Below are 55433 nucleotides of genomic sequence, written 5' to 3' on the forward strand. Positions count from 1 at the left end.
GCATTCGATGCAGGTGACCGGGTCATCCTTGCCCAGATCGTAAAAACGCGTTGCGCATTTCGGACACGTTCGCTTCGTGCCCCATTCCGGCTTCACCATAAGGTGCCTCGTGCCTTTCGAAGTAATGGGATTTTGTGGCTGTTGAGCCGCAAAGTGGGGCGCGCCTTGCCATAGCGCAAGCGCGCTGTCAAAGCCGCCGCCGATGTCGCACCCAGACCCCCTTCCCCGCCAATTCGTTGCAAGCGGTCCATTAAAGGGCGCGATGACGGTGCCCGGCGACAAATCGATCAGCCATCGGGCGCTGATGTTTGCCGCCCTCGCTGTCGGTACCAGCCGGATTGAAGGACTGCTGGAGGGCGAGGATGTGCTCGCCACCGCCGCTGCGCTCCGCGCGATGGGGGCAACGATCACGCGCCTGAAGGACGGCATCTGGGAGGTCAGCGGCGTTGGGGTCGGCGGGCTGCTACAGCCGGCGCAGGCGCTAGATATGGGCAATTCGGGCACCTCGACCCGGCTGCTTATGGGGCTGGTTGCCAGCCACCCGATAACCGCGACCTTTGTTGGCGATGCGTCGCTATCGGCGCGACCAATGGGCCGGGTGATCGATCCGCTGTCGCAGATGGGGGCGGATATCACCGCCAGCCCCGGCGGACGGTTGCCCCTGATGGTACGCGGAATCTGCCCGGCGGTGCCGATCAGCTACACACTGCCGGTGGCATCAGCGCAGGTAAAGTCGGCGGTGCTGCTAGCGGGACTCAACACGCCCGGCATCACCCGCGTGATCGAGCCGGTCGCGACGCGCGATCATAGTGAGCGAATGCTCTTGGGGTTTGGCGCGCAGATTACGGTCGAGGAAACCGATCAGGGTCGCATCATTTCGATCACGGGAGAGGCCGAACTGACGCCGCAATCGATTACCGTGCCGGGCGATCCCTCTTCAGCCGCCTTTTTCGCGGTCGCTGCGTCGATCATCCCGGGATCGGACGTGCTGATTGCCAATGTCGGACTGAACCCCACCCGCACCGGGCTGTTCACGGCGCTCACGATGATGGGTGCCGATATCGTGCAGGAAAACCCCCGCTTCGTGGGCGGCGAACCGGTTGCCGACTTGCGTGTCCGTCACGCACCGCTCCACGCGATTACGGTACCACACGAACTCGCGCCCAGCATGATCGACGAATATCCCATCCTGTTCGTCGCCGCAGCCATGGCAAGTGGTCGGACCGCGGCGCGTGGTGCGCACGAATTGCGCGTCAAGGAATCGGACCGGATCGCGACGATGGCAACCGCGCTCACCGCGATCGGCGTGGGTGTCGAGGAGTATGAGGATGGCCTTGCCATTACCGGATCGGCCGGCGCGCCGTTACGCGGGGATGCGATGATCGCGTCCCGGCTCGATCACCGGATTGCGATGAGCATGGCGATTGCAGGCCTCGCCTCGCACAAGGCGCTGACGATCGACGATGTGTCACCCGTCGCCACCAGTTTCCCGACATTCTTCGAAACGCTTGACGCGCTGGCCGGTATGGCCCTTTGATAGGGCCATGATTATCGCCGTCGACGGACCCGCTGCATCGGGCAAAGGCACCATCGCCCGCGCGCTCGCCAAGCATTATGGCTTGCCGCACCTCGATACCGGATTGCTGTATCGCGCCGTCGCGCTGACGGTGGTGCGCAATGAGCTGAATCCGGACATCGAGGCTGATTGCTTCGCGGCGTGCGATTTCGACGAATCGGTCCTCGCCGACCCCGAACTGCGGACCGATGAAATCGGTAAGATCGCCTCAATCGTATCGGCGCATCCCTTAGTGCGGACTGCCCTGCTCCACCGCCAGCGGCGTTTTGCCAATCAGCCAGGCGGCGCGGTGCTCGACGGGCGGGATATCGGCACGGTGATCGCGCCCAATGCCGACGCCAAGTTATTTGTCAAAGCGACGCCATCGATCCGCGCGAAGCGGCGCCATCTGGAACTGCGCCAACACGGCGCGGTCGTCAGCATCGACAAGGTTCTGGCCGATATTCGCGCCCGCGACTTGCGCGACAGCCAGCGCGCCACCGCGCCGCTCGTGCTCGCCAACGACGCCGCCTTGCTCGATACGAGCTTTCTGTCTATAGAATCAGGCATCCAGCGGGCGATTGAGCTCGTGGAGGCTCGGACAAGGGTGAAGACGGCAACGTCCTGACCCGGCGAGGCGCGAAGCGGAACGGCAAAACGCCGATCCTGCTTACGCGCCCTTTTCGCTTTGTCGGCATGTCTTCGCGTGCGCTATTTCCCGACGGATGCCGCGTCCGGCAATCGGTCGCCGCGGCAACATGGCCAAAGACCGCCGGAGACAACCGGCTGGCCGGACAATAGACTTGGGATACTGTAACTTTATGGCCTCTTCGGCAAATCCAACGCGCGACGATTTCGCAGCACTTCTGGAAGAAACACTCGGCGATGCAGACGGCTTTGAGGGCCGGGTCGTCAAGGGCACCGTCACCGCGATCGAGAATGACCTTGCTGTCATCGACGTAGGCCTCAAGTCCGAAGGCCGCGTGCCACTCCGCGAATTCGCGATGCCTGGCCAGAAGGCCGATCTGAAGGTTGGTGACGAAGTCGAAGTCTATGTCGACCGGGTCGAAAATATCCACGGCGAAGCGATGCTCAGCCGCGATCGCGCTCGCCGCGAAGCCGCCTGGGACACGCTGGAAACCGAATTCGCCAAAACCGCCCGCGTCGAAGGCGTCATCTTTGGCCGCGTGAAGGGTGGCTTCACTGTCGATCTGAACGGCGCCGTGGCCTTCCTGCCCGGTTCGCAGGTCGATATCCGCCCGGTCCGCGACGTTACCCCGCTGATGGACATTCCGCAGCCATTCCAGATCCTGAAGATGGACCGCAAGCGCGGCAACATCGTCGTTTCGCGTCGTGCCATCCTCGAAGAAACCCGCGCTGAGCAGCGTTCGGGCCTGATCCTGTCGCTGGCCGAGGGCCAGGTGATCGACGGTATCGTCAAGAACATCACCGATTATGGCGCGTTCGTCGATCTGGGCGGCATCGATGGCCTGCTTCACGTTACCGATCTCAGCTACAAGCGCGTCGGGCATCCGAGCGAAGTGCTGAACATCGGCGATACCGTGAAGGTGCAGATCATCCGCATCAACAAGGACACGCAGCGCATCAGCCTTGGCATGAAGCAGCTTGAGAGCGATCCGTGGGATGGCGCGATGGAGAAATACCCGATCGGCGCCAAGCTGTCGGGTCGCGTGACCAACATCACCGAATATGGCGCGTTCGTCGAACTGGAAGCGGGCATCGAAGGTCTGGTCCATGTCAGCGAAATGAGCTGGACCAAGAAGAACGTCCACCCCGGCAAGATCGTTTCGACCAGCCAGGAAGTCGACGTCATCGTCCTCGAAGTCGATTCGGAAAAGCGTCGCATCTCGCTTGGCCTCAAGCAGGCGATCAGCAACCCATGGGAAGCCTTTGCCGAGGCGCACCCGGTCGGCTCGACCGTCGAGGGCGAAGTCAAGAACGCGACCGAATTCGGCTTGTTCATCGGCCTCGACAACGATGTCGACGGCATGGTCCACATGTCCGACATCGCCTGGGGCGTATCGGGCGAGGACGCGCTCAACCTGCACCGCAAGGGTGAGACCGTTCAGGCGATCGTGCTCGACATCGATGCCGAAAAGGAGCGTATCTCGCTCGGCATGAAGCAGCTTGAGCGCGGTGCGCCCGCCGTCGGCGGCGCAGCTGCAGCCGAAGGCAGCGATGCCGGCTCACGCCTCAGCAAGAACGCGATCGTCACCGTCACCGTGCTCGAAGTCCGCGATGCGGGCCTCGAGGTGCAGACCGGCGACGCAGGCGCGACGGGCTTCATCAAGCGGACCGATCTGGGCCGTGACCGCGACGAACAGCGGCCTGAGCGTTTCCAGGTCGGCCAGAAGTTCGACGCGATGGTGACTGGTTTCGATCGTTCGAAGAAGCCGACCTTCTCGATCAAGGCGATGCAGATCTCCGAAGAGAAGCAGGCCGTTGCGCAATATGGCTCGTCCGACTCAGGCGCGTCGCTCGGCGACATCCTTGGCGAAGCGCTCAAGGCGCGATCGGGCGACACCAAGAAGTAACCTACTCAAAATGGGGACATGAACTGGCGTCATGTCCCCATTATTTCCTCTACGCGCAATTTTATGTCGCATCTGTTCTGGGGCAACGTCACATCGATTACATGTGGGGGGAGACACAAACATGATACGCTCAGAACTAGTTCAGCGGCTGGTCGAGGAAAATCCGGACCTGACGCCACGCGACGTCGAATCCATCGTTTCAACATTTTTTGATGAGATTGCCGCACGATTGGCAGCTGACGGTCGGGTCGAGTTGCGCGGCTTTGGCGCTTTCTCAACCCGCGCGCGCGATGCCCGTAGCGGTCGCAATCCACGGACGGGCGAAGTCGTCGCCGTATCCGCCAAGCGCGTTCCCTATTTCAAGCCCGGCAAGGAAATGCGCGCCCGCCTCAACTGCGACGGCTGATTGCGCTTTTCCACCACGAACGCGGGTTGACCTCTGCCTGCCATTCGGCTTGCGTGCTTTCAGCGCGGACGTGGCGAAATCGGTAGACGCAGGGGACTTAAAATCCCCCTCTTCTGGAGTGCGGGTTCGAGTCCCGCCGTCCGCACCAGCCTTCTTGGCGCGTTGGTGGCCTGGGTGATCGCCCAAGAGCGGTGGCGCATCGCGCGTGCCAATGGCAAAGAAGCGCGATGAGGCCGGTTGCTCTTCCCCGTTTCGTTGCGCCTTTGCTGCTTATTGGCGGCATTTTGCTGGTCGCCAGTTGCAATCAGCGGCGCGATATCGGTCCCGTTGTGGTCAGCGCGATCGGCCCGGGTCCGGTATTGACCGATCCAGCGCGCGGGGCCCTCAGCGGTCCGGCGCGGCTGTTGCTTGATTCAACCGCGCAGGGCCTGGTCAGGTTCGATGCCGTCGGGCAAATCGCGCCTGGTCTTGCCGAACGATGGATCGTTATCGACAACGGCATGAGTTACATTTTTCGTCTGCGCGAGGCCGAATGGAGCGATGGCAGCCGAGTGACGGCGGCACAGATCGTCGAACGTCTACGGCGGCAGATCGCCCCGCGATCACGCAACCCGTTGCGTCCCTATTTGACGGCAGTCGACGAGATTGTGGAAATGACCCCCCAGGTGATCGAGGTGCGACTGAAGCGCCCGCGGCCTGATCTGCTCAAGCTCTTCGCTCAGCCCGAGCTAGCCTTGTTGCTTGATCGACCACCGCGCGGCACCGGTCCGTTCCGGGTCGCACCATCGGGCAAGAACGGAACACTACTGACACCGGCCTTCGATCCGGCACGCGCCACCAGTGATGATGTCGAAGAACCCGGTCCCGAGCAATCCGTCCAGTTAATCGGCGAGCGTTCGGCGCGCGCCATCGTCCGTTTTGCCGAACGTCAATCCGATCTGGTCAGTGGCGGCACCTTTGTCGACTGGCCGCTGCTCAAGTTCGTCGAGATCGCGCCGGCCAATTTTCGGTTGGATCCGGCCGAAGGTCTGTTCGGGTTCGCTATTGTCAATCGCGAAGGCTTTCTGGCCGATGCCGATAATCGAGCCGCCCTCTCCCAGGTGATCGATCGCATCGCCATCGTCTCGGCATTTGCGCCCGGCTGGCAAGCGACCGAACAGATCCTGCCTGCAGCACTCGATTCCGCTGCCAATCCATCGATTGCAAGCTGGGCGACATTATCGCCTGCTCAGCGGCGCGAAGGTGCGCGGGCACGCGTCCGCCGTTGGAAGGCAAGCCATGACAGGACAATCACGATCCGAATAGCGTTGCCCTCCGGGCCCGGCGCGACCATCTTGTACGGGTTTGTCGGCGCCGCGCTCCGATCGATCGGCCTGACGCCACAACGCGTGAGCCGCGATGCCCCTGCCGACCTCCGCTTGATCGACTCAGTTGCGCCCTATGACAGCGCACGCTGGTATCTCGCCACTGCGTGCCAGCCCTGTGGTGAAGATGTGGAAGGCGCGCTGAACGCAGCGCGCGATGCCGACTCGCTGTCCGAACGCGCTCAACGGATTGCCGAAGCCGACGCGCTGGTGAATGAGGATGCTGCTTTCATCCCAATCGCACGTCCGCTACGTTGGTCGTTGGTCGCGTTGCGGCTCAGCCGATGGCAGGGGAACGGACGCGCCTGGCATCCGTTGAATGAGCTTCGCACCAATACCAGATAGGGGAGCAGACAGGGGCCATGGCAAACCGCACCACCCGAATCGACCCGGAACAGGTCCGCAAGCTCGCCGCCCAGCTGCCACTCGGGCGTGATGCTGCCGGTGTGCGCAAGCGGATTGAGGCAATGGAGCATTTGCTCGAGGGGCTCATCACCATCCCCGGCCTTAACCGCAAGGTCGGCCTAGACGTGATCCTAGACTTCATCCCGGTCGCTGGCCCGACTATTGCCGCAGCGATGGGCGGCTGGATGATGTGGGAAGCTCGAAATCTGGGCATGACCAAAACCCATATGCTGCGCATGGCGGGCAATATCGGCATCGATTATCTGCTCGGCCTGATCCCCTGGATCGGTGCGGTGCCCGATTTCTTCTTCCGCTCGAACACGCGGAATCTGAAGATGATCAAGCGTTATATGGACCGGCACCACCCCTCAACGGCGATTATTCAGGGGTAAGTGCCGGCCCGGCGCCGGCATCAATCGCCGGGTGCTATTCCATGGCCGCTTGCTGGAGCCCAATATTGTTCGGGCGCGGCAACACAAGACGCAAGAAAGCCGCCAGCGGCATTGGCCACCGGCGGCTTGGGTAATGTTACCAGATCACTTGATGGCGGCGAGGCCGTCGGTGATCTTCTTGATCATTTCGTCGGTCACGGCGCCGCCCGAATAGGGCTGTACCTGGGTCAGGCTCATCGCCTTAAACTGGTCATAGGCGGGGTGGGCCGGCAGGCCGGGGATCACGCCTTCCAGAACTGCCTTGGCGGCAGGATCAGCAACCAGTGCCTCGATCGGGCTGTCGATGGACAGCTTGGCGGCACCAGGTGTGGTCGCGGCTGGCGGGGTTGGCGCAACAGGTGCCGCAGGTGCGGTCTGGGCCAAAGCGGGAGCTGCAGTCAGCGTCAGCAGGGCGGCAACGGCAAAAAGCTTCATGGGGGCGTCTTTCTAGAATGGCTGGGCACGAATCGCCCAAGTCCTAAAAGCGCAAAATTGCGGCGATAGCTAGGCCAAGCCGCCTGCAATCAATGCCATCAGTTGACGCGCGCGAGCCCAGCGATGGTGCGATCGACCAGCGGCTTATCAGCACCGGCATCATGCCGATCGGTGATTATCTGCGTTGCTGCGCGCGTCGCAGCGTCGGCAGCGCGTGCGCGGACCTCTGCAATCGCGCCGCGTTCGGCAGCGGCAATCTTGTCTTCCGCCATCCGGGCGCGACGGGCGGTCAGCTCCGCCGCATCTGCTTCAGCCTTGGCGAGCATCGTCTTCGCTTCGGCTTCGGCGTGTGCGATAATGGCAGCAGCATCGCCAGCGCTCGCGGCGCTGCGCTTTTTCGCATCAGCGAGCAGCGCTTCGGCTTCGGCCCGCAAGCGATTGGCCTCATCCAACTGTGCGCGGATCGTGCCGATCCGGCTGTCGAGCGCCTTGGCGATCATCGCCGGCACTTTCTGCCAGATCATCAGGCCGATCACGACGATCATCGACAGGGCAACGAAGCCCGGTGCCGAAATGCCGAACGCTGTCGGCGCTTCGTGATGCTCGGGCGCAACCGCCCCGTTAGCGAGCGTGGATGCGTGCGTTTCAGCCATGCGCGAGGGCAACCTTTACTTGCTGTTCGACCAGCGCCCGATCGGTCGAAACGCCCGACAGCTTGGCGACGATCGCCTCGACCGCCTCAACAGTCGACGCCTCGATCTCACCAAGCGCTGCCTGTTTGCGGCCTTCGATCGAGTCGGTCGCTGCAGCAAGGCGGACGAGCATTTCAGCATCCGCCTGCTTCGCGACCGCTTCGGCGCGGGCAATCGCCTTTGCCTTGGCTTCGGCCACCGACTTCATCGCCTGGCCACGCGCGCCATCAAGGCTGGCGTTATAGGCGATGTTACTGGCTTCCGCCGCCGATCGCGCGGCTTCGGCAGCGGCGAGATCACCCGCGACCTTGCCGTTGCGATCGTCGATGGTCTTTTCAATCTTCGGCACCATGCCCCGGCCAATTCCGAAATAAATGAGCGCGAACACGATCGCGAGCCAGAACAGCTGCGAGGCGTAAATCTCAGCAATTTGGGAAAGCTGGGGCATGGCGGCCGATGCCTTACTTGACGACGAACAGGATCAAGATCGCGACGACGAACGCGATCAGGCCCAACAATTCCGACGCGGCGAAACCGATGAACAGACGGCCCTGCTGGCCATCAGCTGCTTCCGGATTGCGCAGCGCGCCTTCAAGGAACGAACCGAAGACGTTGCCCACGCCGAGCGCGGCCAGGCCGATACCAATCGCCGCAAGGCCGGCACCGATGTACATTGCACCAAGATCAGTCATGTAAAAACTCCCTAAGAATAAGCGTAACTTGATGGAAAAACTGGAACAAACCGATCCTAGTGCAGGTGCACCGCATCGTTGAGGTAAAGCGAAGTAAGCAGCGCAAACACATAGGCCTGGATCGCGCAGACGAGCAGTTCGAGCGCGCTGACGCCGATGATCATCACGAAGCTGAGCGCCGAGACGACGATGCCAAGCGGACCGCCTGCGTTCAGGCCCTGCACGACAAAGCTGCCGAACACTTCGAGCAGAATATGGCCCGCCGTCATCGCGACAAACAGTCGCAGACCCAGCGAGAACGGGCGCACCATGAACGAGACGAACTCGACCGGGATGATGACGGGCATTAGCCAGCCCGGCGCACCGTGCGGCACGAACAGCGAGAAGAAATGTAGGCCGTGCTTCCAGAACCCGACTGCAAGGACGATGCCAAACGACAGGAAGGCGAGCACCGCGGTAACGGTGATATGGCTGGTGACGGCAAAGGCGTGAACGCCCGGCACGATCGCCAGCGGCAACACGCCGATCAGGTTCGACAGCAAAATGAACATGAAAAGCGAGAAGATATACGGTGCAAACTTCTTGCCTTCCGGCCCGATGTTCACGCGCATCATATCATCGATGAAGCTGATGACCGATTCCACCGCAACCTGCCAGCGGCCTGGGATCAGCTGGCGCTTCATGCCGCCGCGCATGAACACATAGAGCACGCCAAGCGTGACAAACATGAACAATGCCGAATTGGTGAAGGACAGATCGAAGCCGCCAAGCTTCATATGGCCGAACAACGGTTCGACCAGGAACTGTTCCATCGGGTCTATCTTGCCAGCCACGCCCGCTTACCCTTGTTCAACAATGCAGGACGCCCGCGTCATTCGGGGCGTTCCTTGGAAATTCTGAAGATGTTGCGAAACGCAACAACCACGCTCAACGACAACAGGATCAGCAGCCCCCAGGGCGACGTGCCGAACCAGCTATCAAAACCCCAGCCGATCACCGCGCCACCCAGTGGCGCGCCGATCAATTCCGCCAGCACTCGACTGCCCTGCTTATAGCCCTTGCCGGTCGGTGCCGAGATAACCGCTGCCCCGTCCTGCGCCAGCTTCGCACGCGCAATTCGGGCCGCAAGATCATCGGGTCCGTTCTGGCGATCGTCAGCCAACGCGAGCACATCCTGATAAGAAAACGCCGCCGCGCAAAGAAGCGGGCGACGACAAGCACCGGCAAGCCACAGACCCCCGATGCGGGGTCGCTTTAGAAAGGGGGGGCTGGCAAGTCAACCGGGCGTGGCCCCGCCTGCCAAGACAGGCGGGGATCAGTCCCTAGCATTACGCCGCGCGACCGATCAGAGGCAGAACGAATCGCGTTCCGGCGCGGCATCGGTGCGCGTTTTCCAGCTGCCGTCGGGAGCCTCGTATTTTTCACCTGGCACGGTCTTGGCGATCAGGTTGCAGCCCGAGGTGATGGCGAACTGCTCCACTGTCGCGCCATCAGCTGCGCTGCGCGTATAGGCCGCTTTGCGCTGGATGTTGATGTTGTTGACGAGCGCGCGCAGCGCAGGCGTTTCCGTACCGACGATGCCCAAGTAACCGTCACGCTTTTCGCCAACCTGGCCCGCCGAACGCGCCGCCTGATAGGCTGGATCACGTTGCGCGAGCGCTGCGGTGGCGGCCAAGCCGGTGACGAGCAAGGCACCAGCCGCGATCGCCAGCTTTGCGGTGTTGCGTGAAAACTTGGCCATCAAAATATCCCTGTATTATTCTCAATCAACGCCTTTGCCTTGCCGTCGAGCCGGTAAACGACATCCTGAGTGATCTTGATGTTGAGATTGATGACGATCGGCTTATCCGGCGCGGTAACGCTGACGCAACCGCCAGCAAGCCCTACTACGCCCAAAAGCGCCATTGTCATCCATCTGCTCATCGCACCCTTGGTCGGTCTCCTGGCGTCTTTCGTCAATGCGGATTGTTTCATGGCATGGGCTCGCTTGCAGGGGGCTGAACGGGTTTGTCAGCCTGTGTTGTGCTTGGTGTGGTCCCGGGCACCGCCCGCTCGCGCACCTGCTTGTTCTGTTCTTCGATCAACCGGGGCAGATTACGTTCGATCAGTCGGCGCGGATCATAATAGGATTGCGTAAAATCGATCAGCTGGCGAAACGGCGCCTCGATTCGGACATTGAAGACGAGCGGCAGTTTTTGCAGCCGGCGGATCAGGAAGTTGCTCTTTGTGCCTGCCCCCTGGCTGATCCCGGCAAAGCGCACCTCGGTGATCATCTCGCCGGCCAGTGGCCCGTTCATCTCGATCGCCAGCGTTTTGTATTTCAGCGATTTCAGCGCCTGAAAGGCCATATTGCCCCAAAACCCCAGATCTTCCTGCGAAAGCTCACCAACATAAGCGATCGTCCCGCCGGTTTCGCGCACCGTGAGCCGCCCGTTTTCGATCCGCCCGCCCTGTTCGTTGAAAATCATCGGCAGCACGCCATCAAACGTGCCGGTCGCATCGAGATTCTTGAAATCAAACTGCTGCAGAAACTGAGCGGCATTCACGCCTTCGACTCGAAACGTCATCCGCCGTTCCCGGCTTTCGGTAAAGTCGAGCACGCTCGGCTCCAGCACCAGCGTGCCCCCGGCAAACGGCCACCGCCCACCTTCCACTGCAACGCGCGATCCCGGGAGGGTCTGGTAGCGCACCAGCCCCTCGGTCACCGGGACACCTGGATTGATGATCGCGATGGACGCCACCTGACCGGGCGCGCTTTCCAGATTAAGCAGATCGGTGAAGCGGATCTCCCCCGACAGACCCGTCACTGGACCAAAAGCGGCAGCCAGATCGGTGCCGGTGGTCCGGAATACGCCGTCGCTTTTCACCCCGTCGCGCGTCCAGCGGACCTGGCCGCTGCCTGAAACGACGCCTTTCACTTCGGCAATTACGCCCTTGGTAAAACGGGTCAGCTGGAGAGGTTGCAGCGCTTCACCAAAGCTGATTCCCGGAACATCAAGATCAGCGTGGCCGATACCGCTGCCCAGATCGTGCGCGATCGACACCGTCGTCACCGACGTGCCGGTTTCAGAATGTTGCAGCCCAGCCGTGGCCACGATCCGGTTGTCGGCCAGCGTAAACGACACGTCCTTGCTGGCGAGCGGATAAAAACGCGGATCAGCATCGTCGTCGGCAACGATCAAGCTGCCGGTGATGGCCAGCCTATGGCCATCAAACTGCCAATTGCCTTCGCTACCGGACATTAGCAGCGGCACCCGCGCGATATGCCCCGCCCCGGCAGCAAACCGACCGTTCGCCCCCTGTTTGACGAGTTGTCCATTCAAGCTGCCGATATCGAGCCTTGTGACGCGATCAGAGTCGCCAAGCCGGGCCGCAAGCCCAGCGACCTGAAAATCGCGCGCCGACACGCCAAACCGCGCCGATGCTGCGGTCAGGGTCAGAGGGGAGCCGCCCAGTGCCCCCGCCAGCCGTGGCAAGGCGATCCTCCCGCTTCCGCTCATCGTGCTGCCGTTGACGCTCACCAACGCTTCGCCCGTGGGGCAAAGCTGCAGTCGGGCGCTGCCTAGCGCCAGCGATCCGATCGTCAGCCGATCAAAATTGAGCGGGGCGCACGCCCGATTGATCCGCCAGCGACGTCGCCCGTCCCATTCGGCCTGCAGCGCCAACCGCGCGCCATCGATCCGCCCGCTGCCGATTGGCCCGGATAGCGTGGCAAATGTCGACAGCCGGGTCGCGCCGCCTGGGGTTGCGGTAAAATCGACATTGGTCAGCGAAAGCGCCGCACCGCCCGCAGCATAAGGCCTGACGATCCCGCTGCCGGTGATGGGCGATCCGGCAACATTCTGTGCGAGCCGGATGACGGCTTCGGGCAGTCCACCCCCGGCGATCGCCAGCGTACCGTTCAGGCGAACGCCGTCCGGGCCAATTTCGACACCGTCGCCCCGGTTGAGCGTTACCAGCGCGCCACTCGCCGAACGGGCCTCGACCGCTGACAGGTTGATATTCAGGGTATCCGCCTTGCTCACCAGGCCGACGTCACCGCCAACGGTCATATCATTCCCGGCCATCACCGCCGCCCGGACAAGTTGGTCGAGAAGCGGCGCAAGCGGCGTGCCCCCCGCCCCGCCGCGCCACCCCGCCAGCATTGTCCGCGTTGCGGGTGCCATCGAAGCGCCGGTGAGCGACGCGTGCCCCTGTAAATCGCTGCCCTGCCTGCCCACCCGATAGCGCCCGACCAGCGTCGCGCCCTTGGCCTTCAGCGCCGAGGTCAACAATAGCCCGCTTTGCACCGAATATCCGCCGCGCGTTGACGCAGCCGATCCGTCAAAATCAACCACGCCCGATAGCGCCTCGACCCGAGCCGCCGGCGCTTGCACCCCGGCTAGCGACACCGCCGCTCTGCCCTGCCAGCGATCAAACCGGGCATCGAGACGAGCGTCGAAGGCGATTGCCGCGCCAGACGCCCGTGTTGAACCGCAAGCGACCGTCGCGGCCCGTAGCGGTCCCATCAGGCGGGGCTGGCGATCGGTGATCTGCACGGCCCAGTTGGCCGCTACCCGATCGGCGGTGCACCCGGCTGCCGTCAGCCGCTCGCTGACCAATGTCGCGCGCCCGGACCAGCCATTGTCAAGACGCCCCCGCCCTGCGAGCTTGATGCCAATCACGCCTTGCGGCGCCGTCAGCTGCATCCGGCCATCGGCAATATCGAGATCGATCGCTGGCAGCGTGAACGGACCGCCGCGCGATGCGGGCAACAGGCGATCAAGGCTGCCGAGCATCAGTTTTCCATCCACCAGCGCTCCGCGGAGCCGCACCGCGCCCGCGCGCAGGCCGGTAACGGTCGCCCCGTTCAGCCCGATCTGGGTCGAAACCTCGACCCAATCTGCCACCAGATCAGGCCGCTCTGGATCGCCGATCACCACGCTGGTCAGGCGCTGGGTGTCGAAGCCGATATCGGCGATTCGGTAGCGCGCCTTGACGCCGTGATCGGCCAGATAGCTCTCGATGTAGTTATTGGCGATCGGTTTGCGCTGGCTCCAGACGCCCAGCAGCCCCGCCAGCGACACGGCGGCAATGCCCAGTGACCAGCGCGACGCGCCATTATACCAGCGCCTTCTGGAGCGAGCCGGAGCAAGATCGGCATCCGGCGCTGTATCGCGTTCTGCCGCCACGGTAATCGTCACTCCCAACCCGCCCCTCACCCTGCCACAGGGCGCGATGCCGTAACCATAAGCCACGATCGCGCCTGCGCAATTGCCTGGTTACCGAACAGACCTTAATCCTTGAAACGCATGAGCGTTCCCACCCCCGAAATGATCGACTCGACTCCGGATGTCGGCGACGCCAGCGTGCCTGGGCATGCCGGCCACCGCGCGCGAATGCGGCAGCGGTTGCTGGGGCATGGCGGTGATGCGCTGCTTGATCATGAACTGATCGAATATCTGCTCGCGCTGGCAATCCCTCGCCGCGATACCAAGCCGCTCGCCAAGGCGTTGCTGGCCGAATTTGGGGGAATCGGCGGGCTTTTCACCGCAGAGCCTGAGGCGCTGATGCGGGTGAAAGGCATGGGCGAAACGGCGGTTGCCGCAATCAAGATTGCCCAGGCCGCCGCCCTCCGGTTGCTGCGCGCCAAGGTGGCCGAGCAGCCAGTGCTGAGCAACTGGCAGGCGCTGATCGATTATCTCCAGGCCGATATGGCGCATCACGTGATTAAGCGGGTGCGCGTACTCCACTTGAACACCCGCAACATGTTGATTCGCGACGAGTTGGTAAGCGAAGGTTCGATCGACGAAGCGGCCGTGCATGTGCGTGAGGTGATCCGCCGCGCAATTGATCTGGGGTCGGCGGCGATCATTCTGGTGCACAACCATCCGAGCGGCGATCCATCGCCAAGCCGGGCCGATATCGATCTTACGCGGCAAATTGCCGAGGCCGGGAAACGACTGGGGATCACCGTGCACGATCACCTGATCATCGGGGCGACCGGTCATGTCAGCCTTCGCGCACAAGGGCTGATCTGATACACAACAAAAAGCGGCCGCGATACCAGGGGAAAGTATCGCGGCCGCAATCATGCGGGGGTGCTCAATCCCCGCCGAACGGGAAGATTATCCCTTGTTCGATGACAGGAAGCCGGTCAGCTCGGTCTTGGTAACCGACTTGCTCTTGTCCGCATCGGCCTGCGCGAAGGCGGACTTGGTCCAGGTCTTCATCGACTTGCTTTCCGCCGTCACCGACTTGTCGGAGGCTGAGCGCAGCGCGACCATCCAAGCGCCAAATTCGGCGGTGTTCAGAGTGCCATTGCTATCCTTATCATAGGTCGGAAATTCAGCTTCGACGACTTGCGCAATCTGATCCGGGGCGGTCACTGGCTGCGCCGCAGTGGAAGCCTCCGCTGGCGCCTGCTGAACGGTCGACGGATCGCCCGGGGCAGGTGCTGTGGGTGTCGTCGACTGGCCGAGTGTCTGTGCAGCAGACGACGGTGGTACCGGCTGCATGTCAGTCGGGGTTTGCTGCGCGATTGCAGGGGCGGCAACCAGCATGGCGCTGGCGAGCAGGGTGAGTTTCAACATCATGTTTCTCCAATTTCCACTCAAAATTCGGTGAGGCGGCGAGAGGTGATGGCTTGCTGCCTCATCCTAACAAACCCCAGTCGATTGATTTAGCTGCACAATTTCGTTGTTTGGTGACACGGCCTGTCCCTGCTACCTCCCGGCTCGTCTTGAGTCCGTTCGCCTCGCGCGATGACTTGCTGCCAATCACCCAAGGAACAGCCATGATTCCCCGTTACTCCCGCCCCGAAATGGTTGCCCTGTGGACGCCCGAAGCCCGGTTTCGCATCTGGTTTGAAATCGAGGCGCACGCCACCGATGCGCTCGCCGAGCTGGGCGTGGTGCCGAAAGAGGCGGCGGCCGCGCTGTGGCGCTGGTGGGCGACAGATCCGGTGATCGACGTGGCCGCGATCGATGCGATCGAGGCGGTCACCAAGCATGACGTGATCGCCTTCCTCACCTGGGTTGCCGAGCAGGTCGGCGATGAAGCGCGCTTCATGCATCAGGGGATGACCTCCAGCGACGTGCTCGACACGTGTCTGGCGGTGCAGCTCGCCCGTGCCGCCGATCTGCTGATCGCTGATATCGATGCGCTGCTCGCCGTGCTGAAACGCCGCGCGATCGAACACAAGCTGACCCCGACGATCGGTCGCAGCCACGGCATCCATGCTGAACCCGTCACCTTCGGGCTGAAGCTGGCCCAGGCCTATGCCGAGTTCGATCGCAACCGCGCCCGGCTGGTCGCGGCGCGGGCGGATATCGCGACCTGCGCGATTTCCGGTGCGGTCGGCACCTTCGCCAATATCGATCCGGCGGTGGAGGCCCATGTCGCGGCCAAGCTGGGCCTGACGGTCGAGCCGGTTTCCACTCAGGTGATCCCGCGCGACCGGCATGCTATGTTCTTTGCGACGCTGGGCGTCATCGCCAGCTCGATCGAGCGGCTCGCGACCGAAATCCGGCACCTACAGCGCACCGAAGTGCTCGAAGCCGAGGAGTATTTCTCGCCCGGCCAAAAGGGCTCATCGGCAATGCCGCACAAGCGCAACCCGGTACTGACCGAGAACCTTACTGGGCTGGCGCGCATGGTGCGCGGGTACGTCACCCCGGCACTGGAGAATGTCGCGCTGTGGCATGAACGCGATATCAGCCACTCGTCGGTCGAACGCTATATCGGCCCCGATGCGACAATCACGCTCGATTTCGCGCTCGCCCGGCTGACGGGGGTGATGGACAAGCTGCTCGTCTATCCTGTGCGGATGGAGAAGAACCTCAACAAGATGGGTGGTCTCGTCCACTCACAACGCGTGCTGCTCGCGCTGACGCAAGCCGGGGTGAGCCGCGAGGATTCCTATCGTCTCGTCCAGCGCAACGCGATGAAGGTGTGGGAAAGCGACGGCGCGCTCTCGCTGCTCGATCTGCTACTGGCCGACCCGGACGTCACAGCCGCGCTGCCGCCCGAGGAAATCGAGGCAAAGTTCGATCTTGGCTATCACCTCAAGCATGTCGATACGATCTTCGCGCGCGTATTTGGGGATGGTTGATCAATCTAGTGTTTCCCACTAGATTGTGCTAATGGACAGACTGATCACCGCGACAGAAGCCAATCAGCGCTTCTCGGAGATGCTCCGCGACGTGCAGAGCGGCGAGACCTTTGTCGTAACGTCGCGTGGAAAGCCGGTAGCGCGACTTGTACCCATCGATGAAGCAACGGCGATTGCCGAGCAGCGTAGGAAGGTTCACGATTTCCTCGATTATGTCGAAACCTTACCGATTAGAGATGCCGGCCCCTGGAAGCGCGACGATTTGTACGACCGGTGAACGTCGCGCTGGACAGCAACATTTTAGTGTACGCGGCAGGAGTGCAGCGCGGCACTGCGGATATTGCCAAAATCACGCGAAGCCGATCGATCCTGCGCGACATCGCGAATTGTGCTCTATTGGTGGTTCCGGCGCAGGGCCTGGGTGAATTGTTCAACGTTTTGGTGCGGAGCGGGTTCGATCGAGCCGCGGCCCGATCAACCGTTAGCCAGATCGTAGCGACGTATCAGATCGCCTATAGCGACGCCGCAAGCTTCACCGGAGCACTCGACCTAGCGACCGATTGCAAGCTGCAATTCTGGGATTCCCTGATCCTGAGTACCGCCGCCAATGCGGGCTGCGCGCTGCTATTGTCCGAAGACATGCAGAATGGTTTCACTTTTCGCGGCGTGACGATCGCCAACCCGTTCATTGACCCGGTGCACCCCGCACTTGCGCGCCTCCTGAACCGGTGACTCCACCGGATTGCACGGAACGCAATCACGATTTCGTGTAATAATATTGCGACACGACGCAACAATTTCCACATGATCGGTGCCGGAATGATCCGGCATTCGGAGACCGTACCATGCGTAGCTTTGAAGCCGTCGCCACGGGCGTTATGGCCATTGCGACCCAGGCGCTCGTGATCGGGGTGATCCTCACCATCTGATCGACCAGCCCCCGCCCCTTGGCTCAAGGGGCGGCAAGGCCTGGTTGTTTAGATCGCAGCGCCAACCAGATCGTCAATTGATGTCGATCATGACCGAATCGGCCGTCGCTGCTTCTCCGCTGAACTGGGCCAGGATGGCGGCACGCGTTTCCGGCCAGCAGGACAAATTCCAGCGGCTCGGTAATTCGATCCCGACAATCGGATCGAGGCCAGGTGCCGTTCGCCGAAGGGGTAGGGTCTGCTTGGTCTGAATGCAAAAGAATGGGCAAACAGCAGGCGCGATTGAGTCACCCTCGGGATCATCCAGAATCACCGCAAGACGGTCACTCCGCAACCTCACCAACGATCCGACCGGAAAGATACCGATCATTACCGAGAAATGACGCAGAATCTCTGCGTCGACCTTGCCTGGATTACTCGCCAGATATTCCAGCGCCTCGGCAGGCGATGAAGCCGCCTTGTAAACGCGTGCCGATGTCATCGCATCGTACATGTCGCAGATGGCCGCCATCCGGGCGTAAATCGATATGTCTTCGCCGCGCTTGCGATCGGGATAGCCCGTGCCATCGACGCGTTCATGATGATGGAGGCAGACATCAAGGACGATTTGCGGCAACCGACTGTTCGATCCGGCGTCCCGCTGTCCTTCGATCAGCATCTCATAGCCCCATAGCGCATGATTGCGGACGATATCCTTTTCATCCGGCGTCAGCGGGCCCGGCTTGTCGAGCAGCATGGTCGGCACGCGCGCCTTGCCGATATCGTGCAGCAGGCCAGCAAGGCCGATCTCGTGGTGCGATGCAGGCGGCAATCCCATCTGTCGAGCAAGGCTGATCATCAGGCCGCACACGGCGACCGAGTGAACATAGGTATATTCATGGCGGTCCTTCAGTCGCGTCACGCCGAGAACGGCACTGGGATGCCGCGAAATCGACGCCTGAATGCCGCTGACCAATGGCCACAACTTGTCGACGCTCAACCCGCGCCCGAACCGAACATCTTCGAATGTGTTGGCGAGTTCCTGCTTCGCGGCAGAAACGATGTCACGCGCGCGATTGCGTTCCTGCGCGACCGATGCCTTGCGAGCACCGAGGTGGAGAGCAGCCGGCCCCAGCGTGCGGCGAACGACCGGACGCTCGGCTGGTGGCGCTATTGGGTTGGCGGTTCCGGGTTGCCGCCACTCGCTTTGCAGCAAGCTATCACCAGCGCCAGTAAACCGAATTTTTGTGTGCATGGGCCACCGCTCGAAGTGAGGAACTTATACGAATGCGGTAGGCCCAGGAAGGTTGATGAATTGACCGGTGAGTTAGTAGATTTCGGCTTAACCAGATTAGCCACCCGCCCAAATCATCGGACTGACGCCCAGAATGGGTAGGGAAATTATACCGAGGAGAGAAATGGCAAGATGTGATTAATCCCGCGTGCCACGGGTAAAATCTCAGCCAGTTTCAAACGCGCGCTGGAAGGCCTGCGTGACCTTCCAGCCAATCGCGATCAACCCAGCGCCGACTTGATCTTACCAAAAAAGCCGCTCGACTGTGGGCTTTCCTGCCCTGTTTCCGTCGCGCGGAATTCTTCCAGCAATTCGCGCTGGCGCTGCGACAATTTGGTTGGTGTCTCCACTTCGATTCGGATCACCAAATCACCACGCCCGCGCCCCTGCAGCACCGGCATACCGGCGCCACGCTGACGAAGTTCGCGCCCACTTTGCGTGCCGGATGCGATACGGATTGTGTGGTGCTCGCCATCCGGCCCGGGGATCACAATCTCTCCGCCAAGCGCCGCTGTCGTGAAGCTGATCGGTGCCCGGGCGAACAATGTTGTCCCCTCACGTTCGAAAATGGCGTGACGGGCGATATGCAAGAAAATGTAGAGGTCGCCTGCCGGTGCGCCGCGCGCGCCAGCCTCGCCCTCGCCGCTCAGGCGGACGCGGGTGCCTTCATCTACGCCGGGCGGAATGTTGACGGTCAGCGTCTTGGTCTTGTCGACCCGGCCATCCCCGCGGCAATTGGGGCAGGGATCAGCAATGACCTGGCCAGCGCCGTGACATGACGGGCAGGTGCGCTCGACAACGAAAAAACCCTGCTGCGCACGCACCTTGCCGTGGCCGCCACAGGTATGACAGCCCTTGGCGCTGGTGCCTGGCCGCGCGCCGGTGCCCGAACAACTGTCGCACAGGCCCGATACATCGACGGTGATCTCACTCGATTTGCCGTGAAAGGCATCCTCCAGCGCGATTTCCATGTCGTAGCGCAGATCAGCGCCGCGCCGTGCCGCTTGACGACCACCACCGCCGCGCCCGCCGCCCATGAATTCGCCGAAGATATTCTCGAAGATATCGCTGAACGCGCCGAAATCATCGCCGCCGCCACCGGCATGGCCGCCGCCCTGCCGGAAGGCCGCATGGCCAAACCGGTCATAAGCGGCGCGCTTCTGGGGATCCTTCAGTACCTCATAGGCTTCCGAAATCGCCTTGAAGCGCCCTTCCGAATCCTTGCACCCGGCATTGCGATCCGGGTGATATTTCATCGCGAGCTTGCGATAGGCGGATTTGATCGTCGCATCGTCAGCGCCGCGATCACATTCGAGCAACTCGTAGAAATCAATCTCGGTGGTCATTCTTGGCCCCCGCCTCGCTCCCCGTCACCCCAGCGAAAACTGGGGTCTCTTGCCACCGGGCGATAACCTTGTGGCGCAAGATGCCAGCTTTCGCTGGCATGACGGGTTGCGTGCATGTTGTTTACGCTTTGGTATCGTCCACTTCCGAGAATTCGGCGTCGACCACATCCTCGGCAGCGGTTTCGGCTGCAGGCTCACCCCCCGGTGACGCCTCGGCGGCGGCCTGCTTCTCGTAGATTGCCTGACCAAGCTTCATCGCGACCTGCGCCAGTGCGTTGGCCTTTTCCTTCATCGCTTCGGCATCGCCGCTTTCGACCGCCGTCTTGGTTTCGGCAATCGCCGCCTCAATCTCACCCTTCAACGCCGCATCGACCTTGTCACCATTCTCGGCGATCTGGCGCTCGGTGGTGTGGATGAGCGATTCGGCGTTGTTCTTGGCTTCTGCCGCCTCGCGCCGCTTCTTGTCTTCCTCGGCGAACTGCTCGGCATCGCGGACCATCTGCTCGATGTCGCGATCGCTAAGGCCACCCGATGCCTGGATGCGGATCTGCTGCTCCTTACCGGTGCCCTTGTCGCGTGCCGACACGTTGACGATGCCATTCGCGTCAATATCGAACGTCACCTCGATCTGCGGCACACCGCGCGGCGCTGGCGGAATGCCGACCAGATCGAACTGGCCGAGCATCTTGTTATCCGCGGCCATTTCGCGTTCGCCCTGGAACACACGGATCGTCACCGCCTGCTGATTGTCATCGGCAGTCGAGTAGGTCTGGCTCTTTTTGGTCGGGATCGTCGTGTTGCGATCGATCATGCGCGTGAACACGCCGCCCAGCGTCTCGATACCGAGCGACAGCGGCGTCACGTCGAGCAGCAGCACGTCCTTGACGTCGCCCTGCAGCACGCCCGCCTGAATCGCCGCGCCCATAGCGACGACCTCATCGGGGTTGACGCCCGAATGCGGTTCCTTGCCAAAGAATTCCTTCACGACCTGGCGCACCTTGGGCATGCGCGTCATGCCGCCGACGAGCACGACCTCGTCGATCTGCGCTGCCTTGACGCCGGCATCGGCCATCGCCTTGCGGCAAGGCTCCAGCGTACGCTGGATCAGGTCTTCAACCAGCCGCTCGAGATCCGAACGGGTGATGGCCTTCACCAGATGCTTCGGGCCGTTCTGGTCAGCGGTGATGAAGGGCAGGTTGACCTCGGTCGATGCCGCCGATGACAGCTCGATCTTGGCCTTCTCCGCGCCTTCCTTCAGGCGCTGGAGCGCGAGCTTGTCCTTGGTCAGATCAATGCCTTCGGCCTTGCGAAAATCCTCCGCGAGGAAGTTCAGCAGCTTGTTGTCGAAATCTTCGCCGCCCAGGAAGGTATCGCCATTGGTGGCCTTCACTTCGAACACGCCGTCCCCGATTTCGAGGATCGAAATGTCGAAGGTGCCGCCGCCAAGGTCATAAACCGCGATCGTCTTGCCGTCCTGCTTGTCGAGCCCATAGGCGAGCGCCGCTGCGGTCGGCTCGTTGATGATGCGCAGCACTTCAAGGCCGGCAATCTTGCCTGCGTCCTTGGTTGCCTGACGCTGGGCGTCGTTGAAATAGGCGGGAACGGTGATCACCGCCTGCGTCACGGTTTCGCCCAGATAGCTCTCGGCTGTTTCCTTCATCTTCTGCAACGTGAAGGCAGAAATCTGCGCTGGCGAATAATCCTCGCCACCCGCCTTCACCCAGGCATCGCCATTCGGGCCCTTCACGATGTGATAGGGGACCAGTTCGGTATCCTTCTTGGTGATCGGATCGTCGAAGCGGCGGCCGATCAGGCGCTTCACCGCGAATACGGTGTTTTCCGGATTCGTGACGGCCTGGCGTTTGGCCGGCTGGCCGACCAGTCGCTCGCCATCCTTAGCGAAGGCAACGATCGACGGCGTCGTACGCGCGCCTTCGGCGTTTTCGATAACCTTGGGCTTGCCGCCCTCCATCACTGACACGCAGCTGTTGGTGGTTCCCAGATCGATCCCGATAACTTTAGCCATAGTGGTGTTCGGCCCCTACCAGTGTGATTAATGCCCTTACGGCAAAGCGCCCTGCTCCGCCGTATCGTTGCAGGCGATATAGGGGGGCTTTTGCTTGCCGCAAGATTGCGACTTTTCTAGAAGTGCCGCGAAATCCTGCTGCGCTATCCCAGGATGGGAGAATTACGATGCGAATGACGGTGACTTTGGCGATCGCGGCGTTGGCGCTCAGCGCCTGCGGGCAGCCCGCGCAACTCTATGTCGACAAGGGCTATGTCCGCCTGCCCGCCGTGAAGGGCAACCCCGGTGTCGCCTATTTCACCGTCCATGGCGGTGATACCGACAATCGGTTGCTGAGCGTCACGGCGCCGACCGTGATCAAGACCGAACTGCACGAAAGCATGATGAGCGGATCGATGGCATCGATGGCGCCGGTCAAGACCGTCCCGGTACCCGCCAAAGCCAAGATCGCGTTTGCGCCCGGCGGCAAACATGTGATGCTGTTCACGATCAACCCGAGCGTGAAGCCGGGCGGCAAGATGAAATTGATCTTCACGTTCGCGAACAATCTGAGGATCGAATATGACGCGCCGGTCATCGGCCCCGGCGATCCCGCTCCAAAGGCCTGAGCGATGGCCGAGCGCCCCGGCAGGCCGCTGACTGCCGGAGAAATCGAACTCGCAAAAAGCGTTTTCGGCACCGCAATCGATTATGCGCCGGTGCGGATTATCCAGCGCAAATGGGCCTTTTTCCAGCCGCGCGATACGGTAATGGCGCCGCGCGGCCACCTGCATTTTCACCCCAATGGCTGCCATTATTGCGATGATTTCGCCGCGGGTCGGCGCGACGCGCAGGGGCTGTTCATCCATGAAATGACGCATGTGTGGCAGCACCAGCAGGGTATATTTCTGCCGATCGCGCGTCACCCCTTTTGCCGGTACAGCTATGCCATCAAACCGGGCCTGCCGCTGAAGCGCTATGGCATTGAGCAACAGGCCGAAATCGTCCGCCACGCTTTTCTACTTCGGCATGGCGCAGCACTGCCGGGCGCTCCGCCGCTCGCGCAATATGAGAGCATCCTGCCATTTGGGTAACGCCCCGGCTGGCGCCGACCCCGCACAGCGCCTAAGCTTGTATCAAATGAAACCGGTTTTAAAGGATCAGCGGCATGCATGACCTGCGCCATTACGGCCTGTCACCTGAGCGGGGGTTTCTGTCTGCCACCGAAATCGATGAAGTGCTGCTGCCCGACGATTTCGCCGAAGTGGATGATGCCGCCGCGATCCTCTCAGGGCTGGTCAGCACCGGGCAAGTCCGGCGGTGGCTGGGCGCGCTCCCGATCCCGAATTACGGCGCGCTGATCGAAACCGGCGATACCGCCGCGATTGGGGTGGCAATGGTGCGCTATTCCTTCCTCGTTCAGGCCTATGTCTGGGGCGAGCCGACCCCCATCACTTTACTTCCCGCAAACCTGGCTTTGCCCTTCGTCGCGCTGTCCGACGCGATCGGGTTTCCGCCGGTGATGAACTATGCCGGCTATGTGCTCGATAACTGGTACCGGCTCGACAAGACCGGGCCGATCGCGCTTGAAAATCTGGTGATGGACCAGCATTTCGCGGGAGGGCAGGACGAGAATTGGTTCGTGCTGGTGCATGTCGCGATCGAGGCGGTGGCAGGCCGCGCGCTGGCGCTTGGCGTCGATCTGGTGCGCGCAAGCGATGCTGGCGATGCCGCGACGACCGAAAAGCTGCTGATCGAGATGAATGGCGTGTGGGATGAGATAAACGCGATCTTCGACCGGATGGTCGAGAAGTGCGATCCGTATATCTATTTCAACCGCGTCCGCCCCTACATCAACGGCTGGAAGAACAACCCGGCAATGCCCGACGGACTTATCTACGAAGGCGTCGCGCGCTTCGACGGCAAGCCGCAGGCCTTGCGGGGGCAGACCGGGTCACAAAGCTCGATCGTGCCATCGATGGATGCGCTATTCCAGGTGACCCACACCGATGATGAACTGCGCGCGTTTCTGGCCGAACTCCATCACTATCGCCCCCGCCAGCACCGCGCCTTTATCGAGGATATGCAGGCCGCCAGCCACCTGCGCGACTTCGCAAAGACCCAGGGCAAGTCGCTGAAGGACGCCTTCAATGCGTGCGTCGAACAGGTCGCGCGGTTCCGCAGCCGTCATCTGGAATATGCCGCCAGCTATATCAACAAACAGGCATCGAATGCGGCGGGCAATGATCCCGATGTCGGCACGGGTGGCACCCCGTTCATGAAATATCTGAAGAAGCACCGCGACGAAAACCGTGCGCAGGTGATTTGAAGCGATTCCCAATTACCGCGTTTCGCTTTAGCATCGCGCGGATGATGAGCGCGCGAGGATCAGGATTGGCGGCAATCGGCACGCTTGCGTTGCTGCTATCGGCCTGCGCTGGCGGCAATGTCCGCCCGGTCAGCGACACGCCGGTCAAGATCGGCAAGCCCTATGCCGTACGCGGCAAAACCTATGTGCCGGAAGCTGACCCCGGCTACGACATGCTCGGCTATGCCAGCTGGTATGGCAGCGAAAGTGGCAACGTGACCGCGAGTGGCGAACGGTTCCGCCCCGAATGGATCACCGCCGCGCATCGCACGCTGCCGCTGCCCACTTATGCCGAGGTAACCGCGCTCGATACCGGGCGGCGCATCCTCGTGCGGATCAACGATCGCGGGCCGTTCGGCGCCTCCAAGCGCATCATTGATCTGTCGCGCGGTGCGGCGGAATTGCTGGGGGTGCGGGCTCAGGGGCTGGCCCGGGTGCGCGTACAGCGAGTGGAGCCATCGAAGAAAGACCGTGACCGGTTGCGCACCGGCAAAAAGCCGCGCGAACTCGACCCGGTATCGGGCCGGGTGTTGCGGAATCTGCGCGATCAGTTTCTCGCGGCGGGGATGTAACGCCTAGAGGGCGTCGAAATCGATCGGCTCGTCCTTGTCGATCGCGTTATCCGCGGCTGGCATCGGGTATTTCAGCCCTGTAGCGCAGTTGAACAGCACCACCTTGTCCTCCGTACTCACCAGCCCCCGTTTCAGCGCGAGCCGGTACGCCGCGAGCGTCGCGCCGCCTTCGGGGCAGAGCAGCAGCCCATCCTCGCGTGCGCAGAAATCGACCGCCTGTTCGATCAGATCGTCATCAACCGCCATCGCGATACCGCCGCTTTCGCGCACCGCCCGCAAAATCAGGAAATCGCCGACCGCGCGCGGCACGCGGATGCCGCTGGCGATCGTGTGGGCGCCTTCCCAGCGATCGGCATGCTCGACACCATCGTCGAACGCCTTGACGATAGGGGCGCAACCGCTTGCCTGCACCGCAAACATCTTGGGCCGTTTCGGGCCGATCCAGCCGAGCTTTTCCAGCTCGTCAAACGCCTTCCACATGCCGATCAGCCCGGTGCCCCCACCAGTAGGGTAGAAGATCGCATCGGGCAGGGTCCAGCCGAACTGCGCGGCAAGCTCCAGCCCCATCGTCTTCTTGCCCTCGATCCGATACGGCTCCTTCAAAGTCGAGAAATCGAACCAGCGCCCCTCGGCCGCGCCTTTCCCCACAATCGCCCCGCAATCGTCAATCAAGCCGTTCACGCGGTAAACGCGGGCACCCTGCAGCGCGATTTCGCGGACATTGATCTCGGGCGTATCCTCAGGACAGAAGACGATCGTCTCGATCCCGCAGCGCGTGGCGTAGGCGGCGAGCGCGGCACCGGCATTGCCGTTGGTCGGCATCGCGATCCGCTTAACGCCCAGTTCCTTGGCCATGCTGACCGCCATCACCAACCCGCGCGCCTTGAACGACCCCGTCGGCAGTCGTCCCTCTTCCTTCACCCAGGTGTTCGCGCCACCAGAGGCAGGCACCGGCACCAGCGGCGTCTCGATCTCACCCAGGCTGACGACATTGGCAGTATGCCGCACCGGCAGCAGCTCGCGCCATCGCCACATATCGGTCGGTCGCGCGTCGATCAGCGCACGCGGGATGGCCGCGCGAATGGCGGCAAGATCATAACGCACCAGCAACGGCCGCCCTACCCGCGACAGGCCGTGAAGCTGGTCAGCCTCATAGCGCTCCCCCGTCATCGAGCATTCGAGATGCGTAACGAAAGTAGCGCGATCGGCGGTGAGATTGGGGTTCACTATCAGCGCCCTACCAACCACTGAGAGTAGTCGTGGAAACTGCCGGTCGCGGTTGGGATTTCACTAACTCAAGCTGAAGGCCACATTTAGGGCAACCTACAACCTCTCCACCGCGAATCTTGTTTCTTGTTTGAAGGATAGATTTTCGCCGCTCAAGAAAACAATTAGGGCAAAGACGATGGCTAGGTTCTTCACCGACAAATTCTTCGCGAAGCAAGTATATGTGAGCGCCAGTCTGACACTCAATCATTCGATATCGAGCAACCTGATCATCCCATGATTGGCTCAGCTTTAGTGCCTTTTCTAGCTCATCAACGCGCGCCATTAGCGCAGCTCGTTCGGCCAGTGATGTCAATGCGGCGGATTGAGCGGTCATAATCTCTGACTGGAGCGCCGAAACCTTAGTTATGACTTCCTGATCGACCTTCATCCCCAGCACAGCCTTGGTGAGCACCGTCGCGGACGCGAGACTCGAAGCTATCGAAGATATTGCGTCAATCAAAGGATCACTCCGGCTTTTTCGCCACCGCCACCAGTGCCGGGCGAAGCAAACGATCGCGGATCATGTAGCCTGCCTGCATTTCCTGCACGATCGTGCCGGGGGGCGCATCGCTCGGCATTTCCATCATCGCCTGATGGCGATTGGGATCGAGCGTTTCGCCCAGTGCCTCGATCTTCTGGATGCCGTTGCGCGCGAAAATCGCTTCGAGCTCGCGGCCTGTCGCTTCCAGCCCGGCGACCAGCCCCTTCATCTTGTCGTCCGCGCGCAGTTCCTCCGGCATCGCCGAAAGCCCGCGCGACAGATTGTCCGCCACCGACAAGATGTCGCGGGCAAACGCGGTCACCGCATAGGCGCGCGCGTCGATTGCTTCCTTCTCGCTGCGGCGGCGCACATTCTGCGCCTCGGCGTGGGCATAGAGCACCGCAGCTTTCGCCTCGGCAAGCTCCGCTTCCAGCACAGCCACGCGTTCTGCCAGTAGCTCGGCCTCGCCCAGTTCGAACGGTGCCGTGTTGTCCTGCTCGTCCGCGACCTTTTCGGTCGACTCGATATTCTCGTCTTCGGTCATCACGTTCTATTTTGTCCCGTTATTCGTCACGACATCAGCCGCGCCAGTGTCGTGGCGGTAAAATCAACCATTGGCACAACCCGCGCATAGTTCAACCGTGTCGGCCCGATCACGCCGACCACGCCAACCACGCGGCCGTCTGCGCCGTGAAACGGCCGGGCGATAACGGAAGATCCCGACAGCGCGAAAAGCTTGTTTTCCGCACCGATAAAGATCCGCGTCGCATCCCCTTCACGCGCGCTATCCAGAAGTTGGGCAATCTCCTGCTTGCCTTCAAGATCATCGAGCAAATCCCTGATCCGATCGAGATCGGCGGCGGCGGCGGCATCGATCAGCCGCCCCTGCCCGCGCACAATCAGCACCGGGCGGCGGCCGCTGTCCTCGCTCCACACAACGAGGCCCTGCTCGACCAGCGCGCGCGCCGCCCCATCGAGCGCGGCGCGTTCGGCGGCGATCTCGCGGTCCATCATGGCGCGTGCCTCGCTCAGCGTCATGCCCGCCAGCATTGCCGTCATGTAATTGCCGGCCTCGGTCAGCGATGACGGGGTCACGCCCAGGGGCAGATCGACGACGCGATTCTCGACCGAGCCATCCTCCGCCACCAGCACTGCCAGCGCCTGATTGGCGGAGAGCGGCACGAAGCCCACCTGACGCAGCACGATCTCCCGCTTGGGCACAAACACCAGCCCCGCACAGGCGGATAGGCCGGAAAGCGCAGCGGTGGTGGCTGCGATCGCCTCCTCGACCGGGCCGGCCTGAGTGACGCGCGATTCGATCGCCGCGCGTTCTTCGGCGCTTGGCTCCATCGCCTGCATCATCCCGTCGACGAACAGCCGCAACCCGCTATCGGTCGGCATCCGGCCGGCGCTGGTGTGGGGTGCTGCGAGCAGGCCGAGCTCTTCCAGGTCCTGCATGACGTTGCGGATCGATGCGGCTGACAGGTTCAACCCGGACAGTTTGGAGATGGTGCGCGATCCGATCGGCGTGCCCGAATCGATATAGCTTTCCACCACCGTCCGAAACACATCACGGGCGCGGTCGTTCAGTTCGAGAATGGGTGGGTTCATGACTGCATAGCTATGTGTTCGGCGGGGCGGCGGCAAGGCATGGAAGGATGTGAACGCTTGCCGGGATTATGTCCGCGCGGAGAGCCGTTGCACCAACCACCCAATCGACTAAGGCGGCCCGAACCATTTCCAGGAGAACACCCCATGCGCCCATCAGGCCGCGCCCCCGATCAGATGCGTACGATCAGCATCGAACCGCGTTTCACTAAGCATGCCGAAGGTTCCGTGCTGATCGGCTTCGGCGACACCAAGGTGCTGGTGACGGCATCCGTAGAAGAACGCGTGCCACCGTTTCTGCGCGGCAAGGGCGAAGGTTGGGTGACGGCAGAATATGGCATGCTGCCCCGCGCCACCCACACCCGCGGCAACCGCGAGGCCGCGAAGGGCAAGCAATCTGGCCGCACCCAGGAAATCCAGCGCCTCATCGGCCGCTCACTCCGGTCGGTGACCGACATGAAGCTGCTCGGCGAGCGGCAGATCGTGCTCGATTGCGATGTGATCCAGGCCGATGGCGGCACCCGCACCGCATCGATTTCCGGCGCGTGGGTCGCGCTGCGTCTGGCGATTGATGGGCTGATGGCAGAAGGCAAGCTGGCCGCCGATCCGCTGAGCCAGAAGGTCGCTGCAATCAGCTGCGGGATCTATCAGGGCACGCCAGTGCTCGACCTTGATTACGACGAGGATTCGAACGCCGATGCCGACGCCAATTTCGTGCTGCTCGAAAATGGCAACATCGCCGAAGCACAGGCGACGGCCGAGGGCGCGACCTATGACGAGGAAGGCCTCCTCCGCCTGCTCCGCCTCGCCCGCATCGGCTGCACCGATATTTTCGCGGCACAAGCGAAAGCCGTCGCGCGGTGAGCGATGTCGCCCCCCAGGCGATTCGCAAGCTCGGCAAGGGCAAGCTGGTGATCGCCACGCATAATGCGGGCAAGGTGCGCGAGATTGCCGATCTGCTCGCGCCGTACGGCATCGAAACTGTGTCGGCAGCCGAGCTCGACCTGCCCGAACCCGAGGAAACCGGCACCACCTTTATGGCCAATGCCGAGCTGAAGGCGATGTCAGCGGCGGATCTGTCGGGCCTGCCCGCTCTCGCCGACGATAGCGGACTGTGCGTCGAGGCGCTGGGCGGCGATCCGGGGGTCTACACCGCCAACTGGGCCGAAACGGCGGACGGCACGCGCGACTGGATGATGGCGATGGGCAAGGTCGAGCAAAAGCTCTTGGCGCTTGGCCCCGATGCCAGCCGGTCGGCGCAATTTGTGTCGATGCTCGCGCTGGCGTGGCCCGACGGTCATGTCGAATGGTTCGAAGGGCGAATCAACGGCCACCTCATCTGGCCGCCGTGCGGCGAGATGGGGTTCGGCTATGATCCGGTGTTTGTGCCGGAGGGCGAAACGCGGACCTTCGCCGAAATGAGCTTTGCGGAAAAACAGGCGAGCAATCATCGGTCGCGGGCGTTCGCCAAACTGGTCGCGGCGGTGTTTTGACCGACGTGACGCCGCTTGCGCTTTACGTCCACTGGCCGTTCTGCGTTTCGAAATGCCCCTATTGCGACTTCAACAGCCATGTCCGCGAAACGGTAGATCAGGATGCGTGGCGCGCGGCGTTGCTCGCCGATCTGGCGTATGAGGCAGCACTGACGCAGGCCGCGCCGCTCGGATCGATCTTCTTCGGCGGGGGCACACCGTCGCTCATGCCGCCCGAAACCGTAGGCGCGATCATCACCGCTGCCGAGCAGGCCTGGGGCTTTGCGCCGGACATTGAGATTACGCTGGAAGCGAACCCATCATCGGTCGAGGCAGCGCGATTTGCCGATCTGGCAGCGGCGGGGGTGAACCGGGTTTCGCTGGGGCTGCAGGCGCTTGACGACGCGACACTCAAATTTCTCGGCCGCGCGCATGGCGTGTCTGAGGGGCTGGCCGCGCTTGATACTGCCCAAGCCAACTTCGCGCGCGTCAGCTTTGACCTGATTTATGCCCGCCCCGACCAGACGATCGCCGCGTGGGAGGCCGAGCTTGCCCGCGCGATCGGCTTCGGCACCGAGCATCTGTCGCTCTATCAGCTCACGATCGAGCCGGGTACGCGCTTTGCCACCGATGCGGCGGCGGGGCGATTGGTGATCCCCGAAGCCGATTTCGGGGCAGATCTGTTCGAGGCCACTCGCGCGCTGACGAGCGCGGCGGGGTTACCCGCGTATGAAATCTCCAACCACGCCCGCTCCGGCGCCGAGAGCCGCCATAACCTCACTTATTGGCGTTACACCGATTATGTCGGCATCGGCCCCGGCGCGCACGGACGGCGTGGTGGGGTGGCGACGGTGCGCCACAAAAAACCCGAAAACTGGATGAACGCGCTCACTCGCAACGGTCACGGCGCAGAAAGCGAAGCGCCGCTCGCGCCTGAGATGCGCCTGACCGAGGCGATGCTGATGGGCTTGCGGCTGCGCGAAGGCGTCGACCTGGTGCGCATTGCCGCACTTGGACAATCCGCGATTGACGACGTGGTCGATCAGCGGGCCGCGCGGTTGCTGGAAGCCGAAGGGCTGATCGTACGCGAAGGCACCCGCCTTCGCGCTACCGATGCCGGCATGCCGGTTCTCAACGCCGTTATCGCGACGTTGATCGGTTAACCTATTTCGCAAACCCCGTGGGCGCGGGCGATATCGTGGTCGTCGTGCCCGGGCGGATTTCCTGGACCTCCAGCGCCCGTTCGGCCACGCCGTCGCGGCCGAAGCGGAACGCGCCATCGATCCCGGCAAACCCGCCGCGATCATCGAGCCGATCCGCCGGGAATGGCGCGCCAATCGCCCAGTCACGCATGATCCGCACCGTCAGCAGCACCGCATCATAGCCGAGGCTCGACAGGCGGTAGGGGGCGGTGCCGAACCGGGCGCGGTACTTCACGGCATATTGGCGATAGAGATTGTCGGATACACTGGCGAACCACGCACCGGTCAATGACGGTGAACTGGTGATCGCGCTTTCGGTGTTCCACAAATCGGTGCCGAGGACCTGCGCTGCCGCTGCGCCATTTTTGCGCAAGATTGGCACCGCAACCGCCGCCGTGGCGCCGCTATCGGCAATCAGGACCGCCTGATAGGGCGAATTCTTCGCCATCCGGGTGATCGCCGCACTGATCGATCCGGGTGCGCGATCATAGGTTTGCAGCGTGACAACCTGCCCGCCAGCGCCTTCCACCGCGCGCAACAACGCGGTCGACGCGCGTTCACCATAAAGGCCGTTCGGCACCAGCCCGGCAAAGCTCGTCATCCCGCGCCCGCGTGCGAAATTGACGACACGGGCAATCGAATCGCCCGGTGCATAGCCCATCACATAAGTGCCGTTACCGGCCACGCTCGTGTCATTCGAAAAGGCGATCAGCGGAACACCTGCCGCCCGGGCAATCGGCGCGACCGCTCGCACGTCATCAGCGAGCAACGGCCCCAGGATCAGCTTGTTGCCATCGGCAATCGCCCGCCGCGCCGCAGCTGCTGCGCCTGTATTGGTATCGTAATTGGTGATGCGAATGCGCTCGTTCTTAGTATCGAGCACCGCGAGTTGGGTCGCATTGGCAATCGACAGGCCGACCCCGGCATTGCCGCCGCTGAGCGGCACGAGCAACGCGACCCGCTGGCGGGCGACATCCTGCGGGATGCCAGCGTCGACACGCGGCTGCTGAACCGGAACCGGGCGGGTTGCCGCTGGGCGGTTGACGGGCTGCGCAGGCCCACGTGGCACCATCGTCTGGCACCCGGCAAGCGCAAGCGCACCGCCTGCCGCAAGGGTGAATTTGCGAAACAACGCGGCCAGCCGTTGCGGTTTGCCCAGTTGCAGTTTGCTGTCGGCCTCTGCCATGACGATCCCCGATGAACGCTGAACTCTTGCCTGGTCTCTATATCGTTGCCACCCCAATCGGCAATCTCGGTGATCTATCACCGCGTGCCGCCCATGTTCTGGCGAATGCGGCGATAATCGCGGTTGAAGACAGTCGCGTTACGGGGAAGCTGCTCAACCATATCGGCATCAAGCGCCCAATGACCCCTTATCACGACCACAATGCCGAACAGGTAAGGCCGGGATTGGTTGCACGCATGGCGAGCGAGGCCGTCGCCCTGGTGTCCGATGCGGGCACGCCGCTGATCTCCGATCCGGGCTATAAGCTGGTCCGTGATGCGCGGGCGGCGGGGCATAATGTCGTCACCGTTCCCGGACCCTGCGCGGCCATTGCCGCTCTCACCCTGGCGGGCCTGCCGACAGATCGGTTCCTTTATCTCGGTTTCCTGCCCCCCAAACAGCATGCCCGAGCCGAGGTGATTGCAGAGATTGCTGCGGTTCGCGCCACGCTGGTGATCTATGAATCGGGGCCACGACTGGGCGCGCTGCTCGCGGCGCTCGCCGAGGGGCTGGGCGACCGCGATGCAGCGGTGACGCGTGAGATTACGAAACATTTCGAGGAAGCGGTGACGGGTACTCTCTCAACCCTCGCCGCGCTCTATGCCGATGCTCCGCCCAAGGGCGAGATCGTCGTCGTCGTCGCGCCCCCCGGCCCGCCCGAAGTTGCGAGCGCCGCCGATGCCGATGCCGCATTGTTCGAAGCGCTGACCCGCCTGTCGACGGGGCAGGCAGCGAGCGAAGTTGCCAAGAAGCTCGGGCTCGATCGCAAGATGCTCTACACGCGGGCGCTGGAACTCAAGGGGTGACCGCCGAACGCAAGGCCGCCGAAGCACGCGGACGGCGCGGCGAGCGGATGGCGGCCTGGTACCTGCGCTTGAAAGGGTGGCGAATCCTTGACCAGCGCGTGCGCACCCCGGCGGGCGAAGTGGATCTGGTAGCGAAACGCGGCGCGCTAATCGCTTTTGTCGAGGTCAAAGTACGCGCCACCGCTGCCGAACTCGATTACGCGATCGACGAGCGGCGATTGGCCCGCGTTGCCGCGGCGGCGGGAATCTTGATGCCCGTCTATGCCACCGCCGGGGAGGACATCCGCATCGACGTGATCCTGATCGCGCCGGGTAGTCGCCCGCGCCACATCGAAAATGCGTGGATCGGGTGACTTCCGAAGGCCGGACGCCTAGATGACGGGCAACGACCCCTTCCCGTTCGGGCTGTTAAAGGCTGATCTCATGTCGCTTACCGTTGCCGTCCAGATGGACCCGCTCGACACCATCAACATCGCGGGCGATTCGACCTTTGCGCTGATGCTGGCGGGGCAGAAGCGCGGGCACCGGCTGTTTCACTACACCGCAGAGGACCTGAACTACGCCGACGGCCATGTCTGGACGCATGCGCACCCGGTGACCGTCCAGCGCCAGGAGGGCAATCACTTCAGCTTTGGCGACGCGACCCGGCTCGATCTGGGCGAGCAAACCGATGTCGTGCTGATGCGGCAGGACCCACCGTTCGACCTCGGCTATATCACCGCGACGCACCTGTTGGAGCGGATTGCGCACCGCACTTTGGTCGTCAACGACCCCGCTAATGTCCGCAATGCGCCCGAAAAAGTGTTCGTGCTCGATTATGCGCGGTTCATGCCGCCGACGCTGGTCACCCGCAGCCTTAATGAGGCGCGCAAGTTCCTTGCCCAGCACGGCGAGATCGTCATCAAGCCGCTCCACGGCAATGGCGGCAAAGCAATCTTCAAAGTGGGGGCTGACGGCGCGAACCTCTCAGCACTGATCGAGGTCTTCAACACCGCCTGGCGTGAGCCGCATATGGTGCAGGCATTCCTGCCGGACGTGGCGAAGGGCGACAAAAGGATCGTGCTGGTCGACGGGGTGGTGGCGGGCGCGATCAACCGGCTGCCAGGTGAAGGCGAAATCCGATCGAACCTCGCGGTCGGCGGTTCGGCGGTGAAAACCGAGCTGACGCCCGAAGAACATGAGATTTGCGCGGTCCTTGGGCCGGAACTCAAAAAGCGCGGGCTGTTGTTCGTCGGCATCGACGTGATCGGCGGCAAATGGCTGACCGAGATCAACGTCACCTCCCCCACGGGCATCGTCGCCATCGAAGCGTTTGACGGCACTGATGTGGCGGGCATGATCTGGGACGCGATCGAGGCGAAGGTCGCAGCGGCATAATGCCCGCTGCCCCGGATCGCGCGGAATGACCGAATTCTTCCTCAACTTGATCCAGACTGCCGGCTATCTGGGCATTTTCCTGCTGATGGTGCTCGAAAACGTCATCCCGCCGGTGCCGTCTGAAGTGGTGATGGGGTTGGGCGGGATTGCAGTCGCACAGGGACGGATGAACATCGTGCCGCTGATGATTGCCGGGACGATCGGCAGCTTGCTCGGCAATGTCTTCTGGTATGAGATCGGCTACCGGCTGGGGCATGAGCGGTTCCGCCCGTTCATCGATCGCTATGGCCGCTGGTTGACCGTGGAATGGCGCGATGTCGAAAAGTTGCAGCGCTTTTTCGTGAAACACGGCCAGTGGGTGGTGTTCATCTTCCGCTTCATGCCGATCGGGCGGACGGTCGTGTCGATCCCCGCCGGACTGGCGCGGATGCCGCGCGGGCGGTTCCTGCTGTGGTCGACCGCCGGGATCACGATCTGGAACGCGGTGCTGGTGGGCGCGGGCTATTGGCTCGGCACACGCTTCCACGATCTCGACCGGTATCTGGGGCCAGCCGCGACAGCACTGCTGGTACTGGCGGTGATCGCCTATGCGTGGCGTGTGGTGATGTGGCGAGCGAGTCGCTAGGCCCGCGGGTGCGCGTTGCGATACACGTCGAGCAGATGCGCCGCATCGACCTGGGTGTAGATCTGCGTCGAGCTTAAACTGGCGTGCCCCAACAGTTCCTGCAGCGACCGCAGATCAGCGCCGCGACCCAGCAGGTGGGTCGCAAACGAATGGCGCAGCGCGTGGGGGGTGGTGCGTTCTGACAGGCCGAGCCGGGAGCGCGCCGCCTGCACGGCGCGGCGGATGATGGCGGGGGAGAGCGGCCCACCCTTTGCACCGCGAAATAGTGGCTGGGTGCGCTCGATCGGCCAGGGGGTAAGGCGCACATAATCCTCTATTCCGGCGCGGACTGGCGGCAGCAACGGGACGATGCGGGTCTTTTCGCGCTTGCCCGTGACCGACATTGCCTCCCCCAGCGGCAGGATCGCCCCCGTCAGCCCCACCGCCTCGCCGATCCGCAAGCCCGCGCCATAGAGCAGCAGCAGCACCGCCCAGTCGCGCGCGGCGATCCAGGGTTCGGCGGCGCTGTCCGCTACGTCACCAGCCAGCGCGACAGCCTCGTAAGGGGAAATCGGGCGCGGTACGCCCTTCTTGACGCGCGGCCCTTTCAGGGTGGGGGCCACGCCGCCCGCGCTAGCGAATTTCAGGAAACCCCGCACTGCGGAAAGTTCTCGCGCGGCCGAGGCATTGGTGAGCCCCTCGCCCCGGCGCAGCGCGAGAAATGCGCGGAGATCGGCGGTCGAGACACGTGCCAGCGCGGCAGGATCGACCTGGCTTCCCCAATGCTCGCCCAGAAAGGCGATCAACCGATCGGCGGTCGCCCGATAGGCGCGCACCGTATGCACCGATCGCCGCCGGTCGCGGCGCAGATGATCGGCATAGGCCTGCGCAAGGGGCTCAGAATTGGCCATAGCGCCCCGTCTAGCGCTCTCGCCCGGCTTTGGGGAGGGCGAGTGGCAGCCGTACGGAATACACAGCTAGACAGGGCTCGACACACAACATGCCGACCATCCGTCATCCCGGATGTTAAGCGTTCGCCAAAAATGTCTTCTTTTTTGGCGCGAAAGCCTTGCAGCCGGGATCCACCGGGCCCCAGACTTCGACCTCACGGTGGATCCCGGACATCTCGATTTTCTGATCAAATCAAGATTTTAAGAAAATCGGCTTCCGGGATGACGGTTGTTCAAGTTACCCGATCGTCTGGCCGCTTTTCGCCCAATCGGCCATGAAGCCCTCGATGCCCTTGTCGGTTAACGGGTGCTTGACGAGCTGGCGGATGACGGCGGGCGGTGCGGTCATCACATCGGCGCCGATGCGTGCGCTTTCGAGGATGTGGACCGGGTGGCGCACGCTTGCGACGAGGATTTCGGTGTCGAAGCCGTAATTGTCATAGATCAGCCGAATGTCGCGGATCAGGTCGAGCCCGTCGAGGCCGATATCGTCGAGACGACCCACGAAGGGCGAGATGAACGTTGCGCCCGCCTTGGCCGCGAGCAGTGCCTGATTAGCCGAAAAGCACAAGGTGACGTTCACCATCGTGCCATCATCGGTCAGCGCCTTGCAGGTCTTCAGTCCGTCGATCGTCAGTGGCACCTTAACCGTTACGTTGTCGGCGATCTTGCGCAGGATATCGGCCTCACGCATCATCCCGGCATGATCTAGTGCCACGACTTCGGCCGAAACCGGGCCGTCGACGATCCCGCAAATCTCCTCGACCACCTCAAGAAATTTGCGCCCCGATTTGGCGATCAGTGACGGATTGGTTGTCACCCCGTCGACCAGCCCCGAATCGGCGAGATCACGGATTTCGGCAGTATCTGCGGTATCGACAAAGAATTTCATGATGATGCGGCCCCGATAATGTGACGCGCTCATGGCAAATTCGGACGCGCCGGACCAGCCCCAATCCGGGTAAGTCAGTTCGGCAGTATCGCCATTTCAATTGTCGCGGTTTTCATTCCCGACAAACGCATCGCGTAACGACCAGGCAACAGATCGAACGTCACCATCTTGCGAATACCCGAACAAGCAGGCCCGTGACCGTGACCGGTCGAGACGAGCGTCGAGCCGCTCGACGCGACGTCGATCCAAGCCGCATTGCCAAGCGCGAGCGTGTAGCTGCCGGGGTTTGCAACCGTGATGAACAACGTCGCCGCTCGACCACCGCGTGCTGCTTCCGCCGCCGTCAGCCCTTTCAAACGTTCATGGCCCGCCACCGTGAATCGCTTCCCGATATTGGGCGCTGACGACAGCTCCCCCCAACCCGCGAGCGGGGCGGGCAACGCCAAGGGCGTTACCGAGCATGGCACCGGCGCGGGTGATGCGGTGGCCGCGACTTGAAGCATGAACAACAGGGCGTGGATCATCGGCATCATCTTTCACAAGCGGCGTGAAGCGTCACTATGTTTCACCATATACGGCACCGAAGCCCGATTGCCAGTCGTAACACGTTGTTCAAGCCGCTTTGCCGCGCGCGCCGGAGCCCCCATAAAGATAGGATGAACTCCCGCGCCCGCGTCATCATCATGAATTCTGCTCTCGGGCCGCTCGATTACCGTGTGCCGCAGGGAATGGACGTTGCGCCCGGATCGATCGTCGTCGCACCGCTCGGTCCGCGCCAGCTTATCGGGGTGGTGTGGGAAGCGGAGCGGATGCCGTCGGAAGCCGAGGTCGGCGACAATCGGCTGCGCAACCTGATCGCCACGGTCGGCGCCCCACCCATACCTGCGCCGTTGCGCCGCTTGATCGAGTGGACCGCCGATTATTATCTCGCGCCGCCTGCGTCGGTGCTGCGGATGGCGCTAGCCTCCACCTCGGCGCTAGACGGTGCACGAACGGTGACGGAGTATCGCGCCACGGGTGAGATGCCAACACGCATGACACCGCAGCGCGCGCAGGCGCTCAACCGTATCGGTGAACGGCAGGGTCTGATCCGCGAACTTGCCGCGGCCGCTGGGGTTACCGACGCGGTGATTCGTGGTCTGGTGAAGGCGGGCGCGATCGAAGCGGTCGAGGTCGCGATCGACAGCCCCTATCCGGAGCCCGAGCCCGATTTCGCCCAGCCCGCGCTATCCGCCGATCAAGCGGCTGCCGCAGCTGCCCTGTCGGCAGGGGTGACCGACCGGCGCTTCGCCCCCACCCTGCTCGACGGTGTCACCGGGTCGGGCAAGACCGAGGTCTATTTCGAAGCGATCGCCGCTGCGATCCGCACCGGGCGACAGACGCTGGTGCTCCTCCCCGAAATCGCGCTGACCGAGCCGTTCCTGACGCGTTTTGCTGCGCGGTTCGGATGCGCGCCGGTGGCTTGGCATTCCGATCTGCGCCAGTCGCAGCGCCGCCGTGCCTGGCGCGCGATTGCGAGCGGCGAGGCGCTGGTAACGGTGGGGGCACGCTCCGCCCTGTTCCTACCCTATGCCGATCTGGGGCTGATCATCGTCGATGAAGCGCATGAGACGAGCTTCAAGCAGGAAGACGGGGTGCATTACCACGCCCGTGACGTGGCGGTGATGCGCGCCAAGTTCGAGGGCTGCCCGGTGGTGCTGGCATCGGCCACGCCGGCGATCGAGACGCGGCATCAGGTGGCGCTTGGCCGCTATGCCGAACTGAAGCTGCCGGGTCGTTATGGCACCGCGCAAATGCCAGTGATCGAAGCGATCGACCTGATCGCCGAACCGCCCGAGCGCGGTCGCTGGATCGCCCCCCGGCTGGTCCGCGCCATCGATGAGACCCGCGCGCGGGGTGAGCAGGTGCTGCTGTTCCTCAACCGACGCGGCTATGCGCCACTCACCTTGTGCCGCACCTGCGGGCACCGCTTCCAATGCCCCAATTGCACCGCCTGGATGGTTGAGCACCGCCTCGTCCGGCGCCTCGCCTGCCATCATTGCGGCCATGTCGAGCAGGTGCCCGAGGCATGCCCCGAATGCGGCAACCCCGATACACTCGTCGCCTGCGGGCCCGGGGTGGAACGCATCGCTGACGAGGTCGCGTTCTACTGGCCCGATGCCAAGCGCGCGGTGGTGACGTCCGATACGCTCTGGTCCCCCGCCAAAGCCGCCGAATTCGTCCAGCGGATGGAAGCAGGCGATATCGACATCGTGATCGGCACGCAGCTGGTGACCAAGGGCTATCATTTCCCCAATCTGACGCTGGTCGGCGTGATCGATGCCGATCTGGGGCTTGGCGGGGGTGATCTGCGCGCGGCGGAACGGACGTTTCAGCAGATCAGCCAGGTCGCAGGGCGCGCAGGGCGTGAACGCAAGCCCGGACATGTCTTCATCCAGACGCACAGTCCGCAGGCCGCTGTGATGCAGGCGCTGGTGAAGGGCGATGCCGATGCCTTCTATGCCGCCGAAACCGAGGCTAGGCGCGAGGCCGATGCGCCACCGTTTGGCCGCTATGCAGCGATTATCGTATCGTCGGAGGATCGCCAGGCCGCCGAAGACGTGGCGCGCGAGATCAAGCGGGCCGCGCCTGAATGCGACGGCATGTATGTCTATGGCCCCGCACCCGCGCCGCTGACGATGCTGCGCGGGCGGCACCGCTTCCGGCTGCTTGTCCATGCCCGCCGCGCGCTCGACGTGCAGGACGTGATCCGCGCCTGGCTGGGTGGGCTCGGCTGGCCCGCAAAAGTACGTGTCGCCGTCGATGTCGATCCCTATAATTTTCTGTGATCCTGCCTTATGGACGCCATCGGGCCCGGGCATGCTTGTCGAAGGCCCTTCGATAGAGTGATCCGATGATCCGACTGATCCTGTTTCTGGCAATGCTTATAACGGCGACGGCGCCTGCGCGAGCCGATGACATTTCGGCGGCGGCGCGGGGCGTGGTGCGTGTTGTGACGATCGCATCGGCGGAAGGCGAAGTTGTCGGCTTCGGGCATGGCAGCGGCTTTGCCGTCTCCCCCAACCGGATCGTCACCAACGCGCATGTGGTGGAACTTGCAGCGCGGTACCCCGACAATGTGGTGATCGGCGTTGTCCCGTCGGAAGGCGATAAATCCTATCAGGGCAAGCTGATCGCCTATGATGCGCAGCGCGATCTCGCACTGATCGAGTTTACCGGCACGCGCCTGCCCCCGCTCACATTCTACCCCGGTGCTGCGACCGATGGCGAGGCCGTGATCGCACTTGGCTACCCCGGAAATGTCGATGTCGCGACCGCGCAAAGTGCCGCCGATTTCATCAAGCCGCTTGGCCCGGTGCGGTCGCAAGGCGGGTTTTCGGGCACGCGCAAACTGACGGGTGTCGACGTGCTGCTGCATACAGCCGGCATCGCGCGCGGCAATTCGGGCGGTCCGCTGCTCGATATCTGTGGTCGGGTGATCGGCGCCAATTCGGCGATCACCAAGGCCGAGGAAGGCGATTCGAGCTTCGGCTTTGCCGTCGCCAATTCCGAAATCGCGGCATTCCTGAAAGAGGCCAAACAGAGTTTTGCGCAAACGAGTGCGCCGTGCATTAGTGCCGAGGAACGACTGCGACAGGGCCAGGATGCGCAGGTCCGATCCGCCGAGGCGCGCGCCGCCGATGCGCAGGCCGCCGCCATGCGGGAGGCTTTGCAGCGCGAGGTTGCGCTCGACAAGGCCCGGATCGAAGCCGAGCGGCGGCGCGAAAATGTGATCGCGATTGCCGGACTGTTGCTGGTGATCGGCGCGCTTGGCATCGGCGGGGCGGGCATCCTGGAATCGCGGCGGCGGCGACAGGGCGCGATCTGGACAGGCGCCGCAGGCGTGCTGTTGATCATCGCCGCCGCAGTTGTGTTCCTCACCCGGCCGTACGGCGACGTTACCCTCGCCGTGCCGCCGCCCGACACGGCCCCGAGCGCCACCGTGCAGGCGAGTTTCGGCAAGATGCTGTGCCGGATTGCGCCCGACCGCAGCCGGATCAACCTGTCCAACCCGGCCGACGTCACCATCGACTGGCAGCCCGATGGCTGCATGAACGGGCGCACGCAATATGCCGAAAACGGCGCCAAGTGGGAACGCATCCTGGTACCGAATGACGAGCAGACCGTATCCGTGCTCGAATATGATCTGGCGACACGCAGCTATTCGGAAAGCCGTTACCTGCTTTCAGCCGCGCAGATGAAAAAGGCGCGGTCGCTGCGGGGGGCGGTGAAGCAAAAGGCCTGCACGACCAGCGAAGCCGAGCGCCAACTGCTGTCGCGCCAGCAAACCGCAATCCGCGCCGCGCTGCCCGCCCGCCCCGACGAGTGGCTGGTCTATGATTGCGCGCCGGCGCCCGCGGATACCCCAAAGGGCGCAGCGCCGTCGGCGGCATCGTGACGGCGCGCCCAGTAAGGCTTCATCACTTGCCCCCGCCGCGCGGCGACGACCAGTAACGCGATCCCGAAAGCTGTGCAGATCAGCATCGCAGGCAGCGATGCCTCTGCGCCGAAATCGCCCCCGGTTAGCAGTTCCGGACCGGTGATGCGCGGGACCAACAGGCCCTTTACCTCGAAACCCGATACCGCGATCCCATAAATACCGCCCTGAGTGAAGTTCCACGCAGCGTGAAGCCCGATCGCTGCCCAAAGCCGCCGTGTCACCATATAAATCGCCGCGAGCATCACCCCGGCCTCGATCGCGATCGCAGCACCAGCGAGCGCGCTGGCATTGGGATTGCCGAGATGCAGCGCCCCGAACAGCGCCGCCGACAGCACCAGCGCCACCCAACTGCCCAGCCAATTCTCGATGATCCGGAAAAACAGCCCGCGCAGCATGATCTCCTCGGTCACGCCCGACACGATTGAGATACCGATGATCGGATAGAGCACGCTCAACGGCTGGGTACCGACGACTTCATAGGCACCGGCCAGCGCCATCACCGCCACCACCGACGAAAACAGCACCACCCCAATCGCGAGCCCTGCCAGCAATTCGACCAGTGCACCTTTCAGCGACAAGTCGGTAACCTGGCGATGCTCGACCAGACGCCCGAAACCGATATAGGCGATGACGAACACCGCCGCGACAATCGATCCGCCAACGATCGCCCATTGCCCGTCACTCCGCGCGCCAACTGCAGCGGCAAGGCCAGTCGCGATCACGCTGGCCCCCGCCATCACCCCAAATGCGACGATCAGAGTCATCGGCGGAAAGTGAATAATCCGCCAGACGAGGCTCTTGCCGCGCGGCTTGGTTGCGATGTCGTCCATACTTCCCCCGGAGTTGCGCGCGCAACGTAGCGGTCGCTCTCTACGGGTAAAGCCCTTTCAGCCGCGATCGATACGGGCAGCGAAGCATCCATGCGCGGCATTGTGGGCGTGGAGGTATGCGATGGCAGGATCGGCGAATAGCTGTTCGATCTTCTCTCCTGCGTCGTTCGCCAAAGCGAGCGCGGCGTTGCGTAGCATACCTGCTTCGTCGAACGCCCTCAGCGCGATCGGTCGGTTGGCGAATATGGGAGGTAGCGCATTTTCCAGCGCAGCCGCCCGTGTCGCGCGCTCACGGACATAGATCGCGTAGCGATTGCGATAGGGCGAGCCCACCGCGTGATCCTCAAAATTCAGCAGGATCACCGGTTCGCCGACCTCGGCATCTTCAAGGGTGATCCGGCACGGGTAGCCGGGCTTGTGATCGGCCTTCACGCGGACGGCGCCAATCTCGGCCAGTTCTGCGTCGCTGCGTCCGATCAAGTTCGCGAAACGCTCAATTGGCAATCCATTGATGCGATAGCTCGTCATTTCACGCTCTCCCGGTCCAACAAGACAACCTTGCGATCGACCCCGTATGCATAGCCGCCCATTGTGCCGTCACTGCGCTGGGCGCGGTGGCAGGGGATGATGACCGCGAGATGGTTTGCTCCACATGCGGTTCCTGCGGCGCGAACCGCGCTGGGGTTGCCCGCCATCGCGGCGAGCTGGCTGTAGCTGCGGGTTTCACCGGCGGGAATCTGGCGCAGTGCCTGCCAGATCGCCTCCTGAAACGCGGTGCCGCGCACGTCCATCGGCAGATCGATATCGCGATCGGGCGATTCGACGCTGGCCACGACTTGCGCTGCCAGATCAGCGAGCGCCGTACCGCCGGGCAGGATCTCCGCCTGAGGGAAGCGCAGCCGCAGCGCCGCCTCACCCTCATCGAACGATACCCGACACAGCCCCTTGTCGGTCGCTGCGACGAGCAGCGCCCCAAGGCTGGTATCGACGATCACCCAGCGGATCGTCGACCCTGCCCCGCCGCGCTTCCACGCGCTCGGCGTCATGCCAAGTCGCTTGCCTGCGCCTTCGTAGAACCGGCTGGGGGCCGAATAGCCGGCCTCGTAAATCGCCTCGGTCACGCTGGTCTCCTTCATCAATGCCTGCGCCGCCGCCCGCGCTTTCAACCCACGCGCATAGGCGGCGGGGGTCACGCCGGTCGAGCGTTTGAACAACCGGTGGAAATGATGCGGTGCATAGCCGACCATCGCCGCCAGCTCGTCGAGCCCGAGCGTCTCCTCTGCCCCCTCGATCAGCGCAACGGCGCGAGCGACCGCGACCCGGTCACGCCCGACCTCATCCGGCTTACAGCGCAGACAGGCGCGAAAGCCCGCTGCCACCGCCTCGCTGCCATCGCGGTAGAACACGACATTCTCGCGCCTGGGATGCCGCGCCGGGCAGCTTGGCTTGCAATAGATGCCGGTGCTCAGCACCGCGCCGACGAAACGGCCATCGCTGTGCCGGTCGCGGGCGATGAAGGCGGCCCAGGCCGAGTCGGGATCAATGGTCTCAGTGCTCATGCCGTCGATATAGGCGCGCTGCGCGGCCGCTCCATCCCGCGCGTTGCGATCAAAACAGCCGCCGATTCGGAGATCGCAACCCCTTGCGGCTCCTTCATAAATCACTTTTTCGACGGAAGGCCTTGACGTAATAAGCCATTTAATTTATGTTTTACGTAAATTAAATGGGGATACGCAAATGCAACATGGAAAGTCGATTTATCCGGAACGCCAGTTTCGCGCTAGCTGGACGGGCTTTTCGCTCGCCCTTTGCGCGGTCGCGGTCGTGGCGACGCTTGTCTGGGGCAACGGCAACACGCCTTTCCCCAAGGCCAGTTCGGCAGGTCCACGCCTGCACACCGAAATTTCGATCGGCAGCGGCTCGCTGCAGGTCAGCTTTAACCTCAACATCAATTGAAAGGACGCATGATGAAAGCTTTGACCATCGACCGGCTGCACGCCGAAAGCCAGCGGCTGAAAAGCCTGTTCGGCTGGGCGGTTGGGCTTGGCGCCTTCCTGCTCTTTAGCCAGATCCTCTATGTGCCGCTCAAAGGCCTGATCTTTGCGATCGGCACACCTGATATGGTCGGCGCTTCGGCAATGATTATGGAAACCGCCGTCAGGTCGCTTCCCGCAGTTGCGCTGATTGCCGCGCTCTGGACGGCCCGGCAGCTCTTTGAGGTCTATTCGGGCGGGACAATCCTTTCCGCGCGCGGCGGCCGACTAATCGGTCGTGTCGGCGACTGGCTGACGGTCAGCGCGATCCTTGCACTCGCGGTTGGCCCCGCCAACGACCGGATGGACGCGGTGACGGGCGCTTACATCACCACCCAGATCGCGCTGATCTGCGTCGGCCTCGCGATCCGGCTGCTTGGCCGGGTCCAGGCAGTTGCCGCCGATATTGCCGCCGATCACGCGCAGATCGTCTGAGCCATGCCGATCATCGTCACCCTCGACGTCATGCTCGCGCGGCGAAAGATGCGCGCCAAGGACCTCGCCCAGCGGATCGACATCAGCGAGACCAACCTTTCGCTACTGCGATCGGGCAAGGTGAAGGGCATCCGTTTCGAGACGCTCGAAAAGCTGTGCCAGGAGCTTGATTGCAAGCCGGCCGACCTGCTCGATTATGAGGATGAAGGCGGAATCGTCTGACGCCCAGCGCGGCTGGCGGCTGCGATCAAACCGCCGCCGCCTCCCCGCCATGACGCAGCATCGTGACGATCAACGCCAGCCACGCAAGGAACAACAATATCGCCGCCAGCAGGAACGGCGCGCCGGGGAAGTATAGCCCCTTCGCATCAGCAAAGGCGCCAAAAACACCGGTCATGATCGGCGGGCCGATGATCGAGGTAAGACTGATCACGCTGGCAATCGCACCCTGCAGCTCGCCTTGCGCGTCGTCGGGCACGCGCAGCGTCATCATCTGCTGCATCGCCGGAAAGGTGACGCCGGCAAACGCACCGACGACCATGCCTACCACCAGAATGGCGGTGTTGGGTGCTGTCGCCAGGATCAGGTAGGAAGGCAGGCCACAGCTAAGCCCCACCACCGCCACGCGTCGCGCCCCGAAACGCTGGACAAGCGGCCCGACCGCAAAGCCCTGCGCCCCCGCCATCATGATTCCGAACAGCGCAATCGTGATGCCGATCACCAAGGGGCTCCACCCGAAGCGGGCGATCCCCTGAAAGCTCCACACCGAAAGCTGCGATTGCGCTGCCAGCTGCATGAACAAAATTGAAACAAGACACCCGATCACCAGCGGCATCCGCGCCATCTGCACAACACTGCCGACCGGGTTGGCGCGCAGGATGGAAAAGGCGCGGCGGCGATCCGGCGGCAGCGTTTCCTTCAGCACAAACCAGCCGATCAGCGCGCCCGTGAGTGCAACGCCGCTCGCCGCCATGAACGGCACCCGCTCGCCCAGCCCGCCGAGCAAGCCGCCAATGCCGGGTCCGAGAACGAACCCTGCCGCCCCTGCCCCGCCCAGCGCGCCGAAGGCCCGCCCGCGCTCGGCCGGCGGGACGATATCGGCGATGCAGCTATTGGCGGCGGTAAAGGTGGCGCCCATGATTCCGGAAATGACTCTGCCCACGAACAGCCACGCAAGCGTCGGCGCCCAGGCCATAAGCGCATAATCGATCCCCAGCGCGAACAGCGTCAGCAGCAATACAGGCCGCCGCCCAAACCGATCGCTCAGTCCACCGATAACCGGCGCGAACAGGAACTGCATCACGGCATAGGCAAACAACAGCCACCCGCCGATCTCCGCGGCGCGGTCGATCGTCACGTCGCTCAGCGAGATGATGAGTCGCGGCATTACCGGCAGGATCAGCCCCAGCCCGGCAATGTCGACAAACACGATCATCGCGACCAGCGCGAGAACCGAGCGGTTTGATCCGCCTTCGGTCATTCGTCCCCCAATGAACGGCTAAAGTACTAAGGTTAGGCTCACCCGCCATTTGCCTCAAACAGCTCAAGCGTGCGTTCGCGCGCCAGATCGGCGCTGGGTTCGTGGTAATCCTTGCGGCGGTCCGAATTGAAGCCGTGTCCGGCTTCGTAGATGTGGACGGTCGCATTTGGCCAATCGCGCGCGACTACCTTGTCGACACCTTCCATCGGGATGCCGTTATCATAGCGCCCGAAATGCAAAATGACCGGCACCTTCGGCTCCTCATCGACCGCGCCGGGGATCAGGCTTCCATAATAGCCTGACGCTGCAGTAACATCTGTCAACCGGGTGGCGGCGAACCAGGCTACAGAGCCGCCATAGCAATAGCCGACAACGAACACCGCCCCCTTGCTCACCAGCGCATCGATGCAGGTCTGCACGTCGCTGAGGCTCTGATCGAAAGGGTGCAGCTCGCGCGCAAGTTCCACCGCGCGCGCGAAGCCTTCGCCAGAATAATCAGCTTCGAAGCCCGGGTGTTCGCGATCGAACAGAGCGGGGGCGAGCACCTCATAGCCATCCTGCGCATATTCGTCGCACAGGTCGCGAATGTGATCGGTAACGCCGAAGATTTCCTGCACCAGCACCAGCCCGCCGCGCCGCGTACCCGTCGGCTCGACATGATAGACAGCGACTTCAGCGCCATCGGCCATCGTCATCCGGATCGTCGTGCCTTCGGCCATCATACTCTCCCACTTCGCTTTGGCCCCTCTTTTAGCGGCGGCGATAGCGAGTGGAAGGCTAAACCCCGATCAGGCTGCGCGAACGTCTGCGATCAGCTGATTGATCTGGCCGCGCAGTAGATCGACATTGCCGGCAACATCATCGGCGGTGCTGGCAAGATCAATTGCCGTGCAGCGCGTGCGCTCAGCGCGACCATGGAGAAGTTGCATATTGGCAGCGGCATGGGCGGTACCACCCTCGACTTCGGCGATGGCGCGGGCGATCCGCCTGGTCATGTCACGCTGCTGCTCGACCGCGTCAGCGACATTGGTGGCGGACTGATCAAGCCCGGCGACCAGCGTGTCGATCGATTCGATGGTCGAGAGCACCGTAGCACTGGCATCACGCACGGCCGACAGCCGGGATTCGATCTTGCCTGCTGCCGCCTGTGTTTGACGGGCGAGCCCCTTTACCTCTTCGGCCACCACGGCAAAGCCACGTCCTGCAGGCCCGGCACGCGCCGCCTCAATAGTGGCGTTTAGCGCGAGCAGATTGGTTTGCCCTGCGATGATGGCGATGAAATCAAGCACCGAAGCAATTTCGCTCACCAGATCGCCCAGGGATTCGGCATGATCACGCCCGGCGATCGTCCGCGCGCGCACCGTGCCGACGCCAGCGCGCGAATCATTGGCGGCGCGGCTGATATGGTCAATCGCCGTCGCCAGCGCGCTGCTCGATTGAGCAATGGTGCGCGCACTGGCCGCGCTTTGCTCAGCCAGCGAGGCGGTTGCCAGCGCGTGATGTTCCGCCTCGGCAGCCTCGCCCGACATTGTCGCTGCGGTTTCGCGCAGGCGGGGTCCGGCTGATTTCAGCCCAGCGACGACATCGCCAGCCTGCCGCTCGAACACGGCAAACAGGGCGTCAAGATCGGCCGCGCGCTTGGCGTTGGCGGCATGATCCTTCACCTCACGGCGATGCAATGCATCCTCCGTCCGGCGCGATTCCTCGCTCAGACGGCGCGCGTCGATCGATCGCTGGCGCGCAAAGGCAAGCGCGCGGGCAATCGCGCCAATCTCATCCGTGCGATCAAGACCGGGGATCACAGCATCATGTTTGTCATCGGTGATGTGGTGCGTCGCGACGGCAATCTCTGCGAGCGGCTGGGTTATCCGCCGCGCGACGATAAGCATTCCCCACCAGCCGACTAGAACCGCCATCAGCGTGACCAGCGTGACAACGACATAGGCACGCCAGAACCGGTCCTGCATCACGCGTTGTTCGACCCCGGCGTCAGCACGCAGCGCCGCAATCAGCGAATCACTCGCCCCAGTCAGCGGATCAATGGCGGCATTCAGCGGACCACTGACAAAGAAATCGAGCCTGTCAGTCTGTTTTGCCCGCAGCATCCGATCCAGCCCGGCAATCGCGAGATCGGCGTCACGCCGCGCCGCGTCTACCCTTGCGATCATCAAACTATGGCGTTCATCGAGTTGATGGTCGCGAAACAACGTCCAGTTTCGTTTGATCGTCTGCCGGGAATCTTCAATCGCATCGACCGCCCCCGCAATCGAAAGATTGCCGCTGACCACTTTGTGCGCGGTGGCCAGTGCCTTGGCATAGTTATCGGTCACCGCCTGCAGCTCAGCAATCGGATAAATTTTCTCGCGCACGAGCACGCGCATGCCGTTGCTGGTTGTAATCGAGCCGATGATCAAGGTGAGCGCAAGCACCGCCTGAATCGCCAGCAGCGCAATCAAAACACGGCGTAACGCCACGCCAATACTGTTGGTTTGGCCGTTAAACCATTCGCTGAGCGAGGGGAGCGTAAGGCGCATAGAAAGCGATATCCAGAATCGTCCGGCGGTTGCCTGGTTCCAACTCTATGGGGCCCAAGCAGCAAACAGGGAGTTAACCACGTGTGACGCTTTGATGAAAAGTTACGGAAATCCGATTGTTTTTGGCGCCAATCCAAGCGCTGCCCAGCTAATCGGCTACCCGGCTTGCATCGCCTGCATACCGATGCTAGCAGCCGCCCAACCCATGGCCCGGTGCGTGAACAGGGGCCCTTAGAGGCCTGTTCGCGCATGGGGCCAATTTTTCTGTTCCCGAAGAGGATGTCGATCGCGTGGAGAATTCCGGCGGTATTCAAGCGAGCTTACCGGGGCGTTACGCAACGGCGTTGTTCGAGTTAGCGCGCGATGCAAAATCGATCGACAAGGTTGAGGCAAGCCTGGCCACGCTGCGTGCGGCGCTCGATCAATCAGCGGATTTCAAGACGTTGACGACTAGCCCCCTCATCGCACGTGGCGCAGCGACCAAGGCCGTTGCCGCCGTTGCAACGATGCTGAAGCTTGATGCGACGACGACGAAGTTCCTTGGTGTGCTCGCCGACAATCGCCGTCTGGCGCAATTGCCCGTAATCATCCGGGCGTTCCGCCAGCTCGCCGCCAGCTTCCGCGGCGAAACGACGGCTGAGGTTACCTCCGCCCATGCTCTTACCGACGATCAGGTTACCGCGCTGAAGCAATCGCTTCGCCAGCGGATCGGTCGCGAAGTTTCGGTCGACCTGTCGGTTGATCCGTCGCTGCTGGGCGGGCTCGTCGTCCGCATCGGCAGCCAGATGATCGATTCGTCGATCAAGACCCGTTTGAACTCCCTCGCGCTCGCGATGAAAGGCTAAAAGGCTCAACCCATGGATATCCGCGCCGCTGAAATCTCGAAGGTCATCAAGGACCAGATCGCCAGCTTCGGCACTGAGGCCCAGGTCTCGGAAACCGGGCAAGTGCTGTCAGTGGGTGACGGTATCGCCCGCATCCATGGCTTGGACAATGTCCAGGCCGGTGAGATGGTCGAATTCTCGAACGGCGTGCAGGGCATGGCGCTCAACCTTGAAGCCGACAATGTCGGCGTCGTGATCTTCGGCTCTGACAGCCAGATCAAGGAAGGCGATGTCGTCAAGCGCACCGGCACGATCGTCGACGTGCCGATCGGCAAGGGCCTTCTCGGCCGCGTTGTCGATGGCCTTGGCAACCCGATCGATGGCAAGGGCCCGATCGTCAGCGACCAGCGCAGCCGCGTCGAAGTCAAGGCGCCGGGAATCATCCCGCGTACCTCGGTCCACGAACCCGTCCAGACCGGGCTGAAGGCGATCGACGCCCTCGTCCCCGTTGGCCGTGGCCAGCGCGAACTGATCATCGGCGATCGCCAGACCGGCAAGACCGCGGTCGCGATCGACACGTTCATCAACCAGAAGAATGCCAATGCGGGCGATGACGAGAGCAAGAAGCTCTACTGCATCTATGTCGCGATCGGCCAGAAGCGCTCGACCGTCGCGCAGATCGTCCGTCAGCTCGAAGAATCGGGCGCGATGGACTATACCATCGTCGTCGCGGCAACCGCATCCGAGCCTGCCCCGCTCCAGTTCCTCGCACCCTATACCGGCTGCGCGATGGGCGAATATTTCCGCGACAATGGCATGCACGCGCTGATCGTTTATGACGATCTGTCGAAGCAGGCGGTCGCCTATCGCCAGATGTCGCTGCTGCTGCGCCGCCCGCCGGGCCGCGAAGCCTATCCCGGCGACGTGTTCTATCTCCACAGCCGCCTGCTCGAGCGCGCCGCCAAGATGAACTCGGATAATGGTTCGGGCTCGCTGACCGCGCTGCCGATCATCGAAACCCAGGCGGGCGACGTGTCGGCATACATCCCGACCAACGTGATCTCGATCACCGACGGCCAGATCTTCCTCGAAACCGATCTGTTCTTCGCCGGCATCCGCCCCGCGATTAACGTCGGCCTGTCGGTGAGCCGCGTCGGTTCGGCCGCACAGACCAAGGCGATGAAGAAGGTGTCGGGCTCAATCAAGCTCGAGCTGGCGCAGTACCGCGAAATGGCGGCGTTCGCGCAGTTCGGTTCGGACCTCGACGCGTCGACCCAGAAGCTGCTCAACCGCGGCGCACGGCTCACCGAGCTGCTGAAGCAGGCGCAGTTCAGCCCGATGCCGTTCGAAGAGCAGACCGTGTCGATCTTCGCTGGCACCAACGGCTTTATCGATGCCGTGCCGGTGAACGCGGTGACGCGCTATGAGCAGGCGATGCTCGCCGATATGCGCGCCAACCACGCCGACCTCCTCACCGACATCCGCGACAAGCGCGACCTGTCGAAGGAAACGACTGAGGCGCTGAAGACGGCTCTCGGGAATTTCGCGAAGACGTTTGCTTAATTAATGTGTGTCCCCGCGAAGGCGGGGACCCAGACTGGGCTCCCGCCTTCGCGGGAGCACAAGAAGGAAGACAATGGCGAGCCTGAAGGCCCTCAAGATCCGCATCGGCTCGGTGAAGTCGACGCAGAAGATCACCAAGGCGATGAAGATGGTCGCCGCCGCCAAACTGCGCCGTGCGCAGGAAGCGGCGGTTGCTGGACGCCCCTATGCCGAGCGGCTCGAAGCCGTGATGGCCAGCCTGGCCGCGAAGGTGACGGTCAGCGCATCGTCACCCAGGCTGCTCGCCGGCACCGGCAAGGATCAGGTCCATCTGATTATCGTCGCTACATCCGAGCGTGGCCTGGCAGGCGCGTTCAACTCGAACATCGTCCGCGCCGCGCGCCGCAAGGCCGAGGAGCTGACCGCGGCCGGCAAAACCGTCAATTTCTACATCGCGGGTAAAAAGGGCCGCGTCCTTCGCCGCTTCTACCCGACACAGATCGTCCATGATTTCGAGATGGGCCATATCAAGGCGGTGAAGTTCGCCGATGCCCGCGCCGTCGCCGATGATGTTATCGCGCGCTACGAAGCCGGCGAGTTCGACGTTGCGCACTTGTTCTATGCCCGCTTCCAGTCGGCACTGGTGCAGGAGCCGACGGGTCGCCAGATCATCCCCGTCGCGATCGATACCAGCCGCGCCAAATCGACCAGCCTTGCTGCGGTCGATTACGAGCCCGATGAGGAATCGATCCTGGCCGAACTGCTGCCGCGCAACGTCGCGATCCAGCTTTTCCGCGCATTGCTGGAAAATGCCGCGTCAGAGCAGGGCAGCCGCATGACCGCGATGGACAATGCGACACGCAACGCCGGCGACATGATCCAGCGCCTGACGATCCAGTATAACCGCACCCGCCAGGCCGCGATCACGACCGAACTGGTCGAAATCATCTCGGGCGCCGAGGCCCTCTGATGCGTCCGATTGTCTTTGCTGCCTTGCTGGGGCTGGCGGGGGCACTCGCCGCGTGTGGGCCGGAAGCGCCCAAGAAGGAAACCTACGCGCCAACGCCGCTCGCGCCCGCAGGCTGGACGCAGATTTTTGCAAACCCAGCCGAATCCATCGACGTGATGAACCGGCTTGGCTTCCGCATCGGCGCCTATGCGCCTGCCGAGGGCGGCCATAAGGCGGTTGGCATTCCGGCAATGCTGTCGCGGTCCGATGTTCTCAAGCCTAATGTTACCAATGTCGAACTGACCGGCACGGCTGACACGCTGACCGCGGTGCGCTTCACGCTCGATCTGACCGATCTTAGCGATGACGGCTTTGCGAAGAAGCAGTTCGTCAAACAGATTAAACAGCGTTTCGCGCAACTTGGCGTCGCGGGTGCAGACAAGCTGACGCAGAACATCATGTCCGAGCGGCCGACCAACGGGACCACCGCCGGCGCTAACTACGCGCTCACGCGCGATCTCATTCCCGGCGGCAAGAACCACCGCCGCATCACCCTGACTTTCACGCCTGCGGGTTCCACCCCCGCGACTTCAGCCCCAAGGAACGGATAATGGCAACCGCCCCCGACACTCTCGCGCCCGTCGCGACCACCAACAATGTAGGCCGGATCAGCCAGGTCATCGGCGCGGTCGTCGACGTGACCTTCGAAGATCAGCTGCCTGCGATTCTGAACGCGCTTGAGACGTTCAACAATGGTAACCGGCTGGTGCTCGAAGTCGCGCAGCATCTTGGTGAAAACACCGTCCGCACGATCGCCATGGACGCGACCGAAGGCCTGACGCGCGGCCAAACCGTCACCGACACCGGTTCGCAGATCCGCGTGCCCGTCGGCCCCAAGACGCTTGGTCGCATCCTGAACGTGATCGGTGAGCCGATCGACGAGCGCGGTCCGGTCGGCAATGTCGACACTGCCCCGATCCACGCCCCTGCCCCGCTGTTCGTCGACCAGTCGACCGAAAGCGCCATTCTCGTCACAGGCATCAAGGTGATCGACCTGCTCGCGCCTTATGCCAAGGGCGGCAAGATCGGCCTGTTCGGCGGCGCCGGCGTCGGCAAGACTGTGCTGATCCAGGAACTGATCAACAACATCGCCAAGGGCCATGGCGGCACCTCGGTGTTCGCGGGCGTCGGCGAGCGCACCCGCGAGGGTAACGATCTGTACCACGAATTCCTCGACGCAGGCGTTATCGCCAAGGATGCCGATGGCAACGCCGTCAGCGAAGGTTCCAAGGTGGCGCTGGTGTATGGCCAGATGAACGAGCCCCCCGGCGCGCGTGCCCGTGTTGCGCTGTCGGGTCTGACGATCGCTGAATATTTCCGCGATGTCGAAGGCCAGGACGTGCTGTTCTTCGTCGACAACATCTTCCGCTTCACCCAGGCGGGTTCGGAAGTGTCGGCCCTGCTCGGCCGCATTCCATCGGCCGTGGGCTATCAGCCGACCTTGTCGACCGACATGGGCGCGCTGCAGGAGCGCATCACCTCGACCAACAAGGGTTCGATCACGTCGGTGCAGGCGATCTACGTGCCTGCCGACGATTTGACCGATCCGGCGCCTGCAACATCGTTCGCTCACTTGGACGCAACGACCGTGCTCAACCGCGCGATTTCGGAACTTGGCATCTACCCGGCGGTCGATCCGCTCGACTCCACGTCGCGTGTGCTCGAACCCCGCGTCGTCGGCCAGGAGCATTATGATACCGCGCGTGCGGTCCAGTCGGTGCTGCAAAAGTACAAATCGCTGCAGGACATTATCGCGATTCTGGGCATGGACGAGCTGAGCGAAGAAGATAAGCTCACCGTCAGCCGCGCCCGCAAGATCCAGAAATTCCTGTCGCAGCCCTTCCACGTCGCCGAAGTCTTCACCGGCATTTCGGGCAAGTTTGTGCAGCTCGAAGACACCGTGAAGTCGTTCAAGGCAGTCGTCGACGGCGAATATGATCACCTGCCCGAAAGCGCCTTCTACATGGTCGGCGGCATCGACGAAGCGATCGCCAAGGCCGAAAAGATGGCGCAGGAGGCGTAAACTCCTGCTCCCCTCCCGCCTGCGGGAGGGGTCGGGGGTGAGCGCATCCATTTGGATCAGCGCCTGCCTCCCGAAACAAGGCCCACCCCCAGCCCCTCCCGCATGCGGGAGGGGAGTGAGACTGAACAATGCTCCACTTTGAACTCGTCACCCCTGAAAAGCTCGTCCGCAGCGAGGACGTGTACATGGTTGTCGTCCCCGGTTCAGAGGGTGATTTCGGCGTGCTGGCCGGCCATTCGCCGCTAATGTCGACAATCCGCGATGGGGCGCTCCACATCTATCGCACCGAAAAGGGCGAACCCGAGAAGCTGCCGATCAAAGGCGGCTTTGCCGAGGTTACCGAGCGCGGGCTGACCGTGCTGGCCGAACAGGCAGGTTGATCAGCCGCTTATTGCGATACGAGAAATTTTTCGCTGGCGCATTTCCTAACTTGCACGGTTAAGGAAACGTCAAACCTTGCCGGTTAGGCAGGGTGCGTGACTAACAAGATTCGCCTATCATGAGCGCATTCGGACGACGCAGCGGCGCCGGAAACGGCACCCCGCCAGCGCGGCCGGCGTTCGGCGTTGCCCGCCCGATGCAAGGCGGTGGACCTGCGCGCCCCGCAGACCTGCAGGGCAGCGAACAATTCCCACCGATTGATCTTGCCCCCCTGCCCCCATTGGATTCGGCCAGCGACGGGATGTCCGGCACGATGCCCGGCACGGCGATGGACGCGATGCAGCGCCTGCAGGAACGCCAGTCTTCGTCAGGCGAAGCTGGCCAGTCGCGGATGGAAGGCTTCGAAACCTCGATCCACAAGATCAAGGAACAGGTGCTGCCGCGCCTGCTCGAACGCGTCGATCCCGAAGCCGCCGCCACGCTCAATAAGGATGAACTGGCCGAAGAATTCCGCCCGATCATCGGCGAAGTGCTTGCAGAACTGAAACTGACGCTCAATCGCCGCGAGCAGTTTGCGCTCGAAAAGGTGTTGATCGACGAATTGTTGGGGCTCGGGCCGCTCGAGGAGTTGCTCAACGATCCGAACATCTCGGACATCATGGTCAATGGCCCCGAGCAGACGTATATCGAGCGCAAGGGCAAGCTTGAGCTCGCGAATATCCAGTTTCGCGATGAAGAGCATCTTTTCCAGATCGCGCAGCGCATCTGCAACTCGGTTGGCCGCCGCGTCGACCAGACCACCCCGCTCGCCGACGCCCGCCTGAAGGACGGCAGCCGCGTTAACGTGATCGTGCCG

The 55433-nt window shown here is 62.8% G+C and carries 60 protein-coding genes and 1 tRNA gene (1 of these 61 running past the window's edge); 34 read left to right on the forward strand and 27 right to left on the reverse strand.

What is annotated here, in order from left to right; translation table 11 throughout:
- Positions 1-99, reverse strand: a 99-nt coding sequence (locus B7Y49_RS06420) for an FYDLN acid domain-containing protein (RefSeq protein WP_374126814.1), incomplete at its 3' end; no start/stop codon positions are given.
- A gap of 103 nt (positions 100-202) precedes the next feature.
- Between B7Y49_RS06420 and aroA the strand changes: the two genes are divergently transcribed.
- The 7 genes from aroA to B7Y49_RS06455 all read left to right on the forward strand — a co-directional run bounded on the left by aroA (position 203) and on the right by B7Y49_RS06455 (position 6677).
- The gene (aroA, locus tag B7Y49_RS06425; RefSeq protein ID WP_374126752.1) at positions 203-1537 is read left to right on the forward strand and encodes a 3-phosphoshikimate 1-carboxyvinyltransferase; all 1335 of its coding nucleotides are present in this window, start codon (positions 203-205) and stop codon (positions 1535-1537) included.
- Positions 1538-1544: 7 nt separating this feature from the next.
- Positions 1545-2183, forward strand: coding sequence for a d(CMP) kinase (locus B7Y49_RS06430; RefSeq protein ID WP_374126753.1), 639 nt, complete (start codon positions 1545-1547; stop codon positions 2181-2183).
- 193 nt (positions 2184-2376) lie between these two features.
- A complete protein-coding gene (gene rpsA, locus B7Y49_RS06435) occupies positions 2377-4110 on the forward strand; it encodes a 30S ribosomal protein S1 (RefSeq protein WP_374126754.1) in 1734 nt (577 codons plus the stop codon).
- Between the two features lie 121 nt (positions 4111-4231).
- Entirely contained in the window at positions 4232-4516 is a 285-nt protein-coding gene (gene ihfB, locus B7Y49_RS06440) for an integration host factor subunit beta (protein WP_374126755.1), read from the forward strand.
- Positions 4517-4580: 64 nt separating this feature from the next.
- Positions 4581-4664, forward strand: a tRNA-Leu gene (locus tag B7Y49_RS06445).
- Positions 4665-4743: 79 nt separating this feature from the next.
- Entirely contained in the window at positions 4744-6225 is a 1482-nt protein-coding gene (locus tag B7Y49_RS06450; protein WP_374126756.1) for an ABC transporter substrate-binding protein, read from the forward strand.
- A gap of 17 nt (positions 6226-6242) precedes the next feature.
- Positions 6243-6677, forward strand: coding sequence for a DUF4112 domain-containing protein (locus B7Y49_RS06455; protein WP_374126757.1), 435 nt, complete (start codon positions 6243-6245; stop codon positions 6675-6677).
- A 144-nt stretch (positions 6678-6821) separates the two neighbouring features.
- Here the strand turns inward: B7Y49_RS06455 and B7Y49_RS06460 are convergent, their stop codons facing one another.
- The 9 genes from B7Y49_RS06460 to B7Y49_RS06500 all read right to left on the reverse strand — a co-directional run bounded on the left by B7Y49_RS06460 (position 6822) and on the right by B7Y49_RS06500 (position 13772).
- Entirely contained in the window at positions 6822-7151 is a 330-nt protein-coding gene (locus B7Y49_RS06460) for a hypothetical protein (protein ID WP_374126758.1), read from the reverse strand.
- 98 nt (positions 7152-7249) lie between these two features.
- Positions 7250-7804, reverse strand: a complete 555-nt coding sequence (locus tag B7Y49_RS06465) for a hypothetical protein (protein WP_374126759.1) — start codon at positions 7802-7804, stop codon at positions 7250-7252.
- Positions 7797-8291, reverse strand: a complete 495-nt coding sequence (locus tag B7Y49_RS06470) for an ATPase (protein WP_374126760.1) — start codon at positions 8289-8291, stop codon at positions 7797-7799. The genes B7Y49_RS06465 and B7Y49_RS06470 overlap by 8 nt, the downstream gene beginning before the upstream one ends.
- A gap of 13 nt (positions 8292-8304) precedes the next feature.
- The gene (locus tag B7Y49_RS06475; protein WP_374126815.1) at positions 8305-8517 is read right to left on the reverse strand and encodes a F0F1 ATP synthase subunit C; all 213 of its coding nucleotides are present in this window, start codon (positions 8515-8517) and stop codon (positions 8305-8307) included.
- Positions 8518-8591: 74 nt separating this feature from the next.
- Complete coding sequence (locus B7Y49_RS06480; RefSeq protein WP_374126816.1) at positions 8592-9347, reverse strand: F0F1 ATP synthase subunit A; 756 nt, start codon at positions 9345-9347, stop codon at positions 8592-8594.
- A 59-nt stretch (positions 9348-9406) separates the two neighbouring features.
- Positions 9407-9706: an AtpZ/AtpI family protein gene (locus B7Y49_RS06485; protein ID WP_374126761.1), complete on the reverse strand. Its 300-nt coding sequence runs from the start codon at positions 9704-9706 to the stop codon at positions 9407-9409.
- Between the two features lie 174 nt (positions 9707-9880).
- Complete coding sequence (locus tag B7Y49_RS06490) at positions 9881-10276, reverse strand: YdbL family protein (RefSeq protein WP_374126762.1); 396 nt, start codon at positions 10274-10276, stop codon at positions 9881-9883.
- Entirely contained in the window at positions 10276-10458 is a 183-nt protein-coding gene (locus tag B7Y49_RS06495; protein ID WP_374126763.1) for a YnbE family lipoprotein, read from the reverse strand. Before B7Y49_RS06495 ends, B7Y49_RS06490 begins: the two co-directional genes overlap by 1 nt.
- Positions 10459-10505: 47 nt before the next feature.
- Positions 10506-13772 (reverse strand): YdbH domain-containing protein, encoded by a 3267-nt coding sequence (locus B7Y49_RS06500; protein ID WP_374126764.1) that lies wholly within the window; start codon positions 13770-13772, stop codon positions 10506-10508.
- A 75-nt stretch (positions 13773-13847) separates the two neighbouring features.
- Here B7Y49_RS06500 and radC point away from each other — a divergent pair, with 75 nt between their 5' ends.
- Positions 13848-14555, forward strand: a complete 708-nt coding sequence (gene radC / locus B7Y49_RS06505; RefSeq protein WP_374126817.1) for a RadC family protein — start codon at positions 13848-13850, stop codon at positions 14553-14555.
- 87 nt (positions 14556-14642) lie between these two features.
- Here radC and B7Y49_RS06510 read toward each other — a convergent pair whose 3' ends face one another.
- Complete coding sequence (locus tag B7Y49_RS06510; RefSeq protein WP_374126765.1) at positions 14643-15107, reverse strand: EF-hand domain-containing protein; 465 nt, start codon at positions 15105-15107, stop codon at positions 14643-14645.
- A 203-nt stretch (positions 15108-15310) separates the two neighbouring features.
- On the opposite strand from B7Y49_RS06510, the gene purB reads away from it, so the two are divergent.
- Genes purB through B7Y49_RS06525 form a run of 3 tightly spaced genes read left to right on the forward strand, consistent with a single transcriptional unit; the run spans position 15311 to position 17359 of the window.
- Positions 15311-16627, forward strand: coding sequence for an adenylosuccinate lyase (purB, locus tag B7Y49_RS06515; protein WP_374126766.1), 1317 nt, complete (start codon positions 15311-15313; stop codon positions 16625-16627).
- A 31-nt stretch (positions 16628-16658) separates the two neighbouring features.
- Complete coding sequence (locus tag B7Y49_RS06520) at positions 16659-16904, forward strand: type II toxin-antitoxin system Phd/YefM family antitoxin (protein WP_374126767.1); 246 nt, start codon at positions 16659-16661, stop codon at positions 16902-16904.
- Complete coding sequence (locus tag B7Y49_RS06525; protein ID WP_374126768.1) at positions 16901-17359, forward strand: PIN domain-containing protein; 459 nt, start codon at positions 16901-16903, stop codon at positions 17357-17359. Before B7Y49_RS06520 ends, B7Y49_RS06525 begins: the two co-directional genes overlap by 4 nt.
- 270 nt (positions 17360-17629) lie before the next feature.
- Here B7Y49_RS06525 and B7Y49_RS06530 read toward each other — a convergent pair whose 3' ends face one another.
- From B7Y49_RS06530 to dnaK, 3 genes are all read right to left on the reverse strand, one after another.
- Positions 17630-18790 carry an HD-GYP domain-containing protein gene (locus tag B7Y49_RS06530; RefSeq protein ID WP_374126769.1) on the reverse strand — a complete coding sequence of 387 codons (1161 nt, stop codon included), beginning with the start codon at positions 18788-18790 and terminating at the stop codon, positions 17630-17632.
- 260 nt (positions 18791-19050) lie between these two features.
- A complete protein-coding gene (gene dnaJ, locus B7Y49_RS06535; RefSeq protein ID WP_374126770.1) occupies positions 19051-20175 on the reverse strand; it encodes a molecular chaperone DnaJ in 1125 nt (374 codons plus the stop codon).
- Positions 20176-20296: 121 nt separating this feature from the next.
- Positions 20297-22201 (reverse strand): molecular chaperone DnaK, encoded by a 1905-nt coding sequence (dnaK, locus tag B7Y49_RS06540; RefSeq protein WP_374126771.1) that lies wholly within the window; start codon positions 22199-22201, stop codon positions 20297-20299.
- A 173-nt stretch (positions 22202-22374) separates the two neighbouring features.
- On the opposite strand from dnaK, the gene B7Y49_RS06545 reads away from it, so the two are divergent.
- The 4 genes from B7Y49_RS06545 (at position 22375) to B7Y49_RS06560 (ending at position 25120) form a co-directional block, all read left to right on the forward strand.
- Positions 22375-22809: a copper chaperone PCu(A)C gene (locus B7Y49_RS06545; RefSeq protein ID WP_374126772.1), complete on the forward strand. Its 435-nt coding sequence runs from the start codon at positions 22375-22377 to the stop codon at positions 22807-22809.
- Between the two features lie 3 nt (positions 22810-22812).
- Positions 22813-23274, forward strand: a complete 462-nt coding sequence (locus tag B7Y49_RS06550) for a vgr related protein (RefSeq protein WP_374126773.1) — start codon at positions 22813-22815, stop codon at positions 23272-23274.
- Between the two features lie 74 nt (positions 23275-23348).
- Complete coding sequence (locus B7Y49_RS06555; RefSeq protein ID WP_374126774.1) at positions 23349-24509, forward strand: indoleamine 2,3-dioxygenase; 1161 nt, start codon at positions 23349-23351, stop codon at positions 24507-24509.
- Positions 24510-24550: 41 nt separating this feature from the next.
- Positions 24551-25120 (forward strand): septal ring lytic transglycosylase RlpA family protein, encoded by a 570-nt coding sequence (locus B7Y49_RS06560; protein ID WP_374126775.1) that lies wholly within the window; start codon positions 24551-24553, stop codon positions 25118-25120.
- A 3-nt stretch (positions 25121-25123) separates the two neighbouring features.
- Here the strand turns inward: B7Y49_RS06560 and B7Y49_RS06565 are convergent, their stop codons facing one another.
- The 3 genes from B7Y49_RS06565 to hrcA all read right to left on the reverse strand — a co-directional run bounded on the left by B7Y49_RS06565 (position 25124) and on the right by hrcA (position 28481).
- Positions 25124-26347, reverse strand: coding sequence for a threonine synthase (locus B7Y49_RS06565; protein ID WP_374126776.1), 1224 nt, complete (start codon positions 26345-26347; stop codon positions 25124-25126).
- Between the two features lie 506 nt (positions 26348-26853).
- Entirely contained in the window at positions 26854-27414 is a 561-nt protein-coding gene (locus B7Y49_RS06570) for a nucleotide exchange factor GrpE (RefSeq protein ID WP_374126777.1), read from the reverse strand.
- Between the two features lie 26 nt (positions 27415-27440).
- A complete protein-coding gene (gene hrcA, locus B7Y49_RS06575; RefSeq protein ID WP_374126778.1) occupies positions 27441-28481 on the reverse strand; it encodes a heat-inducible transcriptional repressor HrcA in 1041 nt (346 codons plus the stop codon).
- Positions 28482-28625: 144 nt separating this feature from the next.
- On the opposite strand from hrcA, the gene rph reads away from it, so the two are divergent.
- Genes rph through hemW form a run of 3 tightly spaced genes read left to right on the forward strand, consistent with a single transcriptional unit; the run spans position 28626 to position 31113 of the window.
- Positions 28626-29342 carry a ribonuclease PH gene (gene rph / locus B7Y49_RS06580; RefSeq protein WP_374126779.1) on the forward strand — a complete coding sequence of 239 codons (717 nt, stop codon included), beginning with the start codon at positions 28626-28628 and terminating at the stop codon, positions 29340-29342.
- A complete protein-coding gene (rdgB, locus tag B7Y49_RS06585; RefSeq protein WP_374126780.1) occupies positions 29339-29971 on the forward strand; it encodes a non-canonical purine NTP pyrophosphatase in 633 nt (210 codons plus the stop codon). The genes rph and rdgB overlap by 4 nt, the downstream gene beginning before the upstream one ends.
- Entirely contained in the window at positions 29968-31113 is a 1146-nt protein-coding gene (gene hemW / locus B7Y49_RS06590) for a coproporphyrinogen-III oxidase family protein (protein WP_374126781.1), read from the forward strand. Before rdgB ends, hemW begins: the two co-directional genes overlap by 4 nt.
- A gap of 1 nt (position 31114) precedes the next feature.
- Here the strand turns inward: hemW and B7Y49_RS06595 are convergent, their stop codons facing one another.
- Complete coding sequence (locus tag B7Y49_RS06595) at positions 31115-32338, reverse strand: penicillin-binding protein activator (protein ID WP_374126782.1); 1224 nt, start codon at positions 32336-32338, stop codon at positions 31115-31117.
- A gap of 11 nt (positions 32339-32349) precedes the next feature.
- Between B7Y49_RS06595 and rsmI the strand changes: the two genes are divergently transcribed.
- The 4 genes from rsmI to B7Y49_RS06615 all read left to right on the forward strand — a co-directional run bounded on the left by rsmI (position 32350) and on the right by B7Y49_RS06615 (position 35185).
- Entirely contained in the window at positions 32350-33183 is an 834-nt protein-coding gene (rsmI, locus tag B7Y49_RS06600) for a ribosomal RNA small subunit methyltransferase I (RefSeq protein WP_374126783.1), read from the forward strand.
- 47 nt (positions 33184-33230) lie between these two features.
- The gene (locus tag B7Y49_RS06605; protein WP_374126818.1) at positions 33231-33536 is read left to right on the forward strand and encodes a YraN family protein; all 306 of its coding nucleotides are present in this window, start codon (positions 33231-33233) and stop codon (positions 33534-33536) included.
- Positions 33537-33606: 70 nt separating this feature from the next.
- Complete coding sequence (gene gshB, locus B7Y49_RS06610) at positions 33607-34560, forward strand: glutathione synthase (RefSeq protein ID WP_374126819.1); 954 nt, start codon at positions 33607-33609, stop codon at positions 34558-34560.
- A gap of 25 nt (positions 34561-34585) precedes the next feature.
- Positions 34586-35185 (forward strand): DedA family protein, encoded by a 600-nt coding sequence (locus B7Y49_RS06615; RefSeq protein ID WP_374126784.1) that lies wholly within the window; start codon positions 34586-34588, stop codon positions 35183-35185.
- Here B7Y49_RS06615 and B7Y49_RS06620 read toward each other — a convergent pair.
- The 3 genes from B7Y49_RS06620 to B7Y49_RS06630 form a co-directional block, all read right to left on the reverse strand.
- Positions 35182-36075, reverse strand: coding sequence for a tyrosine recombinase XerC (locus B7Y49_RS06620; RefSeq protein WP_374126785.1), 894 nt, complete (start codon positions 36073-36075; stop codon positions 35182-35184). The genes B7Y49_RS06615 and B7Y49_RS06620 overlap by 4 nt on opposite strands.
- A 277-nt stretch (positions 36076-36352) precedes the next feature.
- Complete coding sequence (fsa, locus tag B7Y49_RS06625) at positions 36353-37006, reverse strand: transaldolase family protein (protein ID WP_374126786.1); 654 nt, start codon at positions 37004-37006, stop codon at positions 36353-36355.
- Between the two features lie 74 nt (positions 37007-37080).
- Positions 37081-37530 (reverse strand): hypothetical protein, encoded by a 450-nt coding sequence (locus B7Y49_RS06630; protein ID WP_374126787.1) that lies wholly within the window; start codon positions 37528-37530, stop codon positions 37081-37083.
- Between the two features lie 132 nt (positions 37531-37662).
- On the opposite strand from B7Y49_RS06630, the gene B7Y49_RS06635 reads away from it, so the two are divergent.
- A complete protein-coding gene (locus B7Y49_RS06635) occupies positions 37663-39834 on the forward strand; it encodes a primosomal protein N' (RefSeq protein WP_374126788.1) in 2172 nt (723 codons plus the stop codon).
- Between the two features lie 65 nt (positions 39835-39899).
- On the forward strand, positions 39900-41444 hold the full coding sequence (locus tag B7Y49_RS06640; protein WP_374126789.1) for a S1C family serine protease: 1545 nt from the start codon (positions 39900-39902) through the stop codon (positions 41442-41444).
- Here B7Y49_RS06640 and B7Y49_RS06645 read toward each other — a convergent pair.
- Genes B7Y49_RS06645 through ada form a run of 3 tightly spaced genes read right to left on the reverse strand, consistent with a single transcriptional unit; the run spans position 41381 to position 43875 of the window.
- A complete protein-coding gene (locus B7Y49_RS06645; RefSeq protein WP_374126790.1) occupies positions 41381-42316 on the reverse strand; it encodes a CPBP family intramembrane glutamic endopeptidase in 936 nt (311 codons plus the stop codon). The two genes, B7Y49_RS06640 and B7Y49_RS06645, sit on opposite strands and share 64 nt — an antisense overlap.
- Before the next feature lie 57 nt (positions 42317-42373).
- The gene (locus tag B7Y49_RS06650) at positions 42374-42844 is read right to left on the reverse strand and encodes a DUF1203 domain-containing protein (protein ID WP_374126791.1); all 471 of its coding nucleotides are present in this window, start codon (positions 42842-42844) and stop codon (positions 42374-42376) included.
- The gene (gene ada / locus B7Y49_RS06655; protein WP_374126792.1) at positions 42841-43875 is read right to left on the reverse strand and encodes a bifunctional transcriptional activator/DNA repair enzyme AdaA; all 1035 of its coding nucleotides are present in this window, start codon (positions 43873-43875) and stop codon (positions 42841-42843) included. The genes B7Y49_RS06650 and ada overlap by 4 nt, the downstream gene beginning before the upstream one ends.
- A 178-nt stretch (positions 43876-44053) precedes the next feature.
- Between ada and B7Y49_RS06660 the strand changes: the two genes are divergently transcribed.
- The 3 genes from B7Y49_RS06660 to B7Y49_RS06670 are packed head-to-tail and all read left to right on the forward strand — an operon-like array spanning position 44054 to position 45006.
- Complete coding sequence (locus tag B7Y49_RS06660) at positions 44054-44272, forward strand: hypothetical protein (protein WP_374126793.1); 219 nt, start codon at positions 44054-44056, stop codon at positions 44270-44272.
- Between the two features lie 11 nt (positions 44273-44283).
- Positions 44284-44784 carry a hypothetical protein gene (locus B7Y49_RS06665; protein WP_374126794.1) on the forward strand — a complete coding sequence of 167 codons (501 nt, stop codon included), beginning with the start codon at positions 44284-44286 and terminating at the stop codon, positions 44782-44784.
- A gap of 3 nt (positions 44785-44787) precedes the next feature.
- Complete coding sequence (locus B7Y49_RS06670; RefSeq protein ID WP_374126795.1) at positions 44788-45006, forward strand: helix-turn-helix transcriptional regulator; 219 nt, start codon at positions 44788-44790, stop codon at positions 45004-45006.
- A 25-nt stretch (positions 45007-45031) separates the two neighbouring features.
- Here B7Y49_RS06670 and B7Y49_RS06675 read toward each other — a convergent pair whose 3' ends face one another.
- The 3 genes from B7Y49_RS06675 to B7Y49_RS06685 form a co-directional block, all read right to left on the reverse strand.
- Positions 45032-46264: an MFS transporter gene (locus tag B7Y49_RS06675; RefSeq protein ID WP_374126796.1), complete on the reverse strand. Its 1233-nt coding sequence runs from the start codon at positions 46262-46264 to the stop codon at positions 45032-45034.
- Positions 46265-46302: 38 nt separating this feature from the next.
- Positions 46303-46983: a dienelactone hydrolase family protein gene (locus B7Y49_RS06680; protein WP_374126797.1), complete on the reverse strand. Its 681-nt coding sequence runs from the start codon at positions 46981-46983 to the stop codon at positions 46303-46305.
- 69 nt (positions 46984-47052) lie between these two features.
- A complete protein-coding gene (locus B7Y49_RS06685; RefSeq protein WP_374126798.1) occupies positions 47053-48798 on the reverse strand; it encodes a methyl-accepting chemotaxis protein in 1746 nt (581 codons plus the stop codon).
- 290 nt (positions 48799-49088) lie between these two features.
- Between B7Y49_RS06685 and B7Y49_RS06690 the strand changes: the two genes are divergently transcribed.
- From B7Y49_RS06690 to B7Y49_RS06720, 7 genes are all read left to right on the forward strand, one after another.
- Positions 49089-49643, forward strand: coding sequence for a FoF1 ATP synthase subunit delta (locus tag B7Y49_RS06690; protein WP_374126799.1), 555 nt, complete (start codon positions 49089-49091; stop codon positions 49641-49643).
- Between the two features lie 12 nt (positions 49644-49655).
- The gene (gene atpA / locus B7Y49_RS06695) at positions 49656-51185 is read left to right on the forward strand and encodes a F0F1 ATP synthase subunit alpha (RefSeq protein WP_374126800.1); all 1530 of its coding nucleotides are present in this window, start codon (positions 49656-49658) and stop codon (positions 51183-51185) included.
- Between the two features lie 73 nt (positions 51186-51258).
- The gene (locus tag B7Y49_RS06700) at positions 51259-52134 is read left to right on the forward strand and encodes a FoF1 ATP synthase subunit gamma (protein WP_374126801.1); all 876 of its coding nucleotides are present in this window, start codon (positions 51259-51261) and stop codon (positions 52132-52134) included.
- Complete coding sequence (locus B7Y49_RS06705; protein WP_374126802.1) at positions 52134-52724, forward strand: hypothetical protein; 591 nt, start codon at positions 52134-52136, stop codon at positions 52722-52724. Before B7Y49_RS06700 ends, B7Y49_RS06705 begins: the two co-directional genes overlap by 1 nt.
- On the forward strand, positions 52724-54196 hold the full coding sequence (gene atpD, locus B7Y49_RS06710; RefSeq protein ID WP_374126803.1) for a FoF1 ATP synthase subunit beta: 1473 nt from the start codon (positions 52724-52726) through the stop codon (positions 54194-54196). Before B7Y49_RS06705 ends, atpD begins: the two co-directional genes overlap by 1 nt.
- Positions 54197-54324: 128 nt before the next feature.
- Positions 54325-54576: an ATP synthase F1 subunit epsilon gene (locus tag B7Y49_RS06715; RefSeq protein ID WP_374126804.1), complete on the forward strand. Its 252-nt coding sequence runs from the start codon at positions 54325-54327 to the stop codon at positions 54574-54576.
- Positions 54577-54695: 119 nt separating this feature from the next.
- Positions 54696-55433: the 5' portion of a CpaF family protein gene (locus B7Y49_RS06720; protein ID WP_374126805.1), read on the forward strand. The gene runs 807 nt beyond the window's last position; 738 of the gene's 1545 nt are visible here — the first part of the coding sequence; its start codon is at positions 54696-54698; its stop codon lies beyond the right edge, outside the window.

Origin of the sequence: Sphingomonas sp. 28-62-11, from assembly GCF_002278865.1 — a bacterium.
Taxonomy (GTDB): Bacteria; Pseudomonadota; Alphaproteobacteria; order Sphingomonadales; family Sphingomonadaceae; genus Sphingomonas.

Bases quoted from the DNA above. Each gene is read 5' to 3' on its own strand.
- gshB (WP_374126819.1), top strand. From the start codon at position 33,607: ATGTCGCTTACCGTTGCCGTCCAGATGGACCCGCTCGACACCATCAAC.
- B7Y49_RS06705 (WP_374126802.1), top strand. From the start codon at position 52,134: ATGCGTCCGATTGTCTTTGCTGCCTTGCTGGGGCTGGCGGGGGCACTC.
- B7Y49_RS06520 (WP_374126767.1), top strand. From the start codon at position 16,659: ATGGACAGACTGATCACCGCGACAGAAGCCAATCAGCGCTTCTCGGAG.
- rpsA (WP_374126754.1), top strand. From the start codon at position 2,377: ATGGCCTCTTCGGCAAATCCAACGCGCGACGATTTCGCAGCACTTCTG.
- B7Y49_RS06570 (WP_374126777.1), bottom strand. From the start codon at position 27,414: ATGACCGAAGACGAGAATATCGAGTCGACCGAAAAGGTCGCGGACGAG.
- B7Y49_RS06620 (WP_374126785.1), bottom strand. From the start codon at position 36,075: ATGGCCAATTCTGAGCCCCTTGCGCAGGCCTATGCCGATCATCTGCGC.
- B7Y49_RS06615 (WP_374126784.1), top strand. From the start codon at position 34,586: ATGACCGAATTCTTCCTCAACTTGATCCAGACTGCCGGCTATCTGGGC.
- B7Y49_RS06715 (WP_374126804.1), top strand. From the start codon at position 54,325: ATGCTCCACTTTGAACTCGTCACCCCTGAAAAGCTCGTCCGCAGCGAG.
- purB (WP_374126766.1), top strand. From the start codon at position 15,311: ATGATTCCCCGTTACTCCCGCCCCGAAATGGTTGCCCTGTGGACGCCC.
- B7Y49_RS06675 (WP_374126796.1), bottom strand. From the start codon at position 46,264: ATGACCGAAGGCGGATCAAACCGCTCGGTTCTCGCGCTGGTCGCGATG.
- B7Y49_RS06545 (WP_374126772.1), top strand. From the start codon at position 22,375: ATGACGGTGACTTTGGCGATCGCGGCGTTGGCGCTCAGCGCCTGCGGG.
- B7Y49_RS06700 (WP_374126801.1), top strand. From the start codon at position 51,259: ATGGCGAGCCTGAAGGCCCTCAAGATCCGCATCGGCTCGGTGAAGTCG.
- ada (WP_374126792.1), bottom strand. From the start codon at position 43,875: ATGAGCACTGAGACCATTGATCCCGACTCGGCCTGGGCCGCCTTCATC.
- rsmI (WP_374126783.1), top strand. From the start codon at position 32,350: ATGAACGCTGAACTCTTGCCTGGTCTCTATATCGTTGCCACCCCAATC.
- B7Y49_RS06455 (WP_374126757.1), top strand. From the start codon at position 6,243: ATGGCAAACCGCACCACCCGAATCGACCCGGAACAGGTCCGCAAGCTC.
- B7Y49_RS06670 (WP_374126795.1), top strand. From the start codon at position 44,788: ATGCCGATCATCGTCACCCTCGACGTCATGCTCGCGCGGCGAAAGATG.
- B7Y49_RS06470 (WP_374126760.1), bottom strand. From the start codon at position 8,291: ATGCCCCAGCTTTCCCAAATTGCTGAGATTTACGCCTCGCAGCTGTTC.
- B7Y49_RS06550 (WP_374126773.1), top strand. From the start codon at position 22,813: ATGGCCGAGCGCCCCGGCAGGCCGCTGACTGCCGGAGAAATCGAACTC.
- B7Y49_RS06465 (WP_374126759.1), bottom strand. From the start codon at position 7,804: ATGGCTGAAACGCACGCATCCACGCTCGCTAACGGGGCGGTTGCGCCC.
- B7Y49_RS06475 (WP_374126815.1), bottom strand. From the start codon at position 8,517: ATGTACATCGGTGCCGGCCTTGCGGCGATTGGTATCGGCCTGGCCGCG.
- B7Y49_RS06665 (WP_374126794.1), top strand. From the start codon at position 44,284: ATGAAAGCTTTGACCATCGACCGGCTGCACGCCGAAAGCCAGCGGCTG.
- B7Y49_RS06645 (WP_374126790.1), bottom strand. From the start codon at position 42,316: ATGGACGACATCGCAACCAAGCCGCGCGGCAAGAGCCTCGTCTGGCGG.
- B7Y49_RS06685 (WP_374126798.1), bottom strand. From the start codon at position 48,798: ATGCGCCTTACGCTCCCCTCGCTCAGCGAATGGTTTAACGGCCAAACC.
- B7Y49_RS06460 (WP_374126758.1), bottom strand. From the start codon at position 7,151: ATGAAGCTTTTTGCCGTTGCCGCCCTGCTGACGCTGACTGCAGCTCCC.
- B7Y49_RS06430 (WP_374126753.1), top strand. From the start codon at position 1,545: ATGATTATCGCCGTCGACGGACCCGCTGCATCGGGCAAAGGCACCATC.
- B7Y49_RS06480 (WP_374126816.1), bottom strand. From the start codon at position 9,347: ATGGAACAGTTCCTGGTCGAACCGTTGTTCGGCCATATGAAGCTTGGC.
- B7Y49_RS06450 (WP_374126756.1), top strand. From the start codon at position 4,744: ATGAGGCCGGTTGCTCTTCCCCGTTTCGTTGCGCCTTTGCTGCTTATT.
- radC (WP_374126817.1), top strand. From the start codon at position 13,848: ATGATCGACTCGACTCCGGATGTCGGCGACGCCAGCGTGCCTGGGCAT.
- atpA (WP_374126800.1), top strand. From the start codon at position 49,656: ATGGATATCCGCGCCGCTGAAATCTCGAAGGTCATCAAGGACCAGATC.
- B7Y49_RS06530 (WP_374126769.1), bottom strand. From the start codon at position 18,790: ATGCACACAAAAATTCGGTTTACTGGCGCTGGTGATAGCTTGCTGCAA.
- dnaJ (WP_374126770.1), bottom strand. From the start codon at position 20,175: ATGACCACCGAGATTGATTTCTACGAGTTGCTCGAATGTGATCGCGGC.
- B7Y49_RS06660 (WP_374126793.1), top strand. From the start codon at position 44,054: ATGCAACATGGAAAGTCGATTTATCCGGAACGCCAGTTTCGCGCTAGC.
- B7Y49_RS06490 (WP_374126762.1), bottom strand. From the start codon at position 10,276: ATGGCCAAGTTTTCACGCAACACCGCAAAGCTGGCGATCGCGGCTGGT.
- aroA (WP_374126752.1), top strand. From the start codon at position 203: ATGTCGCACCCAGACCCCCTTCCCCGCCAATTCGTTGCAAGCGGTCCA.
- B7Y49_RS06555 (WP_374126774.1), top strand. From the start codon at position 23,349: ATGCATGACCTGCGCCATTACGGCCTGTCACCTGAGCGGGGGTTTCTG.
- B7Y49_RS06635 (WP_374126788.1), top strand. From the start codon at position 37,663: ATGAACTCCCGCGCCCGCGTCATCATCATGAATTCTGCTCTCGGGCCG.
- B7Y49_RS06560 (WP_374126775.1), top strand. From the start codon at position 24,551: ATGATGAGCGCGCGAGGATCAGGATTGGCGGCAATCGGCACGCTTGCG.
- B7Y49_RS06650 (WP_374126791.1), bottom strand. From the start codon at position 42,844: ATGACGAGCTATCGCATCAATGGATTGCCAATTGAGCGTTTCGCGAAC.
- dnaK (WP_374126771.1), bottom strand. From the start codon at position 22,201: ATGGCTAAAGTTATCGGGATCGATCTGGGAACCACCAACAGCTGCGTG.
- B7Y49_RS06595 (WP_374126782.1), bottom strand. From the start codon at position 32,338: ATGGCAGAGGCCGACAGCAAACTGCAACTGGGCAAACCGCAACGGCTG.
- hrcA (WP_374126778.1), bottom strand. From the start codon at position 28,481: ATGAACCCACCCATTCTCGAACTGAACGACCGCGCCCGTGATGTGTTT.
- fsa (WP_374126786.1), bottom strand. From the start codon at position 37,006: ATGAAATTCTTTGTCGATACCGCAGATACTGCCGAAATCCGTGATCTC.
- rph (WP_374126779.1), top strand. From the start codon at position 28,626: ATGCGCCCATCAGGCCGCGCCCCCGATCAGATGCGTACGATCAGCATC.
- B7Y49_RS06605 (WP_374126818.1), top strand. From the start codon at position 33,231: ATGGCGGCCTGGTACCTGCGCTTGAAAGGGTGGCGAATCCTTGACCAG.
- B7Y49_RS06680 (WP_374126797.1), bottom strand. From the start codon at position 46,983: ATGGCCGAAGGCACGACGATCCGGATGACGATGGCCGATGGCGCTGAA.
- B7Y49_RS06630 (WP_374126787.1), bottom strand. From the start codon at position 37,530: ATGATCCACGCCCTGTTGTTCATGCTTCAAGTCGCGGCCACCGCATCA.
- ihfB (WP_374126755.1), top strand. From the start codon at position 4,232: ATGATACGCTCAGAACTAGTTCAGCGGCTGGTCGAGGAAAATCCGGAC.
- B7Y49_RS06495 (WP_374126763.1), bottom strand. From the start codon at position 10,458: ATGAGCAGATGGATGACAATGGCGCTTTTGGGCGTAGTAGGGCTTGCT.
- B7Y49_RS06510 (WP_374126765.1), bottom strand. From the start codon at position 15,107: ATGTTGAAACTCACCCTGCTCGCCAGCGCCATGCTGGTTGCCGCCCCT.
- B7Y49_RS06640 (WP_374126789.1), top strand. From the start codon at position 39,900: ATGATCCGACTGATCCTGTTTCTGGCAATGCTTATAACGGCGACGGCG.
- atpD (WP_374126803.1), top strand. From the start codon at position 52,724: ATGGCAACCGCCCCCGACACTCTCGCGCCCGTCGCGACCACCAACAAT.